Source organism: Streptomyces yongxingensis, from assembly GCF_055597465.1.
The window spans coordinates 7,313,531-7,369,493 of record NZ_CM145717.1 but is presented as its reverse complement, the minus strand read 5'-3'; the positions used below and the strand labels follow the sequence as shown (position 1 = coordinate 7,369,493).

The 55,963-nt window shown below is 71.7% G+C and carries 54 protein-coding genes (1 of these 54 only partly in view); 19 read left to right on the top strand and 35 right to left on the bottom strand.

Going from position 1 to position 55,963, the window contains the following annotated elements; all coding sequences use genetic code 11:
• Position 1: 1 nt before the first annotated feature.
• From ACZ6TD_RS31315 to ACZ6TD_RS31280, 8 genes are all read right to left on the bottom strand, one after another.
• Positions 2-478, bottom strand: coding sequence for a hypothetical protein (locus ACZ6TD_RS31315; protein WP_471343495.1), 477 nt, complete (start codon positions 476-478; stop codon positions 2-4).
• A 45-nt stretch (positions 479-523) separates the two neighbouring features.
• Positions 524-1,276: a helix-turn-helix transcriptional regulator gene (locus ACZ6TD_RS31310; protein ID WP_471343494.1), complete on the bottom strand. Its 753-nt coding sequence runs from the start codon at positions 1,274-1,276 to the stop codon at positions 524-526.
• 16 nt (positions 1,277-1,292) lie between these two features.
• Complete coding sequence (locus ACZ6TD_RS31305) at positions 1,293-2,225, bottom strand: alpha/beta hydrolase (RefSeq protein ID WP_471343491.1); 933 nt, start codon at positions 2,223-2,225, stop codon at positions 1,293-1,295.
• Between the two features lie 425 nt (positions 2,226-2,650).
• Entirely contained in the window at positions 2,651-3,391 is a 741-nt protein-coding gene (locus ACZ6TD_RS31300; RefSeq protein WP_471343489.1) for a class I SAM-dependent methyltransferase, read from the bottom strand.
• A gap of 504 nt (positions 3,392-3,895) precedes the next feature.
• On the bottom strand, positions 3,896-4,444 hold the full coding sequence (locus ACZ6TD_RS31295; protein ID WP_471343487.1) for a DUF1062 domain-containing protein: 549 nt from the start codon (positions 4,442-4,444) through the stop codon (positions 3,896-3,898).
• A gap of 191 nt (positions 4,445-4,635) precedes the next feature.
• Positions 4,636-5,019, bottom strand: coding sequence for a VOC family protein (locus tag ACZ6TD_RS31290; RefSeq protein WP_471343486.1), 384 nt, complete (start codon positions 5,017-5,019; stop codon positions 4,636-4,638).
• Between the two features lie 109 nt (positions 5,020-5,128).
• Positions 5,129-5,806: a hypothetical protein gene (locus ACZ6TD_RS31285; RefSeq protein WP_471343484.1), complete on the bottom strand. Its 678-nt coding sequence runs from the start codon at positions 5,804-5,806 to the stop codon at positions 5,129-5,131.
• A 138-nt stretch (positions 5,807-5,944) separates the two neighbouring features.
• Positions 5,945-7,411: an MDR family MFS transporter gene (locus tag ACZ6TD_RS31280; protein ID WP_471343482.1), complete on the bottom strand. Its 1,467-nt coding sequence runs from the start codon at positions 7,409-7,411 to the stop codon at positions 5,945-5,947.
• 93 nt (positions 7,412-7,504) lie between these two features.
• On the opposite strand from ACZ6TD_RS31280, the gene ACZ6TD_RS31275 reads away from it, so the two are divergent.
• Complete coding sequence (locus ACZ6TD_RS31275) at positions 7,505-8,074, top strand: TetR/AcrR family transcriptional regulator (RefSeq protein ID WP_471343481.1); 570 nt, start codon at positions 7,505-7,507, stop codon at positions 8,072-8,074.
• Between the two features lie 10 nt (positions 8,075-8,084).
• Here the strand turns inward: ACZ6TD_RS31275 and ACZ6TD_RS31270 are convergent, their stop codons facing one another.
• On the bottom strand, positions 8,085-8,780 hold the full coding sequence (locus ACZ6TD_RS31270) for a haloacid dehalogenase type II (protein WP_471343479.1): 696 nt from the start codon (positions 8,778-8,780) through the stop codon (positions 8,085-8,087).
• Positions 8,781-8,888: 108 nt separating this feature from the next.
• Here ACZ6TD_RS31270 and ACZ6TD_RS31265 point away from each other — a divergent pair, with 108 nt between their 5' ends.
• The 7 genes from ACZ6TD_RS31265 (at position 8,889) to ACZ6TD_RS31235 (ending at position 15,117) form a co-directional block, all read left to right on the top strand.
• The gene (locus ACZ6TD_RS31265) at positions 8,889-9,539 is read left to right on the top strand and encodes a CGNR zinc finger domain-containing protein (protein WP_471343478.1); all 651 of its coding nucleotides are present in this window, start codon (positions 8,889-8,891) and stop codon (positions 9,537-9,539) included.
• Between the two features lie 1,117 nt (positions 9,540-10,656).
• Entirely contained in the window at positions 10,657-10,806 is a 150-nt protein-coding gene (locus tag ACZ6TD_RS31260; protein WP_471343477.1) for a hypothetical protein, read from the top strand.
• A gap of 198 nt (positions 10,807-11,004) precedes the next feature.
• The gene (locus tag ACZ6TD_RS31255; RefSeq protein ID WP_471343475.1) at positions 11,005-11,478 is read left to right on the top strand and encodes a carboxymuconolactone decarboxylase family protein; all 474 of its coding nucleotides are present in this window, start codon (positions 11,005-11,007) and stop codon (positions 11,476-11,478) included.
• A 209-nt stretch (positions 11,479-11,687) separates the two neighbouring features.
• A complete protein-coding gene (locus tag ACZ6TD_RS31250) occupies positions 11,688-12,374 on the top strand; it encodes a DJ-1/PfpI family protein (RefSeq protein ID WP_471343473.1) in 687 nt (228 codons plus the stop codon).
• Positions 12,375-12,517: 143 nt separating this feature from the next.
• On the top strand, positions 12,518-13,369 hold the full coding sequence (locus ACZ6TD_RS31245) for an NmrA/HSCARG family protein (protein ID WP_471343472.1): 852 nt from the start codon (positions 12,518-12,520) through the stop codon (positions 13,367-13,369).
• Positions 13,370-13,507: 138 nt separating this feature from the next.
• Entirely contained in the window at positions 13,508-14,857 is a 1,350-nt protein-coding gene (locus ACZ6TD_RS31240) for a S8 family peptidase (RefSeq protein ID WP_471343470.1), read from the top strand.
• Between the two features lie 11 nt (positions 14,858-14,868).
• Positions 14,869-15,117 carry a hypothetical protein gene (locus ACZ6TD_RS31235; RefSeq protein WP_471343469.1) on the top strand — a complete coding sequence of 83 codons (249 nt, stop codon included), beginning with the start codon at positions 14,869-14,871 and terminating at the stop codon, positions 15,115-15,117.
• An 18-nt stretch (positions 15,118-15,135) separates the two neighbouring features.
• Here the strand turns inward: ACZ6TD_RS31235 and ACZ6TD_RS31230 are convergent, their stop codons facing one another.
• From ACZ6TD_RS31230 to ACZ6TD_RS31220, 3 genes are all read right to left on the bottom strand, one after another.
• Positions 15,136-15,681 (bottom strand): GNAT family N-acetyltransferase, encoded by a 546-nt coding sequence (locus ACZ6TD_RS31230; RefSeq protein ID WP_471343466.1) that lies wholly within the window; start codon positions 15,679-15,681, stop codon positions 15,136-15,138.
• A 72-nt stretch (positions 15,682-15,753) separates the two neighbouring features.
• Positions 15,754-16,419, bottom strand: coding sequence for a Clp protease N-terminal domain-containing protein (locus tag ACZ6TD_RS31225; RefSeq protein ID WP_471343463.1), 666 nt, complete (start codon positions 16,417-16,419; stop codon positions 15,754-15,756).
• Position 16,420: 1 nt separating this feature from the next.
• Entirely contained in the window at positions 16,421-16,630 is a 210-nt protein-coding gene (locus ACZ6TD_RS31220) for a helix-turn-helix domain-containing protein (protein ID WP_137977916.1), read from the bottom strand.
• 101 nt (positions 16,631-16,731) lie between these two features.
• Between ACZ6TD_RS31220 and ACZ6TD_RS31215 the strand changes: the two genes are divergently transcribed.
• The gene (locus ACZ6TD_RS31215; protein ID WP_471343462.1) at positions 16,732-17,376 is read left to right on the top strand and encodes a GNAT family N-acetyltransferase; all 645 of its coding nucleotides are present in this window, start codon (positions 16,732-16,734) and stop codon (positions 17,374-17,376) included.
• A gap of 40 nt (positions 17,377-17,416) precedes the next feature.
• Positions 17,417-17,578: a YegP family protein gene (locus ACZ6TD_RS31210; protein ID WP_471343461.1), complete on the top strand. Its 162-nt coding sequence runs from the start codon at positions 17,417-17,419 to the stop codon at positions 17,576-17,578.
• 117 nt (positions 17,579-17,695) lie between these two features.
• On the opposite strand, the gene ACZ6TD_RS31205 is transcribed toward ACZ6TD_RS31210, so the two are convergent.
• Together ACZ6TD_RS31205 and leuA are read right to left on the bottom strand one after the other, a co-directional pair.
• A complete protein-coding gene (locus tag ACZ6TD_RS31205) occupies positions 17,696-18,406 on the bottom strand; it encodes a TerB family tellurite resistance protein (RefSeq protein ID WP_044575485.1) in 711 nt (236 codons plus the stop codon).
• A 236-nt stretch (positions 18,407-18,642) separates the two neighbouring features.
• Positions 18,643-20,445 carry a 2-isopropylmalate synthase gene (gene leuA / locus ACZ6TD_RS31200; protein ID WP_471343460.1) on the bottom strand — a complete coding sequence of 601 codons (1,803 nt, stop codon included), beginning with the start codon at positions 20,443-20,445 and terminating at the stop codon, positions 18,643-18,645.
• A 335-nt stretch (positions 20,446-20,780) separates the two neighbouring features.
• On the opposite strand from leuA, the gene ACZ6TD_RS31195 reads away from it, so the two are divergent.
• Both ACZ6TD_RS31195 and ACZ6TD_RS31190 read left to right on the top strand, forming a co-directional pair.
• Positions 20,781-21,914 (top strand): M4 family metallopeptidase, encoded by a 1,134-nt coding sequence (locus ACZ6TD_RS31195; RefSeq protein WP_471343459.1) that lies wholly within the window; start codon positions 20,781-20,783, stop codon positions 21,912-21,914.
• Between the two features lie 27 nt (positions 21,915-21,941).
• Positions 21,942-22,208 carry a protealysin inhibitor emfourin gene (locus ACZ6TD_RS31190; protein ID WP_471343457.1) on the top strand — a complete coding sequence of 89 codons (267 nt, stop codon included), beginning with the start codon at positions 21,942-21,944 and terminating at the stop codon, positions 22,206-22,208.
• A 61-nt stretch (positions 22,209-22,269) separates the two neighbouring features.
• Here ACZ6TD_RS31190 and era read toward each other — a convergent pair whose 3' ends face one another.
• The 14 genes from era to hrcA all read right to left on the bottom strand — a co-directional run bounded on the left by era (position 22,270) and on the right by hrcA (position 38,015).
• On the bottom strand, positions 22,270-23,226 hold the full coding sequence (era, locus tag ACZ6TD_RS31185) for a GTPase Era (protein ID WP_471343455.1): 957 nt from the start codon (positions 23,224-23,226) through the stop codon (positions 22,270-22,272).
• 114 nt (positions 23,227-23,340) lie between these two features.
• Positions 23,341-23,691, bottom strand: coding sequence for a cytidine deaminase (locus tag ACZ6TD_RS31180; protein ID WP_137977920.1), 351 nt, complete (start codon positions 23,689-23,691; stop codon positions 23,341-23,343).
• Positions 23,692-23,839: 148 nt separating this feature from the next.
• The gene (locus ACZ6TD_RS31175; RefSeq protein WP_471343453.1) at positions 23,840-26,821 is read right to left on the bottom strand and encodes a beta strand repeat-containing protein; all 2,982 of its coding nucleotides are present in this window, start codon (positions 26,819-26,821) and stop codon (positions 23,840-23,842) included.
• A gap of 411 nt (positions 26,822-27,232) precedes the next feature.
• Positions 27,233-28,543, bottom strand: coding sequence for a hemolysin family protein (locus ACZ6TD_RS31170; RefSeq protein WP_470005881.1), 1,311 nt, complete (start codon positions 28,541-28,543; stop codon positions 27,233-27,235).
• Positions 28,540-29,037 carry an rRNA maturation RNase YbeY gene (ybeY, locus tag ACZ6TD_RS31165; protein ID WP_020871394.1) on the bottom strand — a complete coding sequence of 166 codons (498 nt, stop codon included), beginning with the start codon at positions 29,035-29,037 and terminating at the stop codon, positions 28,540-28,542. The genes ACZ6TD_RS31170 and ybeY overlap by 4 nt, the downstream gene beginning before the upstream one ends.
• 12 nt (positions 29,038-29,049) lie before the next feature.
• Complete coding sequence (locus ACZ6TD_RS31160) at positions 29,050-30,054, bottom strand: PhoH family protein (protein ID WP_471343452.1); 1,005 nt, start codon at positions 30,052-30,054, stop codon at positions 29,050-29,052.
• Between the two features lie 206 nt (positions 30,055-30,260).
• Positions 30,261-31,373, bottom strand: coding sequence for a carbohydrate kinase family protein (locus ACZ6TD_RS31155; RefSeq protein ID WP_471343451.1), 1,113 nt, complete (start codon positions 31,371-31,373; stop codon positions 30,261-30,263).
• A gap of 144 nt (positions 31,374-31,517) precedes the next feature.
• Positions 31,518-32,438: a ribonuclease Z gene (locus ACZ6TD_RS31150; RefSeq protein ID WP_471343450.1), complete on the bottom strand. Its 921-nt coding sequence runs from the start codon at positions 32,436-32,438 to the stop codon at positions 31,518-31,520.
• 3 nt (positions 32,439-32,441) lie between these two features.
• Positions 32,442-32,801, bottom strand: a complete 360-nt coding sequence (locus ACZ6TD_RS31145; RefSeq protein ID WP_471343448.1) for a histidine triad nucleotide-binding protein — start codon at positions 32,799-32,801, stop codon at positions 32,442-32,444.
• Positions 32,802-32,878: 77 nt separating this feature from the next.
• Complete coding sequence (locus tag ACZ6TD_RS31140; RefSeq protein ID WP_471343446.1) at positions 32,879-33,640, bottom strand: hypothetical protein; 762 nt, start codon at positions 33,638-33,640, stop codon at positions 32,879-32,881.
• Positions 33,641-33,730: 90 nt separating this feature from the next.
• On the bottom strand, positions 33,731-34,474 hold the full coding sequence (locus ACZ6TD_RS31135) for a 16S rRNA (uracil(1498)-N(3))-methyltransferase (RefSeq protein WP_471343445.1): 744 nt from the start codon (positions 34,472-34,474) through the stop codon (positions 33,731-33,733).
• Complete coding sequence (locus tag ACZ6TD_RS31130) at positions 34,471-35,562, bottom strand: nitronate monooxygenase (protein WP_471343444.1); 1,092 nt, start codon at positions 35,560-35,562, stop codon at positions 34,471-34,473. Before ACZ6TD_RS31130 ends, ACZ6TD_RS31135 begins: the two co-directional genes overlap by 4 nt.
• Positions 35,563-35,864: 302 nt before the next feature.
• Positions 35,865-36,998 (bottom strand): molecular chaperone DnaJ, encoded by a 1,134-nt coding sequence (gene dnaJ, locus ACZ6TD_RS31125; RefSeq protein WP_137977927.1) that lies wholly within the window; start codon positions 36,996-36,998, stop codon positions 35,865-35,867.
• Positions 36,999-38,015, bottom strand: coding sequence for a heat-inducible transcriptional repressor HrcA (hrcA, locus tag ACZ6TD_RS31120; protein ID WP_471343443.1), 1,017 nt, complete (start codon positions 38,013-38,015; stop codon positions 36,999-37,001).
• 163 nt (positions 38,016-38,178) lie between these two features.
• On the opposite strand from hrcA, the gene ACZ6TD_RS31115 reads away from it, so the two are divergent.
• Both ACZ6TD_RS31115 and ACZ6TD_RS31110 read left to right on the top strand, forming a co-directional pair.
• Positions 38,179-38,901, top strand: coding sequence for an MBL fold metallo-hydrolase (locus tag ACZ6TD_RS31115; protein ID WP_471343441.1), 723 nt, complete (start codon positions 38,179-38,181; stop codon positions 38,899-38,901).
• Positions 38,902-38,973: 72 nt separating this feature from the next.
• On the top strand, positions 38,974-39,795 hold the full coding sequence (locus tag ACZ6TD_RS31110; RefSeq protein WP_471343440.1) for a DUF3097 domain-containing protein: 822 nt from the start codon (positions 38,974-38,976) through the stop codon (positions 39,793-39,795).
• A gap of 109 nt (positions 39,796-39,904) precedes the next feature.
• Here ACZ6TD_RS31110 and hemW read toward each other — a convergent pair whose 3' ends face one another.
• The 4 genes from hemW to lepA form a co-directional block, all read right to left on the bottom strand.
• Entirely contained in the window at positions 39,905-41,137 is a 1,233-nt protein-coding gene (hemW, locus tag ACZ6TD_RS31105; protein WP_471343438.1) for a radical SAM family heme chaperone HemW, read from the bottom strand.
• 194 nt (positions 41,138-41,331) lie between these two features.
• The gene (locus ACZ6TD_RS31100) at positions 41,332-43,443 is read right to left on the bottom strand and encodes a SpoIIE family protein phosphatase (protein WP_471343436.1); all 2,112 of its coding nucleotides are present in this window, start codon (positions 43,441-43,443) and stop codon (positions 41,332-41,334) included.
• A gap of 236 nt (positions 43,444-43,679) precedes the next feature.
• Positions 43,680-45,569, bottom strand: coding sequence for an AMP-dependent synthetase/ligase (locus ACZ6TD_RS31095; protein ID WP_471343435.1), 1,890 nt, complete (start codon positions 45,567-45,569; stop codon positions 43,680-43,682).
• 233 nt (positions 45,570-45,802) lie between these two features.
• Positions 45,803-47,680: a translation elongation factor 4 gene (gene lepA, locus ACZ6TD_RS31090; protein ID WP_471343434.1), complete on the bottom strand. Its 1,878-nt coding sequence runs from the start codon at positions 47,678-47,680 to the stop codon at positions 45,803-45,805.
• Positions 47,681-47,944: 264 nt separating this feature from the next.
• Here lepA and rpsT point away from each other — a divergent pair, with 264 nt between their 5' ends.
• The gene (gene rpsT, locus ACZ6TD_RS31085; protein ID WP_471343432.1) at positions 47,945-48,211 is read left to right on the top strand and encodes a 30S ribosomal protein S20; all 267 of its coding nucleotides are present in this window, start codon (positions 47,945-47,947) and stop codon (positions 48,209-48,211) included.
• Positions 48,212-48,664: 453 nt separating this feature from the next.
• On the top strand, positions 48,665-49,420 hold the full coding sequence (locus tag ACZ6TD_RS31080; protein ID WP_471343431.1) for a hypothetical protein: 756 nt from the start codon (positions 48,665-48,667) through the stop codon (positions 49,418-49,420).
• Positions 49,421-49,435: 15 nt separating this feature from the next.
• Here ACZ6TD_RS31080 and holA read toward each other — a convergent pair whose 3' ends face one another.
• Positions 49,436-50,425, bottom strand: coding sequence for a DNA polymerase III subunit delta (gene holA, locus ACZ6TD_RS31075; RefSeq protein WP_020871375.1), 990 nt, complete (start codon positions 50,423-50,425; stop codon positions 49,436-49,438).
• Between the two features lie 44 nt (positions 50,426-50,469).
• Here holA and ACZ6TD_RS31070 point away from each other — a divergent pair, with 44 nt between their 5' ends.
• The 3 genes from ACZ6TD_RS31070 to ACZ6TD_RS31060 all read left to right on the top strand — a co-directional run bounded on the left by ACZ6TD_RS31070 (position 50,470) and on the right by ACZ6TD_RS31060 (position 52,250).
• Entirely contained in the window at positions 50,470-50,757 is a 288-nt protein-coding gene (locus tag ACZ6TD_RS31070; protein WP_471343429.1) for a hypothetical protein, read from the top strand.
• 55 nt (positions 50,758-50,812) lie between these two features.
• Positions 50,813-51,355 carry an MOSC domain-containing protein gene (locus ACZ6TD_RS31065; RefSeq protein WP_471343427.1) on the top strand — a complete coding sequence of 181 codons (543 nt, stop codon included), beginning with the start codon at positions 50,813-50,815 and terminating at the stop codon, positions 51,353-51,355.
• 112 nt (positions 51,356-51,467) lie between these two features.
• Complete coding sequence (locus tag ACZ6TD_RS31060; RefSeq protein WP_471343424.1) at positions 51,468-52,250, top strand: DUF899 domain-containing protein; 783 nt, start codon at positions 51,468-51,470, stop codon at positions 52,248-52,250.
• Positions 52,251-52,259: 9 nt separating this feature from the next.
• Here the strand turns inward: ACZ6TD_RS31060 and ACZ6TD_RS31055 are convergent, their stop codons facing one another.
• Together ACZ6TD_RS31055 and ACZ6TD_RS31050 are read right to left on the bottom strand one after the other, a co-directional pair.
• Positions 52,260-54,908, bottom strand: coding sequence for a ComEC/Rec2 family competence protein (locus tag ACZ6TD_RS31055; RefSeq protein ID WP_471343423.1), 2,649 nt, complete (start codon positions 54,906-54,908; stop codon positions 52,260-52,262).
• A protein-coding gene (locus tag ACZ6TD_RS31050; protein ID WP_471343421.1) for a ComEA family DNA-binding protein crosses the window boundary here: on the bottom strand, positions 54,905-55,963 show its 3' portion. 69 nt of this gene lie beyond the right edge of the window; the window shows 1,059 of its 1,128 coding nt (coding positions 70-1,128); the start codon falls outside the window, past its right edge; the stop codon is at positions 54,905-54,907. Before ACZ6TD_RS31050 ends, ACZ6TD_RS31055 begins: the two co-directional genes overlap by 4 nt.

The following is a 55,963-nucleotide window of genomic DNA, read 5'->3' as shown; positions in this document are numbered from 1 at the left end:
GTCAAGAGCGCGCACGCGGCAGCGTGTAGCCGCGCCTGAGCCCGAACCGGGAGATGACCAGCAAGACGGCCAGTTCGCCAAGGATCACCAGGAAGACCCCGGCCTTCGGCAGCACCGAGCCCAGCAGTCGGCCACGCGAGCCGTATCCCCAGTCGTCGCCGGCGAACACGGTGGCGCCCTTCCTCGTCGGCTCGGCGCCCGCGTCGACATCCCCCTCGCCGGTACGCCCGCCGGAGAACCGCCACGTCGCGCGGCAGGTGTACTGCGGGGTGCCCTTGTAGCTGTGAGTGGAGCACCGCCGCACATCCAGCACATCGGCCCGATCCCCCGTGACCAACCGCTCGGCTTCCCGGTACTGCCACAGGCCCCACCCGACGAGGGCGGCCAGACTCACGGCGACCAGCAGCCGGAAGATCAGCTTCCGAGGCCGTTTCCCCGGCCGCTCGAGCATCCCTGTCGGATCCGGTTCCATCCCCACCACACCCCCACCATCGCCATAATCGAGGCAAAGGTAGCCGGGGAATCACGCATTCAGTCTCCGCGAAGGGGACTGTGTGTCGGTTCGCGGGGCCAGTGAGCCCAATGTGGTGGGCCGGACCGCGTCGGTGGCGGTTGAGCCGAGGAGCAGGTCGGTCAGGTCGTGGGGCTGGGACTGCTCGTCGGTGGGGGTCGCCGCGGTGATGCGGTCCAGGCGGAAGCCTCGGCCGGCGCGGCGGGTGCGGCACCAGGCGATGAGGTACCAGCGGCCGTCGGCGGTGAGGAGTCCGGACGGTTCCACGACGCGGTCGGTTTCGCGCCCGGCCGCGTCGGAGTAGGACAGCCGCAGCGCCACGTTGTGGGCGAGGGCCCGTTCCACCGCGGTGCGGATCTCGGAGTCGGTTCGGGTCGGCCGCGTCACGATCCGTGCGGCGAGTTCGCGGGCCGCCGTCGAAGCGGGGCCGGTCATCGAGGCCGCGATCTTCTGGGCCGCGGTGCGGGCCGCGCCCGCGTAAGGGGTGGCGGCGCCGACAGTGGCGAGCGCGGCGGTCAGCGCGGAGGCTTCTTCGGCAGTGAAGTGGATCGGGGGGAGGGTCATCTCCGGGGAGATGGACCAGCCCCCGCCCCGCCCGGGTGTGGTGCGCACCGGAACGCCGGTCTCCATCAGTGCCTGGAGGTCGCGCTGCACCGTGCGGGTGCTGATCTCGAATCGCGCGGCGAGCGCCGCGACCGTCAGCGGCCGCGGCGCGGCCGCGCGCAACTCCTCCACCAGCGCGTACAGCCGGGCGGTGCGGTTCATGAGGCCGACGCTACCGTCACGCGGTGGCCAGGAAGTCCCGCTCACGCCGCAGTTCCCGCTCGGTGACGGTGAGGGGGAACAGGGTGAATCCGTGCATCGCGCCGGCGATGACGTCGAGCCGTACGGGCGCGCCCGCCGACTGCCATCGCTGAGCCAGGAACAGGGAGTCGTCCAGCAGCGGGTCCTCGGTGCCGACGACGATCCGGGCGGGCGGCACACCGGCCAGGTCGGCGAACAGGGGGGAGACCTCGGGGTCGCGGCGCCGCTCCGCCTCCATCCCCGGCGTGAACAGCTCATAGGCGGCCCGCAGCGAATCGGTGTTGCTCAGCAGCGGTCGGGGGCCGAACAATCGCAGGCTCGGTGTCATCGACAGGTCGTAGGCGCCGAAGAGCAGGTGGGCCGCGCGGAACGCGCCGGTGATGCCGTGCCGGTCGCGAAGGCGCAGCAGCGTCAGAACGCTGAGGTGGGCACCGGCCGATTCACCGCCGATCAGCAGCCGTTCCGTACCGAACTCGGCCGTGGCGTGCTCCACCAGCCACCGGGCGGCCGCTTCGCAGTCGTCGGGCCCGGCGGGGAACGGGTGCTCCGGGGCCAGGCGGTACTCCACGCTCACCACGGCCAGCCGTGCCTCCACGGCAAGCCGCCAGAGCCTTTCGTCCTGCCCGTCCGCGGAGCCGAACGCCCAACTGCCTCCGTGGATGTGCAGGTGCACGCCGTCGACGCGGTCCGGCACGAACGTCCGCACCTTCACCCCGCCCGCGACGACGCGGTCCTGGCCGTGCTCCAGTCTCACCGGCGGTGTGTCGGCGCCGAGCCGGTTGCGGCGTAGGAGCGCCAGGGTGGCCGCGCTCGGCACCGGCCCACGGGCCGGCCGGCTCGCCGCGTCGGCGGCGAACTTCTCGTTGAAGGCGAGGGTTTCGGCGAGGCAGTCCTCATCTGTGATCGTCATGCCGCCGACGGTCGCAGCCGCCCGCGACAACACCCTGTCACCCTTTCTCTGTGATCTACGTCATGGCCTGTGCGATGCCGCGGCCGCGATGTCGCTGCCGCGATGTCACAGCCGTGTGCTGGGCGCGATCTGGGCCGGTCACAACGCGGTGGAGGCAGGGCAGTTGGCGGCTCGGCGGCGTTCTCCATTGCGCACACTGGTTCCGCGGGGCAGGTCAGCGACGAGTTGGGGGGATACGCCATGGCGGCCGGTTGCCGGGACTGTGAGACGTGTACGAGGTCGTGGCTGGGGCGGCTGTTCCAGAACGCGCAAGAAGGGGTTCAGGCGGCACTGCCCGCAGTGCGGGCACCTGCTGTCCAGGCACGCGCGCAGGGCGGACGGTTCGTTCCGGGACTAGGGTCTGTCCGCGAGGCCATGGCTGACGGTCACCAGCCGGCGGTCGCTCCGGCGGATGTCCGGCTCGCGGCCGGGAGGCCGCCCGCGGGGCGGCGCAGGTGCCAGACGTCGGCCGGGGGCAGGTTGGCCCAGACCGTGCGGCGGCCGGTGGCGTAACGGCGGCGGTAGTCGGCCAGCACCTCTTCGGCGGCCCGGTGCCGCCGCACCTGGTTCCGGGAGGGGAGCAGACTGCGGGCCTGCCGGGTGCCGCGGTAGGCGAAGTAGGCCAGGAGGCCGCCGGGGCGCAGCAGCTCCAGATACCGGCCCATGATCGCCTCGATCTGGTGGGGATCGAAGTTGGCGAAGGGCAGGGCCGAGATGATCGCGTCGTAACGGCGGCATACGTCGAGTTCCTCGACGTATGCCTCGTGCACACGTATCCGCTCGGACCGTCCAGCCAGGTGGGGGTGGGTGCGGACGAGGTCGCGCAGCCGACCGGTGAAGCGGGGGTTGGCCTCGACGATGTCCAGGCGGCTGCCCGCCGGCAACTGGTGGATCAGGGAACGGGTGACCGACCCGGTACCGGCGCCGGCCTCCAGGACGCTCAGCGGCCGCCCCGCCTGTGAGCGCACCGGTTCGGTCAGCGCGTGGGCCAGCGCCCTGCCGCTGGGGGCGAGGGCCCCGGTGGTGCGCATGTCGCGGGCTGCCTCGAGGAGGAACATCCAGCCTCCGGCGGCGCGCTGTCCGAGGACGTGGTCATGCGGGGTGGTCGAGTCATCCGTGGCATGCATGGGCGCACGCTACATACCGGCTCCGCATGGGCGGATCCCTCGACGTGTGACGGTGCTCACCTGCGCGAATGCGGGAGGCGGCGCGGAGGGCCGGGGCGTGACACCCCGGCGGCCGACCTGGGCGCGTTTCGGGTGAGTTGACGGCATGGGACGACGGGGCGGCGCGTACCGGCACCCCGGAGCGGTAACGCTCATCACATCCGCCACCCGGGACGATGGCTCGGCCGAGGGTTACTTCTGCCTCACCGTACGTACGCGGCGGCGCCGAGACGTGTACGAGGTCGTGGCTGGGGTGGCGGCCTGTCCGGCGGACCTTGGCGCCTGCGGCGGGCTCTTCCCTCTCCCCGCCCCTTCCCGCAACTGGGGCTTCGCCCCAGACCCCGGGGCCTGGGGCCTGTGGACCTGGGGCCTGGGGGCCTGGGGGTGAAGCCCTGCCACGCGGCGGACCGCATGGGGCCTGTCCGGCGGGTCTTGCCGGACAGGCCCCCTGGTCCCGGGGAGGGCTCAGCGCTTGAGCGTGAAGGTGAAGTCACCGGTGAGCTTGGTGCTCAGCCGGACCGCCGAAACGACTTTGCCCTCCATGATCAGTCTCTCGACCTCGGCCCGCGAAAGACCGCACCCCTCAGCGATCAGTCGCACCGGCCGGACCGGAATCCGCGCCGCGAAGCGGACCGAGACGTCGATGACCTCACGGTCCAGGTGATCCGATCCGCCGGTGTCGAGGCGCCAGGCGCTGTCCCAGTCGAGGGCGACGCGATTGCGGCGCCGCACGACCGGATCCTGGAGCAACTCAGCCGTCAGGCCGAGGTCGTTGTCGTGCAGCCGGTCCAGCAGCTCAGGTCGTACGGAGCGCACATTCACCCGCTCCAGGACCGTGAGCTTGGCCGTTTCCCCGCACGCGGTACAGAGCACGAGGAGCCAGGCGTCGATGAGCTTGTGGTTCGCGTTGACGCGGAACTTACCGCTCGCCCGGAAGCGCTCGGACGCGCACGCGTGGCAACGGCGGAGAACGAGCGGCAGGCAGGTGGGCATGACCACCCAGTTATTGAGCACAGAAGTACACCGGTTTCAGTGAGAAATCCGCAGCAAAAAGCAGCGCGGCGCGCATGCGCGACGCGCGACGAAATCAGCGCTTGGGAGGTCTCACACGGTGTACAACGGCACGTCCTTGCCTAGACGACTTGGTCCGGCAGGACGGTAATGGCGCGGAGCGGTGCCGCTCCACTGGTTTTTGTCGAAGCCGGTCAGAGGGGCTGGAGCCGGCGGCGCAGGAGGCAGAACTCGTTGCCTTCTGGGTCGGTCAGCACGTGCCAGTCCTCGGTGCCGGTCTGACCGACGTCGGCGGGCTTGGCACCCAGCGCGAGCAGCCGCTCCAACTCGGCGTCCTGGTCGCGGTCGGTGGCGTTGACGTCGATGTGCAGCCGGAGCTTCTCGGGCCGGGGGTCGCTGGTGGGGCTGAGGACGAGGGTGGGCTGCAGGCCGCCGAAGCCGACGTCGGGCGGCCCGATCTCGATGCTTCCGTCGTCCTCGCGGCCGAGTTCGACATAGCCGAGGACCTCGCTCCAGAACGCGGCGAGCCGCTCGGGGTCGGCGCAGTCAAGGATCAGCTCACTGATGCGACATGCCATGCCGTCAGTTTACGGAGAAAACCCGGAAAGCCGCCCGGCCGCGGCGGTGGAGCCACCTTCCAGTGACCCCATCGCCGCGGCCGGGCGGGCATTGACGTCTACTCGTGGGCTACTCGTGGGCGCTGATCACACCGCGGGTGCTGAGCACGATGTACACGCCGTTGGCGTCGAGCCCGGCGTCGCGCCCGTTCGCCTCCATCGTGCCCATGACGTCACCGTGGCCGATGATCTCCGCACGGTACTGAGCCTCGCCGACCTTCGTGACCTTGGCCGTCCAACCGCCCGCGAGCTCGAAGGTGCCCGGCCCCCGGTGTTCGCCGCCCATCCAGGACTGGACCTCGCCGCCCATCGTGAGCACGACGTACATGCCGTTGGCGTCGAGCCCGGCGTCGCGCCCGTTCGCCTCGAACGTGGCCAGGACGTCACTGCCGTTGACGATCTTGAGGCGGTAGTGCTGGTCGCCGAGCTTGTAGATCTTGGCGGTGCTGCCGTCCACCAGGGTTTCGGTGCGGTCCGGGGATGCCGCCTTGTCCGTAGCGCCCGCCTTGCTCTCAGTACCCGCCGTGTCCTCAGCGCCCGCCTTGGTGTCGGTCTTGGCATCGGAGCCCTTCGCTCCGGTGGAGGAGTCCGCGCTGCTGGACGCGGCGGAGGAGGCCGCGGGCTTCGAGGCGTTGGCGTCCGAGTCGTTGCAGGCGGTCAGGCTGAAGCCGGCGGCTGCGATCAGGACCGCGGCGGCGACGCGCAGGGTACGGCGACGAACGGTGCGGAGAGCGGTGCTGGAGCTCATTTCGGGTCCCCCAGGGGCGGTTGGTGTGGTGGTCTGCTCGGTGCGTCACCCACTCTGGCCGGGCCCGCTACCGCAAGGCTGCCGCCCCGCTAACGGCCGGCTAACACGGGTGTGAGCAGGGGGAAGGAGGCGACACGGTCACCCGACCGCATCGGCGTCGTCGGGGGCCGCCTGTTCGGGGAGGCTGGGCAGGAGCAGGCACAGCGGGACGGCGACGGCGGTGAGGGCCACCGACCACCAGAAGGCGGTGCCGAAGCCGTCGGCCAGAGCGCCCGGGGTGCGGGCGTCGCCGGTGCTGTGCTGGAGGATGACGGCGAGGACGGCGATGCCCACCGCGCCGCCGAGCTGCTGGGCGACGCGGGTGATGATGCTGGCGTCGGGGATCTCCCCGTGCTCAAGACCGACGTACGCGGCGCCCATGGGCGCGATCATGGCGGCGCCCAAAGCGATGCCGCGGACGAACAACGCGGCCATGAGCAGGGCCTCGCTGGTGTCGGCGGTGACGAAGGCGAACGGCACGGTGGCCGCGGCGACGAAAGCGAATGCGGCGAAGGCGACCCCGCGGGGGCCGATGCGATCGGTGTACGCGCCCGCCAGGCCGCGTGCCAGGAGCGCGCCGACACCCTGCGGGATGAGCAGCAGTCCGGCGCCGAGGGCGTCCTCGCCGCGGACCTGCTGGAAGTACAGGGGCAGCAGCATCATCGACCCGTACAGCGAGATGCCGCCCAGGAGGAGCAGGGTGGAGGAGGAGGCCACCGCGCGGTGGCGGAACAGCCGCACATTGACCAGGGCGCCGGTGGTGCGGGTCAGCGCCCAGGCGGTGAAGCCCCCGACCAGGGCGAGTCCGCCGATCAGCGGGATGAGGACCTTGGCGTCGGCGAAGCCCGCGCTGCCCTCGACCTGGGAGAGGCCATGGACGAGGGCGGCGAAGCCCGGACAGAGCAGGAGCAGGCCGACGGTGTCCAGGCGGGCGCGGGGGCGGTCGGGTGCGGGTCGGTCGTCGGGCAGATCGCGCCGGGCGAGCCAGCAGCCGACGACGCAGAAGGGGACGTTGACGAAGAACAGCCAGCGCCAGTCGGCCAGATGCAGGATGAGGCCGCCCAGGACCGGGCCGAGGATCGGGCCGAGTGCGGTGGGCACGGTGATGATGGCCATGACCTTGCCGATGTCGCGGCCCTGGGCGGCCTGCATGAGCAGCGTGGCCATGAGCGGCATCATGATGCCGCCCGCGATGCCCTGGACGACGCGGAAGGCGATGAGGCTGGGCGCGTCCCACGCCAGCGCGCTCAGGACCGATCCGAGCAGGAACACGCCCAGGGCCGCGATCCACAGATGCCGGCCGCCGAGCCGTGACTGGGCCCATCCGGCGAGTGGGATGGTGACGAACACCGCCAATAGGTAGCCGGTGCTCACCCACTGGATGGTGGACAGCGGGGCGTCGAGTTCCTTCGCCAGGTCGTTGAGCGCGACGCTGACGATGGTGGTGTCGAAGACGACGGCGAGGGCGCCCACGATGAGGGTGATCGCCATGCGCCACACGGCGGGATCCACACGATCGGGGCCCGTCGCCGCGGATGCGGGGTCGGACCGGTGGGGAGTGCTCATGAACGGCCACCTTTAAGATATAGAGGTCTATCTTATGGCGGTCAGAGTAAGGCGCTAGGATAAGAAAGGCAAGTCTATCTAAGGGAGGGACGCATGCCCGAGCGACGCCGCGGAGCGGCACTGGAGAAGGCGCTCCTCGACGCGGCCTGGGAAGAACTCACGGACACCGGCTACGCCAGGTTCACCATGGACGCCGTCGTCAAGCGCGCGGGCACCAGCCCGCCCGTTCTCTATCGCCGCTGGTCCAAACGCGAGGACCTCGTCCGGGCGGCCATCGTCCACACCCTGAAGGAGTCCCGCCTCGACGTTCCCGACACGGGGAGCCTGCGGGAGGACATCCTCACCCTCATGCGGGAGATCAACTCCACCCGTGTCCAGTTCATCACCATCATGAGCATGCGCCTGGCCGACTACCACCAGGAGACCGGAAACAGCCCCGGCGACCTGCGCGACCCCCTCGCGACGGGACGCGCGGAAGCCCTCGACGCACTCTTCGACCGCGCCGTCGACCGTGGCGAGATCACACCGGAACGCCTCACCGAACGCATCAAGTCGCTCCCCTTCGACCTGCTGCGCCAGGAAATCCTCACGACCTTCGCCCCCGTGCCCGACCACACCCTCGAAGAGATCGTGGACACGGTCTTCCTCCCCCTGGTGCGCTAGGCGAAGCAGGTCAGCCCTCTTCGGAGACCAGTTGGCCGGCCAGGTCGGCCAGGCCGTCGGCGTACAGGTCGAACCGGTCCGAGGGGGCGGGCGGGTCGCCGACGGGGCGGGCGACGTAGGCGGTGCGCAGACCGAGGGCCTGCGCACCGCGCAGGTCCCAGGCGTGGGCGGCGACCATCAGCAGCCGCTCCGGCGGCCCCCCGGAGACCGTGACGGCCAGCTCGTAGACCGCCGGGTCCGGCTTGTAGGCGCGGGCGTCCTCGGCGGACAGGGCCTGGTGCCAGCGCAGTCCGGCGTGGGCGTTGAGTTCCAGCAGCGCCGTCCGGCTCGCGTTGGAGAGCCCGATCAGCGGGAACCGCCCGGCGAGCCGGGCCAGCCCCGCCACCGTGTCGGACCACGGCGGGAGCCGGCGGCCGGAGAGGGCCAGCGTCGCCACGGCGGTCGGGTCGTCGACTCCGGCGGCGTCGGCGACGAGCCGGGCGGCTTCCTGGTCGAGGAGTTCGGTGGTGACGTAGGGCCGGGCGCCGTCGAGGATGCGGCGCTGCTCGCGGTCGATGTGCCGCTGCCACAGCGACAACAGCCGCTCGACCCCGGAATCGTCGAGCGCCGGGGCGAGTTCACGGATACCGGCGCGGAGGCCGGTGGGTTCGTCGACGAGCGTGCCGAGGACGTCGAAGACGATGGCGTCGATCTCCAGCTCTGACATGGGCGGGGTCTCCTGACGGAGCGGGGGCGGAAGCCGGTGGTCGGCATGGCATGTAAGGGTTAAAATTACGTTTAGCCGAACGTAGCGAGGGGTGCGTCAACGATGCAAGTGGCGTTGGACGATTACGTCTGGGCGGCGGGGATCGCGACCGAGCTGGTCAACACCACCGCCGAGGTCTGGCGCGGCGACGACCGCCTGCCCGATCCGGCCGCCCTCGTCGCGTTCGCCGAGCAGCACGGCGACCGGCCCGGAAGCGACGCCGACGCTCCGGGCACGCTGACCGAACTCGCCCGTCGCGGACGCCCAGCCGACCTCCATGCGGTGCACGCGCTGCGGACCGCCGTGCGGGACCTGATCGATCACCCCGACCGCGACCGCCTCATCGCCGGTGCCACCGGGCTCACCTCGTCCGCCCGGGGCGCCACCCTGGTTCCCGACCCCGCACACGAGGGCCGCATGCGGTGGGCCGTCCCGCTCCGGGACGGGGCGACCATCGCCGACGCCCTCGCACTGATCTGCGGCATGGGCATCCTCGGGGTCGTCCACACCCTCGGCGAGCGGCGGTTCCGCCCGTGCACCGCGCCCACCTGCCGGGGAGCGTTCATCGACACCACCCGGCCCGGCAGCCGCCGCTACTGCATGCCCGGACTGTGCGGCAACCGCGTCAACGTCGCCAACCACCGCGCCCGCCAAGCCGGCCAAGCCCGCCAAGCCACGACGCACGACCGGCCCACCGGCTCCGAACAGGCCGGCCGCTGAGTTCCCCTCCCCACCCCTTCCCGTCAACCGGGCAGGGAAGGGGCGGGGAGGGGAACCGGGCGGCCGTCGGCAATTCGGCCGCCCTAATAGAAGGTGACGAAAACCGGCCACATGCCCATCATGCGGCACCACGATGTGCTGGCGGGATCAGTGGTTCCGCTATCAGAACGCGCTGAGAGATCGGGTCCGGAGTCGAGGTTTTTCATTCTTCTGAACGGCCAGAACAGTGTTGCGAATAACACATATTCACCCCTTGTAGTGCATCCGAACCCCACAGAAAAACACTATCCTCGGTCCAGTCGTTGACTGGGCGGAGGCCGGAACAGCGACGCTGCCCGCACATCCGTGGGGTCAACGACAAAGTAAGCGGGCGTGGTTCTCCACGTCTGGTGAGGGCCGCCGCCCCTGCTCCAACTGCCAGGAAGGGAGGGGCGGCGGTTTCCGGCCAACACCGTCATTACTCACCACCCACGCGCACCATCCGCACCATCGGCACGTGATTTGCACTCGCGATCATCTCGTTGCATCCGCTATGGATAGGTCGCTCGGGCAATCACTTAGCCGGGCAGCGGGCGGCCGCCAATTTGAGTGGCAATTAGCTGACACCGGATGACCAAAAACTCCTGCTGAGCGTCGCCGCACCCCATGCCGGACATGACGCCTTCGCGAAGACGCGCCGAACATGCGAGCCAAGTGGCCCTTGGGGTGTTTCATCACCACCTGGAATGTGGCGTTGGCCATACCGAACGCGGGGCCAACTGGCGCGTTAAGTGCATTTACATGCGCTCCCTATCGCAAAGTTGCGGAATACCCGCCGGTAAGTATGGCCGCTATGGTCGGCGATGAGAGCTATGCGGATCAATGTCCCTGAAGCGGAGGGGAATTGTAGTGTCACCCTCCGACAGCCGACGGCTGACGCTTTGTCAGTGGTTAGTGCGGGTTTAGTTGCGTCGAGCGACGTGGCTGCGTTAACTACACGACACCTGTCCGCGGGCAGGCGTACGTTCCGACGTGGTGTTCCCCCCTTCCTGGCAGTTGGAGCCGGACACCCCGTCAGCCCCTCACCAGACAGGCCCCGGCACATGACCGCGGGCCACGAAATCTAGGGAGAATCCGTATGGCCGAACGCAAGCGCCGGCGACACCTCGAGGTCAACCTCGACGAGCACGTGACCTTCTCCGTCCGCGTCTCCCCCAAAGCGCTGCGGTGGGCCTGGGCCGTGTGCATCACGGTGGGCAGCACCGCCTGGTACACGCTGACGCACTAGGCCGGGGTCCTCGTCAGGGGCCTCGTCGGGCCCTCAGCGAGGCCGGCCAGCCGCCGCCCCCGGGGCCCGGGGACGGCGGCTGGTCCCGTGCGTACGCCCCGCGCAGGAGAGACGCAGGTCACATTCGGCCGTGTCACATCTCTCCGAGCCGTTCCGTCAGGGAGGTGTAACCACGGCAACCGCATAGGAGAGCCCATCATGGACGCTCGCTTGAACCTCTTCGGCAACCCGCTCCTCGGCACGTTCCTGAAGCACCTCAACTCCGCGGGCAAGGTGATCAGCGACTCGGCGCTGCCGGCCGCGACGCAGGAGCTGGTGAAGATCCGTGCCAGCCAGATCAACGGCTGCGGCCTCTGCACCGACATGCACACCAAGGACGCCGCGAAGGCCGGGGAGACCTCGACGCGCCTGAACCTGGTCGCGGTCTGGCGGGAGGCCACGGTGTTCACCGACGCCGAGCGCGCCGCCCTGGAGCTGGCGGAGCAGGGCACCCGCATCGCCGACGCGGCCGGTGGTGTCACGGACGAGGCGTGGGCGAACGCCGCCAAGTACTACGACGAGGAGCAGCTCGCCGCCCTGGTCTCCCTCATCGCCGTCATCAACACCTACAACCGGCTGAACGTCATCGTCCAGCAGCCCGCCGGCGACTACCAGCCCGGCCAGTTCGGGTGAGGCCCGGCGTCCTCCCGCGAGGCGCTGGCGAGAATCCGTGGAGGGTCGGCGGAAACGCTCATGGTTGATGCCGTGACCGGTGTCTAGCCTGCCGAAAAAGCGTGATTTCCACGCGTTCGGCAGGCACACCACGGAGGCTCGAGTTGGCACGCGAAACGACGCGGGGGAACGGTCGGGGAACGGACGCCGCACGTCCGATGGAAGTCGGCATGGTGCTGTACGGGGGTCACACCACGCTCGACTTCGTCGGTCCGCACCTGGCCTTCGCCAGTGCGGGCATGCGGGTCCACCTGGTGTCGGACTCACTGGACCCAGTGGTGTCCGACACCGGGCTGGCCGTCCTGCCGACCGTCACCCTCGAGAGCTGCCCCGCCGACCTGGACATCCTGTTCGTCCCCGGTGGACGCGTCGACGAGGTGCTGCTCGACCGCGCCAAGGTCGAGTTCCTCGCGGACCACGGGCGTACGGCCTCGTACATCACCTCGGTCTGCACCGGCTCACTCGTGCTCGCCGCGGCGGGTCTGCTCGACGGCTACCGGGCGGCGACGCACTGGGCCACGCGGGATCAGCTTGCGCGGTTCGGCGTCGAGGTGTCGAGCGAGCGCGTGTGCGTCGACCGGAACAGGGTCACCGGCGGCGGTGTGACCGCGGGTATCGACTTCGGGCTCACCCTCGTGGCGCGCGTCCTCGGCGAGGACGTCGCGAAACTCTCCCAGTTGGCCATGGAGTACAACCCGCGGCCGCCCTTCGACGCCGGTTCCCCCGAGGGCGCCGGGGCCGACGTGGTCGCCCGGTTCGCCGAGTTCGCCGAGGCCACCTTCGGTGAAGGCATCGACGAGAGCATCGCCCGCACCGTCTCGCGGGTACTGGAGCGGCGCGCCGCGCTGAGCGCGTGACGGGCCTCACCTCGCTGTGCGCCGCGTCGCCGCCGACCGGCGCGTCTCCGGATCGCCGACCGATCCTGTACGACCATGGGCGGGGCTGAGCGCGCCCCACGGCGTTCCGACGCCGTCGGTCTCGGCTGTTCTACGGAGTACTCATGATCACAGTGCTGGGAGCCACCGGTGGCCAGGGCGGCGCGGTGACACGGGCGTTGCTGGCGTCGGGCCACAGCGTCCGGGCCGTGGTCCGTGACCGCGAGGAGCCCAGGGCACGCCGACTCGCCCAGCAGGGGGTGGACGTGGTGGTCGGCGACCTGAGCGACGCCGCGTCGCTGACGGCGGCCCTCGACGGCTCGTCGGCGGCGTTCGCGGTGACGACGCCGTTCGAGTCGGGCACGGACGCCGAGGTGCGGCAGGGGCAGGCGATCATCGAGGCCGCCCGCCGGGCCGCGCCGGCGCATCTGGTGCTCGCCTCGGTGGCCTCGGCGGACCGCTCCACCGGTATCCCCCACTTCGACAGCAAGGCGGCCATCGAGCGGAACCTGGAGGCGGCGGGTCTGCCGTCGACCGTGGTCGCGCCGACGTACTTCTACGAGAACGCCCTGGGCAGCCGGGACGACGTCGCCCAGGGCGTGCTGCCGCTCGCGATCCCCGGTGACACACCGCTCCAGCAGGTGGCCCTGCGCGACCTGGGCGCGGTGGTGGCCGCCGTGATCGCCGACCCCGGGCGGTGGATCGGGCGACGGGTGGAGGTCGCGGGCGACGCGCCCACGCCCCGGCAGATGGCCGAGGCGCTCGCCTCGGCGGCCGGTGGCCCGGTGGAGTACCGCCATGTGCCGCTGGACACGGTCCGGAAGGCGAGCGCGGACATGGGGGCCATGTTCACCTTCCTGGCGGAGACCGGCTACGACGTGGACCTGCCTCAACTGCGCGCCGACTTCCCCGGCATCGCCTGGACCTCCTTCGCGGCCTGGGCCGCCGAGCAGGAGTGGCCACGGCCGCGCGGCTGAGCGGGCGCGCCCGAGTTGCGGGCCCCCACGCGGGGGGTGACGGTGGGCATAAGGGGGGCGTGGGGGCTCGGGGGACTGTGGGGGTGGGTGAAACATCCCGGGGAGCACACTGACCGCGCACAGGAGCGGAGAAAGGCAATGACGAACGGACCTGGGCCCGTGGGGCCCATGGGTAAGGGGCCGAACGGGGAGCGGCCGCGGCAGCGGGCCGGCATACCGCTGGGGGCACAGCAGACCGAGTACACCGGGCGGTATGTGGTCCTGCTCGATCAGCAGGAGCCCGACCGCGGTATGGAGGCGCTGCGCTCGTCCGTGGGGATCTCGTCCGTGGAGCGCGTCCGCGGGGCCGAGCCCGGAGCGGCGGAGCTGCTGAGGCGCCCCGATGTGTCGGTGGTCTTCGACGAACTCGGTGTCGCCGTCGTCGATGTGCGGCCGGACCAGCGCCATGCGCTGGTCACCACGGCGGAGGCGGAGCCGACGATCATCGCGACGGAGCCGGAACGCGTGGTGTACGCGTCGGTGATCACGGAGCCGCAGCGCACGCTGACCGGCTTCTTCCCGACGTACCGCAGCGACGATGACGAGGTGTCCCGGCACACCCGGGCCGAGCTCGCCACCTCGCTGGGACCGGCGTGGGACGAGCAGAACACCACCTGGGGACTCCAGGGGATCCGCGCCAACTGGTCGCATCTGACGGGCAGCGGGGTGAAGGTCGCCGTGCTCGACACCGGGGTGGACACCGACCACCCGGATCTGACCGGATGCGTCGAGGCGACGGCCTCCTTCGTGGCCGGGGCGAGCGTCGAGGACGGCCATGGCCACGGCACCCACTGCGTCGGCACCGTGGCCGGTCCGGCCGAGCCCGAGCACGCACCGCGGTACGGCGTGGCCGGTGAGGCCCGGGTGCTGGTCGGCAAGGTGCTCAGCGACCAGGGCGTGGGCTCCGACGGCGAGATCCTGGCGGGGATGGCCTGGGCGGTCGCCCAGGGCGCCCGGGTGATCTCCATGTCGCTCGGGGCCCCGGTGGAGCCGGGCGAGCTGTTCCCGCAGACGTACGAGAACGTGGCGCGGCGCGCGCTGCGGCGCGGCACCGTGATCGTGGCCGCGGCGGGCAACGAGAGCCGGCGGCCCGGCTTCGTGGCGCCGGTGGGACGGCCCGCCAACTGCCCGTCCATCCTGGCGGTGGCGGCGCTCGGCAAGGACCTGGGGACCGCGTTCTTCTCCTGCGGCGCCATCAACGGCGCGGGCGGGGAGGTCAACATCGCCGCGCCCGGGGTCGACATCTTCTCGGCCGCGCCCGACGGGACGTACCAGACGATGAGCGGCACCAGCATGGCGACGCCGCATGCCGCCGGTGTGGTCACGCTGCTGGCCCAGGCGCATCCGGACGCCTCGGCGGCCGACCTGAGCACCCGTCTGCTGTCCGGCGCCCGTCCGCTGGCGCAACCGGCCGCGGACATCGGCGCGGGTCTGCTCCAGGCCCCGTGAGCGGGGGCGCCATGGGGCAGACGGCACGGTCCGGGCCGGTCGGGGTCATCCTCTCGGTCGACCCGGACCGGTTCGCCCAGGTGGTGGAGGCCGCGCGCCGGGTCGGGCTGACGGTCACCGGTGAGCAGCCGATCCTCGGCTCGCTGTCCGGGACGATCGCGGAGGACCGGATCCCGGTGCTGGAGGCGGTGGACGGCGTGGAGTCGGTGGACCGGGAGCGGATCGTCCGGCTGCCACCGCCCGACGCGCCGCTGCGGTGAGCCTCGGCTTCCGCTCGGTCAGACGCGGTCGAACGGCTCGGCGTACCTGAAGGGCCCGTTGACGGTCGGCTGATAGGCGGTCAGGGTCCGGACCTGGAAGTACTCGCCCCAGGCCGGATCCGGGGCCGCGATGCCGTACTCGGTCGCCGGGCGGAAGCCGAACCGGCCGTAGTAGGCGGGGCTGCCCAGCAGGGCGACCAGCGATTCGCCGAACGCGTCCGCGGCGCCGAGCACCGCGTGGACGAGTGCGAGGCCCACGCCACGGCCCTGATGGGCGGGGTGCACGCTGAGCGGGCCGAGGCCGAGGGCCAGGTCGGGGCCGACATGGCCGCGGGTGCACACGATGTGGCCGATCACCTCGCCGCGGTCGCCGGTGGCGACGAACGACAGCGCGGGCAACCAGCCGTCGCTGGTCCGGAGCTCGTCCAGCAGCATGGCCTCGATCGGAGGTGGGGGGTTCGAGCTGTTCAAGGTGTCCGAGGTGGTGTCCGACTTCGCGAACGCGGCCGAGGTGACCGCCCGTACGGCGTCGATGTCGGAGCGGGTCTCTCGTCGGATCAGCATCGGGTCAGGATGCGTCCGGATGCCGCGCGACGGCAAACGAATTGCGCGCCCGCGCGCGGGACGGGGGCCGGGTCAGCCGTTCGCGGCGCGGGCGGTGAGGGCCCGTTCGACCTGGACGTACGTCACGCCGTGGTCGGCCAGCACATGCGCGGCGACACCGGGGCGGGCGGTGAGGGAGAGCAGCAGATGCTCATCGCCGATGTGCTTGTCGCCGCGGGCGAGGGCGATCCGCAGCGAGCGCTCCAGCACCGACTTGGCCTCCCGGGAGAACGGGCGGCGCACGAGACGCCTGCCGCGGCGGGGAGCGCGTGCGGGGGTGGATCCGGCGGTGGCGAGGGCACCCACGCCATGGGACTCCTCCACCCGTGCGACGATCTCGTCCACATCGATCCCGAGCCCGGCCAGCGCCTCCGCATCGGCGCCGGTGAGGCCCCCGCGCCGACGGACCTCGGCCAGCGACCGCTCGATGGAGGCACGGCGGCCGTGCGCGCCGAGGGCGGTGAGGACCTCGGCTGCGGGGCTGTTCGTACGGCCACTGGCCTTACGGTCACTGCCTGGGCGGTCGCCGCCCTTACAGTCGCCGCCCTTACGGTTGCCGCCCGGACGGTCGCCGCCGGTACGGTCCAGGAGCGCGAGGAGCAGCTCGGCCTCACCGACCGTGTCGGCGCCGGTCTCCTCCGCATGGCCGACGGCGCCGCGTACCACCTCGCGGGCGTCAGCGGTGAACCTCTCGAACATCTCAACGCCTCCCGTGCTTCTTGTGGACCGCCTGCCTGCTGACGCCCAGTTCGGCGGCGATCTCCTGCCATGACCAGCCCTGCGCGCGGGCGCTGCGCACCTGCACGGACTCCAACTGCTCCAACAGCCGGCGCAGCGCGGCGACGGCACGCAGCCCGATCCGGGGGTCCCGGTCGCCCGCACGCTCGGCGAGATCCGTTGCTTCGGTCATGTTGTCAATGTAGGTTGACGCTTCATCCCTGTCAACATGAGTTGACGATTCGGCTCGTAATTGGTTCGACGCGACGGCCACGCCTCCGGCAGCCTCCCGTCATGGACCCCCATTACTGGCCCCTGTACGGGCTTCGCCTGCGTACGCCACGCCTGGAGCTGCGGCTTCCCGACATCGCCCTGCTCGACGAGCTGGCCGCAGTCGCGGCGGGCGGGGTGCACGACCCGGACGAGATGCCCTTCGGCGTCCCGTGGACCGACGCGCCCCCGGAGGAGCGCGGACAGAGCGCCTTCCAGCATGTGCTGCGCACGATCGCCGAATGGCGGCCGGAGCAGTGGACGCTGAGCTTCGCGGTGCTGCACGAGGGGGCGGTGATCGGGCGGCAGGACCTGTTCGCGACCGAGTTCGCCGTCACGCGGGAGGCCGAGACCGGCTCCTGGCTGGGCACCGCCCACCAGGGCAAGGGCCTGGGCACGGAGATGCGGGCGGCGGTGGTGCACCTGGCGTTCGAGGGGCTGGGCGCGCTGTCGCTGATCTCGGGCGCGATGGTGGAGAACGGCCGCTCGCTGGGGGTGTCCCGGCGGCTCGGCTACCGCCCCGACGGGCTGTCCGTGCTCGCCGTACGGGGCGAGGCCCGCACCCTGCAGCGGCTGCGGCTGGACCGCGCGGCCTGGGAGGAGCACCGCGCCACCCCGGTCGAGATCGCCGGCCTGGAACCGTGCCGCGCCCTGTTCGGCGCTCCCTGACGCCCCTGAGGCGCTCCCCGACGCCTGCCCTGACGCGAGGGTGCGAGGCCGCACCACCCGCCTGAAGGCGGGCAACGGCGAGATCATCGCGGCCGGCGGAGCCTATGAGTCACGGTCCGCCGCACGCAAGGGCATCGAATCCGTGAAGAAGAACGCCCCGACGGCCGAGGTCAAGGAGATCCCGACCGAGAAGTCGGGATGACCGGGCCGGATTCGCAGGCCGCGATGACCAGTTGGGCGCGCCGCGGGCGCCCTGCCTGCCCATGATGCGGCTGGCATGGGTCTTGGCCGGCCGGCATGATCTTGGCCGACCGCCGGTTCAGAACGCTGCCCTTGTGGCCGCCAGGAGACGGGCCGTGTCGTCCGGGCAGATCATCAGCGCCCGGCCGACCGTTTCCAGGACCGCGCGCTCGGCCGGGCGGTACGGGCCGTCGGCCACGGCGATCCGGGCGCCCTGGAGGAGGATGGCCTCCCGGCCGGTGGGGGCCAGGTGCGGGGCCAGCGGCTCCAGGGCCTCGTGCAGCTCGATGGCCAGCGCCGTACCGCACGGGTCCAGGCCGTCCCGCTCGCCGCACGCGCCCGGGAGCCGCCCGGTGTCGGCGGCGAGGGCCTCGATGAGCGCGAGCAGCTGCTCCTCGCTGCAGTCGGCGAACCCGGCGGCGCGCACCGCGCCGACCGCGACCTGCCGGACCGCCGTCGCCTCGGTGCCGCCCGCGGCGAGGACCGCGAGGGCCACGGTGTGCACCGCGTCGCGCAGCATCGCGGAGAAGCGGGTCGTGGTGGGGTGGTCGAGCACCTCCGTGCCGTAGCGGCTGCCGCAGGCCGCGCATTCCACGATGGGCGCGACCGGTCCGCGCGGCAGCACCGGCAGGCCGAGCACCACGATGCGGCGGCGACCGGTACGGCGGCGGTAGTTGCGGTCACCTCCGCACTCGGGGCAGAAGAACTCACCATCGCCGACGGTCCGCCACAGAGTGCGTACGCCTACCACACACAGGTCCCGGTCACGGCGGGCTCGCCGGTGCACCACGTCACACCTCCATAACGCTTCGGCCACGTTGCCGCGTTGACGTGATGCTAGCCACATCCATGATGTGACGTCAGTACCCCGAACGGAGACAACAGGCCAAACCCGAGGCCCCGCCCACCTCGCGGGGTGAACGGGGCCCATGTGGGTGACCAGGTCAACGGGGTGATGAACCCGTCCGATCAGTCCGGTGAAAGATCACCCATGCACCTGAAGGAATCCGAAGGATTCCGTAAGGATCACCGGCGCGCCCGGTTCACCGCGGAGACGACCGCCTTCAGGGAGGCGCGCACGATGTTGGCGTCGATGCCGACGCCCCACAGCACCTGCCCGTCGATCGCGCACTCGATGTACGCGGCGGCCTGGGACGCGGCGCCCTCGCTCAGGGTGTGCTCGGAGTAGTCCAGCAGCCGTACGTCCACGTCAATCGCGCCCAGGGCGTCGAAGAAGGCCGCCAGCGGGCCGTTGCCGGTGCCGGTCAGCACCGTCTCGGCGCCGTCCACGACCGCCTCGACGGTGAGTGCGTCGGTGCCCTCGGTGGTGGAGGAGGTCTGCGCGCTGCGCAGCGAGATCCGGCCCCACCGGTTGTCGTCGGTCGGCAGGTACTCGTCCTGGAAGGCCGCCCAGATCTGGGCCGGGGTGACCTCGCCGCCCTCGGCGTCGGTCTTGGCCTGAATCGTCTTGGAGAACTCGATCTGCATCCTGCGCGGCAGGTCCAGGTTGTGGTCGTTCTTCAGGACATAGGCGATGCCGCCCTTGCCGGACTGGGAGTTCACCCGGATCACGGCCTCGTAGGAGCGGCCGACGTCCTTGGGGTCGATGGGCAGGTACGGGACCGCCCACTCGATCTCGTCCACCGTCTTGCCCTGCTCGGCCGCGCTCGCCTCCAGCGCCTCGAACCCCTTCTTGATGGCGTCCTGGTGGGAGCCGGAGAAGGCGGTGTAGACCAGATCGCCCGCGTAGGGGTGGCGCGGGTGGATCTCCATCTGGTTGCAGTACTCGGCGGTGCGGCGGATCTCGTCGATCTGCGAGAAGTCGATCTGCGGGTCCACGCCCTGGGAGAACAGGTTCATGCCCAGCGTCACCAGGTCGACATTGCCGGTGCGCTCGCCCTGCCCGAACAGACAGCCCTCGATGCGGTCCGCCCCGGCCATGATCGCCAGCTCGGCGGCGGCGACGGCGGTGCCGCGGTCGTTGTGCGGATGCACCGACAGGCAGATGTGCTCGCGCCGGGACAGATGGCGCGACATCCACTCGAAGCGGTCCGCGTGGGTGGACGGGGTCGAGCGCTCGACGGTGGCCGGCAGATTCAGGATGATCTCGCGGCCCTCCTCGGGCTGCCAGACGTCCATCACGCCCTCGCAGACCTCCAGCGCGAAGTCCAGCTCGGTGTCGGTGAAGATCTCCGGGCTGTACTGGTAGCCGAAGACCGTGTCATCGCCGAGGATCTTGTCGGCGTACTCCACCACCAGCCGGGTGCCGTCCACCGCGATCTGCTTGACCTGCTCCCGGGTGCCGCGGAAGACGACGCGGCGGAAGGTGGGGGCGGTGGCGTTGTACAGGTGCACGGTGGCCTTGTGCGCCCCGCGCAGCGACTCGACAGTGCGCTCGATCAGCTCCTCGCGCGCCTGGGTGAGGACGGAGATCGTCACGTCCTCCGGGATCGCGCCCTCCTCGATGATCGACCGTACGAAGTCGAAGTCGGTCTGGCCGGAGGAGGGGAAGCCGACCTCGATCTCCTTGTAGCCCATGCGCACCAGCAGGTCGAACATCTCGCGCTTGCGGGCCGGGGACATCGGGTCGATCAGCGCCTGGTTGCCGTCCCGCAGATCGGTGGACAGCCAGCGCGGGGCGACGGTGATGCGGTTGTCCGGCCAGGTTCGGTCCGGGATGTCGACCGCCTCGTACGGGCCGTACTTGTGGATCGGCATCCCCGAGGGGCGCTGGGTGACGGTCGCGGCGGTGATGGGGGTGGGACGGCCGACGGCGTCACCGGAGATCGCGGCGGTCTCGGAATGGCCGGGCGTGTCGGAGTGAGTCATGGTGCGCGGGGCTCCTTGGATAGTCCGCTGTCCGCTGGACGAATCCGCTGTCGCGGAGGTCCTGGGGCGGCCGACGGGGCGTGATCAGCGCAACGCCGAACTCCGCGGGGAGGGGGTCGGCCGTTCGACTACAGGCCCTCGCCGCGGCAGCTAAGAAGAAGCAGCCCGAAACGCATGATGGAGAGCAGCCTAACCGAGACGGGCGGGCGGAGCGGACCCGTATCACTATGCGGACCGATACCTGCGCTTCGGAGGAATACACATCTTCCACTCGATTTCAGCAATCATGACCGCAAGGCGTGACACCGGCATCACGCGATGCGACATTGCCAGCCATGGACGCCAATGCCAATGCCAACGGCCGCAAGACCAGCCTTGCGACCCGCCCTGCCCGCGGTCACCGCCACACCGCCTTCTGCACGATCGTGCCGCCGCACGTCCTGGACAAGCTGTCCCATGCCGAGGACGCGTCGCTGGCCGATCCCGCCCGCCGCACGCTCGAGCACGACGCCCTGCAGCGCACCCGCCGCCGGATCACCACCGTGCGCGGCGTCCCCGCCGCGCGGGCCGCCGCGCCCTCCGACAAGCCCCGGCGCACCATCTACGACGCCCAGCACCGGACCTCGCTGCCGGGCAGGAAGGTGCGCGGCGAGGGCGACCAGGCGAGCGGGGACGACTCGGTGAACCGCGCGTACGACGGGCTCGGCGCGACCTTCGAGCTCTTCCTCAAGGCGTACGGCCGGCGCTCGATCGACGACTCCGGGCTGCCGCTGAACGCGAGCGTCCACTACAGCGAGGACTACAACAACGCCTTCTGGGACGGCGAGCAGATGGTCTTCGGCGACGGGGACGGCGAGGTCTTCCTGGACTTCACCATCCCGGTCGACGTGATGGCCCACGAGCTGACCCACGGCGTCACGCAGTACACCGCCAACCTCGAGTACTTCGGCCAGTCCGGGGCGCTCAACGAGTCGATGTCCGACGTCTTCGGCTCCCTGGTCAAGCAGCATGTGCTCGGGCAGAGCGCCGAGGAGGCCGACTGGCTGATCGGCGCGGGGCTGCTGACGGACCGGGTCACCGGGGTGGCCCTGCGCTCGCTGAAGGCCCCGGGCACGGCGTACGACGACGATGTGCTGGGCAAGGACCCGCAGCCGGGCACGATGGACGACTACGTCCACACCTCACGGGACAACGGCGGCGTCCACATCAACTCCGGCATCCCCAACCACGCCTTCTACCTCGCCGCCACCGCCCTGGGCGGCAACGCCTGGGAGCGCGCCGGGCAGATCTGGTACGACGTGCTGACCGGCGGCGATCTGGCCTCCGACGCGGAGTTCGCCGACTTCGCCCAGCTCACGGTGGCCGCGGCGCACACCCGCTACGGCGAGGGCGAGGAGCAGTCGGCGGTGCGGGAGGCATGGGCCGGGGTGGGCATCACCGATCTGCGGGCCCACGTGGGCGCGCGCTAGACCACGCCATCGGGTAGTGATGGAGCCATGCGCATCTCCGTCACCCGCACCGGCGGATTCGCCGGAATCGAGCGCCGGGCCGAGCTGGACACCACCGGCCGGCCCGACGCCACCCATCTGGACGCCGTGGCCCACCAGGCCGTCGAGACCGGCCACACCACGGCGTCCCGCGGCGTCCCCGACGGCTTCCAGTACGAGATCACCGTCGACGGTCGCACCATCCACGCCGCGGATCCCCATCTGAGCGACGCCCAGCGGGAACTGATCCGCGCGGTGCTGAAGGAGGGCGCGTAAGGGCCGCGCGGCCGTGGGCGGCGTGGGCCTCGACGCATGCGCCGAGGCCCACGCGCCGGGGTCAGAACCCCAGCTTCCGCAACTGCTTCGGATCGCGCTGCCAGTCCTTGGCGACCTTCACATGGAGGTCGAGGAAGACGGGCGTGCCGAGCAGCGCCTCGATGTGCTTGCGGGACTTGGTGCCCACATCCTTCAGGCGGCGGCCCTTGGGGCCGATGATGATGCCCTTCTGGCTGGGCCGCTCGATGTAGAGGTTGGCGTGGATGTCCAGGAGCGGCCGGTCCGCGGGGCGGCCCTCGCGGGGCAGCATCTCCTCCACCACCACCGCGATGGAGTGCGGCAGTTCGTCCCGTACTCCCTCCAGCGCGGCCTCCCGGATCAGCTCGGCCACCATGACCTGCTCGGGCTCGTCCGTAAGGTCGCCCTCGGCGTAGAGCGTCGGGCCCTCGGGCAGCAGCGGGACCAGCAGATCCGCCAGCAGACCCACTTGCTGGTCACCCACCGCCGACACCGGCACGATCTCGGCCCACTCGATGCCCAGCTCCTTGCCGAGCCGGTCGATGGCGATCAGTTGCTGGGCCAGTTGCTCGGGCTCGACCAGGTCGGTCTTGGTGACGATCGCGACCTTGGGGGTCTTCTTGATGCCCGCGAGCTCGGTGGCGATATAGCGGTCGCCGGGGCCGAGCTTCTGGTCGGCGGGCAGGCAGAAGCCGATGACGTCGACCTCGGCCCAGGTGGTGCGCACCACATCGTTGAGCCGCTCGCCGAGCAGGGTGCGCGGCTTGTGCAGACCAGGGGTGTCGACGAGCACCAGCTGGGCGTCGGGGCGGTGCACGATGCCGCGGACGGTGTGGCGGGTGGTCTGCGGGCGGTTCGAGGTGATCGCGACCTTCGTCCCCACCAGCGCGTTGGTCAGGGTCGACTTGCCCGCGTTGGGGCGGCCGACGAAGCAGGCGAAGCCCGAGCGGTGCGGGGTCTCCCGCTGCTCGGTCGGGGACGGGGAGGTACCGGCAGTCATGGCCCCCATTCTCCCCGATGCCCCGACCCGCTCGGACCAGCCGTCCCGGCCTCGTACGACCGCCGGGGGCGGTGGGCCGGGGCAGGCGGGCCCACTGTGACCGTAGGGCGCCGGTCAGGCGTCCAGCGTGGCCCGCAGGGTGCCGTCGGGGCCCGCCAGCAGCACCGGGGTCCCGGCCCCGCCGAGGTCCCGGACGGCCGCGCGGTCCTCCTCGGACGCGCTCTCCGCATCGGTCACCACGGCCGCGGCCTCCAGGGACGTGGCACCGCTCGCCACGGCCATGGCGACGGCGGTCTGGAGGGCGCTCAGCTTCAGCGAGTCGAGGGCCACGGTCCCGGCGACATACGTACGCCCCGTCTCGTCGCGGACGGCGGCGCCCTCCGGCACGGAGTTGCGGGCCCGCACGGAGCGGGCCAGCGTGATGATCTTGCGGTCTTCGGGGTCCAACTGCGCTGCTTCGCTCATGCGGATGAGCATATGCGGGGCGTTGACCGGCGGTGACGCCGGTGGGCACACGGCGGCCCGCGCCGGGCCGCGGTGCGGCGGCCCGGCGCGGGCGATACGCGGTTGTGCGGTTGTGCTGTCGCTCGGTTGTGCGGTTGTTCTCAGGGTCCTACGGGAGGATCGGCGTCGGCTGGAAGGTCAGCGAGGCCGAACCCGACGACGGGCTCAGGCCCGGAGCGCCCGCGAAGGAGGCGGTGTACGTCGAGGCGGTGAGCACGGTCGGTGAGACGGTGACATTGCTGAGCGTCGCCGTGCCGCCGGCGTTGGTGACCGCGCTGCCCAGCGGGATCGGGCCCAGGACGGAGTTGGCGACGAAGGTGAGGGTCTGGCCGGGGATCGGGTTGTTCGACGCGTCCCTCAGCGTCGCGCTCAGGGTCGGGATGATCAGCGTGCCGTTGAACCGCAGCCGGATCGTGGCCGGGGTGGCGGTCACCGTGGTCCCGGTCGGCGCCACGGCCACGTTCTGGGTGATCGTCGGTGAGACCGAACCGGCGAAGCAGGTGTCGCCGCCGTAGATGGCCGTGACCGTGTGCGCCCCGGTGGTGAGGGTGTTGGTGCTGACGGTGGCCTGTCCGAAGGCGTTGAGCGTGCCGGTGAGGGTGGGCCCGCCGCTGATCACGAAGATGACGTTCCCGGTCGGGGTGCCCGTCGCCGGCGGCACCGCGGTCACGGTGGCGGTGAAGGTCACGTTCTGGCCGGGGGTGGAGGGGTTCGGCGAGGAGGTGAGCGTGGTCGTGGTGCTCGCCTGGCCGACGGTGACGGAACCGGACGCCGACGAGCCCGCCACGCCCGTGTTGCCCCCGTACGAGGCCGTCACCGCGTGCGTGCCCACCGGAATGGCGCTGGTCGTCACACACGCCTGACCGCTGGCATTCAACGTCCCGATCAAAGTCGGACCACCCGCGACCGTGAACGTCACCGCCCCGGTCGGGGCGCACGTACCGGGCGACGTCGTGGTCACCTGCGCGCACAGGGTCACCGACTGGCCGCACACCGGAGAGGCGGGCGTGATCGTCAGCGCGGTCGTGGACGCGGCCTGGCCGACGGTGACGGAACCGGACGCCGACGAGCCCGCCACGCCCGTGTTGCCCCCGTACGAGGCCGTCACCCCGTGCGTCCCCACCGGAATGGCGCTGGTCGTCACACACGCCTGACCGCTGGCATTCAACGTCCCGATCAAAGTCGGACCACCCGCGACCGTGAACGTCACCGCCCCGGTCGGGGCGCACGTACCGGGCGACGTCGTGGTCACCTGCGCGCACAGGGTCACCGACTGGCCGCACACCGGAGAGGCGGGCGTGATCGTCAGCGCGGTCGTGGACGCGGCCTGGCCGACGGTGACGGAACCGGACGCCGACGAGCCCGCCACGCCCGTGTTGCCCCCGTACGAGGCCGTCACCCCGTGCGTGCCCACCGGAATGGCGCTGGTCGTCACACACGCCTGACCGCTGGCATTCAACGTCCCGATCAAAGTCGGACCACCCGCGACCGTGAACGTCACCGCCCCGGTCGGGGCGCACGTACCGGGCGACGTCGTGGTCACCTGCGCGCACAGGGTCACCGACTGGCCGCACACCGGAGAGGCGGGCGTGATCGTCAGCGCGGTCGTCGAGGACGCCTGATTCACCGTCAGGGGAAGGGTCGTCGTCGAGCCCATGACGTCCCCGTCACCCGGATAGGTGATGGTCACGCTGTGCGTGCCGACCGGAATGGCACTGGTCGTGACACACGCCTGACCGGTCGCGTCCAGCGTGCCCGTCAGGGTCGGACCACCGGAGACGGCGAACGTCACGTTCCCGGTGGGGACACATGTGCTCGGCGGCGCCACGCCCACGTCCGCGCAGATGGTCACCGGCTCACCGCAGACGGACGGGCTGGGCGAGATGCTCGCCGAGATACCCGAGACGCCCTGACCCACGGTGATCGGCGCTGTGCCGGCGGAGCCCGCGATGTTCGTGCTGCCCCCGTAGGTGGCGGTCACGGTGTACGACCCCGCGGTCAGCGCGCTGGTGGTCACACACGCCTGGCCGGTCGCGTCCAGCGTGCCCGTCAGGGTCGGGCCACCGCTGATCGCGAAGGTCACCGTGCCCGTGGGCGTACAGGTGCTCGGCGGCGACACCGTCACCTGGGCACAGATGGTGATCGCCTCACCGCAGACCGGTGCGGCCGGGGACACCGTGACCGATGTGGTCGAGGCTCCCTGACCGACCGTGATCGACCCGGTGTCGGTCGAGCCCGCGACATCCCCGTTTCCGGCGTAGGCGGCCGTCACGGCGTGGGTCCCCACCGGGATGGCGCTGGTCGTCACGCACGCCTGGCCGGTGGCGTTCAGCGTCCCGGTCAGGGTCGGACCACCCGCGATCGTGAACGTCACCGTGCCCGTCGGGGTGCAGGTGCCGGGCGCGACGACCGCCACCTGGGCACACAGGGTCACCGTCTCACCGCAGACCGGCGAGGCGGGGGAGATGGTGAGGGCCGTGGTCGAGGACGCCGGATTGATGGTGAGCGGCGTCAAGGGCGAGTTGGACGCGGCGAAGTTGGCGTCGCCGTTGTAGAACGCGGCGACCTGGTGCGTGCCCACGCTCAGGGCGGGGACGGTCACGGAGGCGTTCCCGGCCCCGTCGAGGGTCCCGGTCATCGTCGGCCCGTCCGCGCTGATGATGAAGGTGACCGTGCCGGTGGGGACACCGCTCCCCGGGGGCACCGCCGCCACACTGGCGGTCAGGGTCACGGTCTCGCCGCAGACGGGCGCGGGCGGGACGAAGGTGACGGTGGTGGTGGTCGCCGACTGGTTGACCTGCTGGATGGTCGTGCCGGACGAATTGTCCAAAGGATCGCTGGAGTTGACGAAGTTCGCCGTGACCAGGTGGGAGCCGACGGCGAGCGTGGAGTCGGTCACGCTGGCCGTGCCGGAGTCGGGCCCGGTTTGGGTGAGCGTCACGGGACCGATGGTCGGCCCACCCGCGATGACGAAGGTCACGTCGCCCCACGGAGGGGTCCCGGCGGTGATGCCGGTGACGGTGGCGGTGTAGGTGACGGATTGACCGAAGACGGAGGGATTAGGCGTGGAGGTCACCGTGGTGGTGGACATGGAAGCGGCCGCCCTTTCCTGAGCTCAGGGGGATGAGCCGCCCGGCTCCGCGCGGCGCGTGCCGCGCGGAGCCTTGGCCTCTGTGCGGGGGTGCCCATACGGCCGACCTGTCTACGTCAAAGCAGAGAGGTCGACTGTCCCCCGACAGAGGTATGGGCGACCCACCAGTCGGTACCTGCAAGTAAGCGGGTGCCTACGGCAGATGGGCCAGGGAGCGGACGGCTATTCCACCCGTATGGCGCAGCGCGGGCCGCGCGTTGCCGATGCGCCGGCGCGAGGGCCCGCTGTCGTGCGGGCGGGTGCCGCGCCCCGGCGCGGGCGGCGGGAGCGCGGGAGGCGGGCCGGACCGGAACGCAGTGCGGCCCCGCCCACGGGGTGTGGACGGGGCCGCACGTGCGGGATGCGCGGGGGCTACTCCGGCTCGGCCACGGCGGTTTCGCGGACCGGCTCGACCAGCACCGTGACGATGCGGTTGCGGCGGCCCGCCGGGGACTCGGCGGTCAGCCGCAGCGCCTTGAGCGCGGGGTCCACCCCGCCCTCGGGGACGTCCACCTCGGCCTTGGCGCCCGCGATCGGCACCCGGCCCAGCGCCTTGGCGAGCAGCCCGCCCACCGTTTCGACGTCCTCGTCCTCCAGGTGCGTGCCGTACAGCTCTCCCAGGTCGCCCAGGGCGAGCCGCGCGGTCACCCGGTGGGTGCCGTCGCCGAGGTCCTCGACGGGCGGCAGCTCGCGGTCGTACTCATCCGTGATCTCGCCGACGATCTCCTCGAGGATGTCCTCGATGGTGACGATCCCCGCCGTGCCCCCGTACTCGTCGATCACCACGGCCACGTGGTTGCGATCCTGCTGCATCTCGCGCAGCAGATCGCCCGCGTTCTTGGTGTCCGGGACGAAGGCGGCGGGCCGCATCGCGGTGGAGACCAGCTCGGCCTCGGCTTCGCGGTTGATGTGCGTCTTGCGGACCAGGTCCTTGAGGTAGACGATCCCGACGATGTCGTCCTCGTTCTCCCCGGTGACCGGTATCCGGGAGAAGCCGGAGCGCAGCGCGAGGGTGAGCGCCTGCCGGATGGTCTTGAAGCGCTCGATGACCACCAGGTCGGTGCGCGGCACCATCACCTCGCGCACCAGGGTGTCGCCGAGCTCGAAGACGGAGTGGACCATGCGCCGCTCCTCGTCCTCGATCAGCGACTCCTGCTCGGCGAGGTCCACCAGGGCACGCAGCTCGGCCTCGGAGGCGAACGGGCCCTTGCGGAAGCCCTTGCCGGGCGTGAGCGCGTTACCGAGGAGGATCAGCAGCGGCGGAATGGGGCCCATGACCCGGGCCAGCGGGATCAGCACATAGGCGGCCACCGTCGCGGTGTTGAGCGGGTGCTGGGCGCCGATGGTGCGCGGGGAGACGCCGACGGCCACGTACGACACCAGGACCATCACGCCGATGGCGACGGTCAGCGCCTTCCAGGTCTCGGGGAACTCGCGCAGGCTCGCGAAGGTGACGACCGCGCCCGCCGCGACCTCGCAGGCGACGCGGACCAGCAGCGCCACATTGAGATAGCGGGTGGGGTCCTCGGCGACGAGCATCAGCTTGGCGCTGCCCCGGCGACCGGAGCGCACGGCCTCCTCGGCGCGGAACCGGGTGGTGCGGGCGAGACCGGCCTCCGCGCAGGCCGCCAGCCAGGCCACCACGACCAGCAGGACGGCCGCGGTGACGAGCTGCGCGCTCATCGGACGGTGGGGGCCGGGGAGGGGCCGGTGACGCCCTGCTCCGCGCGCCAGCCGTCGACGATGGCGGCCTGGAGGCCGAACATCTCGGCGCGCTCGTCCGCCTCCTCGTGGTCGTAGCCGAGGAGGTGGAGGACGCCGTGGACGGTGAGCAGCTGGAGCTCCTCGTCCATGGAGTGCCCGGTCGGCGCCTCCTCTCCCTGCTTCTTGGCCACTTCGGGGCAGAGCACGATGTCCCCGAGGAGGCCCTGCGGGGGCTCCTCGTCGTCCTTGGCCGGCGGGCGCAGCTCGTCCATCGGGAAGGACATGACATCGGTCGGACCCGGCAGATCCATCCACTGGATGTGCAGCTGCTCCATGGCGTCGGCGTCGACGACGATCACCGAGAGCTCGGAGAGCGGGTGGATACGCATCCGGGCGAGCGCGTAGCGGGCGATGTCCAGCACCGCCCGCTCGTCGATATCGGTACCGGATTCGTTGTTGACGTCGATCGCCATGGGGGTTCGCGGTTACTTTCCGTTGCGACTGTCGTACTGGTCGTATGCGTCGACGATCCGGCCGACCAGCTTGTGACGGACCACGTCGGTGCTGGTGAGCATGGAGAAGTGAACATCCTCGACGCCGTCCAGGATCTCCCGCACCTGGCGCAGACCGCTCTTGGTCCCGCCGGGGAGGTCGATCTGGGTGATGTCGCCCGTGATCACTATCTTGGAGTCGAAGCCGAGCCGGGTGAGGAACATCTTCATCTGCTCGGGGTTCGTGTTCTGGGCCTCGTCGAGGATGATGAACGCGTCATTGAGCGTACGGCCACGCATGTACGCCAGCGGCGCGACCTCGATCGTGCCCGCGGCCATCAGGCGCGGGATGGAGTCGGGGTCGAGCATGTCGTGCAGCGCGTCGTAGAGCGGCCGCAGATACGGGTCGATCTTCTCGTAGAGGGTGCCGGGCAGGAAGCCGAGCCGCTCCCCCGCCTCGACCGCCGGCCGGGTGAGGATGATCCGGTTGACCTGCTTGGACTGCAGTGCCTGGACCGCCTTGGCCATGGCGAGATAGGTCTTGCCGGTGCCCGCGGGGCCGATGCCGAAGACGACCGTGTGCTTGTCGATGGCGTCGACATAGCGCTTCTGGTTGAGCGTCTTGGGACGGATGGTGCGGCCGCGGTTGGAGAGGATGTTCTGGGTGAGCACCTCGGCGGGCGTCTCCCGCACCCCGCTCTCGCCGTTCTCAGCCGCGCGCAGCATGGAGATCGAGCGCTCCACCGCATCCTCCGTCATCGGTTGACCGGTGCGGAGCACCAGCATCATCTCATCGAACAGACGCTGGACCAGGGCGACTTCCTTCGGGTCCCCGGTGGCGCTGACTTCGTTGCCCCGTACATGAATATCCGTCGCCGGGAACGCGTTCTCGATCACACGGAGCAGCGCATCACCGGATCCCAGGACCATGACCATGGGGTGCTTGCTCGGGACCGTGAACTGCGCATGCGCCTGCGGTGCTGTGGTTGGTTGCGTCATGGGCCGGCTCTCTGGCCTGCTTCTACCTCCCGATACAAGGGTTCTCGCCGCTCGACAACCTTGGGTTCCAGGGTACGACGGAGCACCGACAACACCCGAGTCCTTTTACTCCTATCCGCTCATCACCCCGCCCACCTGGGGCCTCCCGCGCCCCCTGATGATCCAGGGGCCGGGGCCCCGGCGCCACCCCCGGTCCGCGCCCCGCGCTACGCCTGGCGGAAACCGATCGTCGGGACGGCCCGGCGCAGCGGCCACGGGCGGGCGGCGGCCGGGAGCAGCCGGTCGAGGAAGGCGTAACGGCGCAGCGCGCGGGCGGGCTGGTCGTCGTAGGCGCGGGCGTGCTGCCACCAGGCGGCGATCTCGACCCAGCCGGGCGCCGACAGCGAGCCGCCGAACTCCTGCACCGACAGCGCGGCGGTCAGCCCGGCGAAGGCCAGCCGGTCGGCGAGCGGCCACCCGGCGAGCGTGCCGGTGACGAAACCTGCGACGAACACGTCCCCGGCCCCGGTCGGGTCCAGGGCCTCCACCGAGATCGCGGGCACCTCGGCGGTCTCGCCGGTGCGGCCGTCGACCGCGTACGCCCCCTCGGAGCCGAGCGTGACGACGGCCAGCGGCACCAGGTCGGCCAGGGCCCGTGCGGCGGCGCGCGGGCAGTCGGTGCGGGTGTAGCGCATCGCCTCCTCGGCGTTGGGCAGGAACGCCTCGCAGTGCTCCAGCTCGGCGAGGTCGGCCGGGTCCCAGCGGCCGGTGTCGTCCCAGCCGACGTCCGCGAAGACCCTGCTGCCGCGGCGGGCGGCCTCGGCGACCCACTCCTGGCCGCGGCCGGGCACCAGGGAGGCCACGGCGGCGCGGGCCGGGGGCGGGCTGCTGGGCGCGGGCTCCTCGGGCGGCGGGGCCTCATGGCCGTGGGAGACCATGGTCCGCTCGCCCTCGTAGGCCATGGAGACGGTCACCGGTGAGTGCCAGCCGGGGATCGTGCGGGAGAGCGAGAGATCGATGCCCTCGCCGTGGTCCAGGGCGTCCCGGCAGTAGTCCCCGTAGTGGTCGTCGCCGAAGGCGGCGGCGAGCGAGGTGCGCAGGCCGAGCCGGGCCAGGGCGGTGGCCATATTGGCGACGCCGCCGGGGCTCGAGCCCATGCCGCGGGCCCAGGACTCGGTGCCGCGGACCGGGGCGCTGTCAAGACCGGTGAAGATGATGTCCAGGAAGACCGTGCCGGTGAGATAGACATCGCAGTCCGCGTCGCCGGGGCGGCGCACGTCCGCGAGCGGGTCGAGCAGGTGGTAGCCCGCCGTGAGCTTGTCGCCGTCGTGTGTCGTCACCGCGCTCTCCCAGGTCTTGCCGGTCCGCCTCCGCCGTCGGACGCGGGTGCGGCCAGTGTGCACGATGGCACCGACAACGGGCCGGGGTCCGGCCCACCGTCACCCTTGGCGGTCATCGGTCCCGCCGCCCCCGCCGGGGCGTCCTCAGCGCCGTTTGGGCAGCGCCACCGTCATCAGGTCCTGGGCGACCGTGAGCTCCCCCTCGAACCCGGCGTCCCGCGCCTGGCGCTCGAATTCGAAAGGGTCGCCGTAGCGCTGCGAGAAGTGCGTCAGCACCAGGTGCCGCACCCCCGCCCCGGCCGCGAGCCGGGCCGCCTGCCCGGCGGTCAGATGCCCGTACTCGACCGCCAGGGCCTCGTCCTCGTCCAGGAAGGTCGACTCGATGACCAGCAGATCGCACCCCTGCGCCAGCGCGTCGGCGCCGTCGCACAGCCGGGTGTCCATGATGAACGCGAAGCGCTGCCCCCGGCGCACCTCGCTGACCTCCTCGATCGCCACCGTCCGCCCCTCGATCTCCAGCACCCGATCCCGCTGGAGCCGGCCGATGTCCGGGCCGCGGACGCCGAGCGCGCCGAGCCGCTCGGGCAGCATCCTGCGGCCGTCCGGTTCGATCAGGCGATAGCCGTAGGACTCGACGGGGTGCGAGAGCCGGGCCGCCTCCAGCGTGTACGCGGGGGTACGGGCGAGCACCGCGCCGTCGCCGGCGACCGGCTCCTCGGTCAGCGCGACCGTCTCGCGGTAGGCGGTCGCGTAGCGCAGCCGCTCGAAGAACCGCTGTCCGCTCGCCGGGTAGTGGGCGGTCACCCGGTGCGGCACCCGGTCGAGGTTGATCCGCTGGATCACCCCGGCCAGGCCCAGGGAGTGGTCCCCGTGGAAGTGGGTGACGCAGATCCGGTCGATGTCATGGGCGGCGACCCCGGCCCTCAGCATCTGGCGCTGGGTGCCCTCGCCGGGGTCGAACAGCAGGCCCTCGCCGTCCCAGCGCAGCAGATAGCCGTTGTGGTTGCGGTGCCGGGTCGGCACCTGGCTGGCGGTGCCGAGGACGATCAGTTCCCGCGCGGACAAGGGTTATCCGGGGGGCCAGTTGAGCCCGCGGCCGCCCAGGACGTGGGCATGCGCGTGGAAGACGGTCTGACCGGCGCCGGAGCCGGTGTTGAACACCACGCGGTAGCCCGTCTCGTCGAGCTTCTCCTCCGCGGCGACCGCGCCCGCCTCGCGCAGCACGTCCGCGGTGATCTGCGGTTCGGCCGCCGCGAGGGAGGCCGCGTCCCGGTGGTGCGCCTTGGGGATCACCAGGACGTGCGTGGGCGCCTGGGGGTTTATGTCACGGAAGGCGACGGTGGTGTCCGTCTCGCGGACGACGGTGGCCGGCACCTCCCCCGACACAATCTTGCAGAACAGGCAGTCGGCCTGCGGTTCTCCCGCCACCGGTGGCTCCTCACGGATCGTCGGCACGTACGGTCCGGATGGTACCGGCAGGGCCTGCCGACGGAAGCGATCGCGGGTTATTCGCTCCGGCCACCGCCCCCGGTGCCGCCCTTACCGTCCTCACCGGCGCCGTCACCGACACCGACCTGGCCGGCGCCGCCCTCGGTGGACGGGTGCTCCCAAGGGTGACTGCGGGTCGGCTCGGGGGCCTCGGTGGTCCGGTGCTCCCAAGGGTGGCTACGGGTCGGCTCGGGAGCCTCCGTGGTCCGGTGCTCCCAAGGGTGGCTACGGGTCGGCTCGGGAGCCTCCGTGGTCCGGTGCTCCCAAGGGTGACTGCGGGTCGGCCGGGGGCTCTCGGTGTCCCGGCCGCCGCCCTGGCACTCCCCGATCACATTCGCCTCGAAGACCTTCCGGCCGTCCACCTGGCCGGTCAAGTCGCCCCGGACGCAGTGGTCCTCCCGGACGTAGGTGACCCGGCCCCTGATCCGGACGTCCTTGTCGTTGTCGGTCCTGCCGTGGCAGTCCACCCGTGCGTCGGTCTCCCCGGCCCGCTCGCTCTGCGAGGGCGAGGCGGCACCCGCCGTACGGCCGTGCCTGAACTCGGCGTTGCAGCTCATCCAGCGGACGCCGACACCGCCCCGCTCCAGGGCCTCGGTGGCGACCTGGTCCGTGGTGATCGCGACCGTCACCGAGCTGATGCCGCCGCCGGTCGGCTCGCACGCCGTCACCGCGACCGCCGCCGCGCCGGCCGCCGCGACGGCGAAGAGCGTCCGTCCCCGTCTTGTCTGCCGTCCCTGCCGTGCCCGTCGTGCCTGCCTTGCCTGGCTCAATACCCCCATAGGGGATAGGTTCCCATCGGCCGGCGCGAACCGGAAGGCCGTCCTCGGCCAGGTGCGGGCGTGCCCGGCGAGGGGCCCCGGAGGGGCCTTTCACCCCCAGCGGCCGGTGCGGCCGAGCAGCAGCGCGGCGGCCGCCGTTCCGGCCGTGGAGGTGCGCAGCACGCTCGGGCCCAGCCGGTACGGCCGCGCGCCCGCCTCGGCGAAGGCCGCCAACTCCTCGGGGGACACGCCCCCTTCGGGCCCGACGACCAGAACGATCTCGCCACTCGCGGGCAGTGGGGCCGTCGCGAGCGGTTCGCCGCCCTCCTCGTGCAGCACGGCCGCGAAATCGGCTTCGGCGAGAAACCGGGCAACCTGCCGGGTCGTCATCGCGTCCGTGACCTCGGGGAAGGTCAGCCGACGGGACTGCTTGCCCGCCTCGCGCGCGGTCGACCGCCACTTGCCGAGCGCCTTGAGGCCGCGCTCGCCCTTCCACTGGGTGATGCAGCGGGCGGCCGACCACGGCACGACGGCGTCCACGCCGGTCTCCGTCATGGTCTCCACCGCCAGCTCACCCCGGTCGCCCTTGGGCAGCGCCTGCACGACGGTGATCCTCGGGTCCGGGGCCGTCTCCCGGCGCACCTCGTCCACCGCGACCTCCAGCCGGTCCTTGCCCTCGACGGCCGTCACGGTGCCCTGGACGCCCGTACCGTGACCGTCCGTCAGCACCACGGGCTCACCGACGCGCAGCCGCCTTACGGACACCGCGTGGCGCCCCTCCGGGCCCTCCAGCCAGACCCGGGCCCCCGCGGCCGCCCCCGCCAGGGCGTCGGCCACGAACACCGGGGCGGTCACGACACCGCACCCCACTGGGGCTGACGGCCCAACCCGGCCCGCGCCGCGTCGAGTTCCACCGCGAGCGTCTCCACCAGCCGCGCGGCGGGCAGCTCACGCGCCAGCCGGTGGCCCTGCCCGGCCCACAGCGCCATCCCCTGGGGATCGCCCGCCTTCGCGGCCGCCTTACGGAGGCCGGAGGTCATGTGGTGCAGCTGGGGGTAGGCGGCGGGCGCGTACGGGCCGTGCTCGCGCATGAAGCGGTTGACCAGGCCCCGGGCCGGGCGCCCGGAGAAGGCGCGGGTCAGCTCGGTGCGGCCGAACAGCGGATCCGTCATCGCCTGCTTGTGCAGGGCGTTCGCCCCGGACTCGGGGCACACCAGGAACGCGGTCCCCAGCTGGGCCGCGACCGCGCCCGCGGCCAGCGCTGCGGCGATCTGCGAACCGCGCATGATCCCGCCCGCCGCGATGATCGGGATCTGGACGTACTCGCGGACCAGCGTGATCAGCGACAGCAGCCCGAGCCCGACGCCCATCCCGTCCGCGGCCGGGTCATTGCTGTACGTGCCCTGGTGGCCGCCGGCCTCCACGCCCTGCACACAGACGGCGTCGGCGCCCGCCCACTGGGCGGTCTGCGCCTCGACGGGCGAGGTCACGGTCACGACCGTACGGGTGCCGACCTTGGCGAGGGCGTCGAGGACGGCACGGGTCGGGCAGCCGAAGGTGAACGAGACGACCGGGACGGGGTTGTCGAGGAGCACGGCGAGCTTGGCGTCGTACGCGTCGTCCGAGCCCGACTCCGGGTCGCCCAGCGAGGTCTCGTACCAGGCCGCCTCGCCCGCGAGCCGCTCGCCGTAGGCCGCGACGGCGGCCGGGTCGGGGTTGGGCGGCTGCGGCATGAACAGATTGATGCCGAAGGGCCGGCCGGTCAGCCCCCGCAGCTGTTTGATCTCCTCATACATCGCCTCCGGCGTCTTGTAGCCGGCAGCGAGGAAACCGAGGCCACCGGCCTCGGAGACAGTGGCGGCGAGCTGCGGGCAGGAGGCTCCACCCGCCATCGGCGCCTGCACGATCGGGTACCGGTAAAGATCGGTCAGCGCGGAGGACATGGCCACATCGTGTCATGCCCTCCGCACCGGCTCACCACCGGATCAAGGGCGCCGCGGAGATCAGCGGCCCGCGCGGGCCGTCTCCCGGCCCGGCGCGCCTACCGCCCGTTGAATGCGTCCTTCAGCCGCGAGAACAACCCCTGCTGCCCCGGCTTGCCGCACCCCCCGGGGGCCAACCCCCGAACCCCCGGCCGAAGCGCCTACCGCCCGTTGAACGCATCCTTCAGCCGCGAGAACAACCCCTGCTGCCCCGGCTTGCCGCACCCCCCGGGGGCCAACCCCCGAACCCCCGGCCGAAGCGCCTACCGCCCGTTGAACGCATCCTTCAGCCGCGAGAACAACCCTTGCTGCCCCGGCTTGAACTCGCCGGTGGGGCGCTCCTCGCCGCGCAGCTTGGACAGCCGCCGCAGCAGCTCTTCCTGCTCCGGGTCCAGCTTGGTCGGGGTGGTCACCTCGACGTGCACGATCAGATCACCGCGGCCGCCGCCCCGCAGATGGGTGACGCCGCGCTGGTGCAGCGGGATCGACTGGCCGGACTGGGTGCCGGGCCGGATGTCGACCTCCTCCAGGCCGTCCAGCGTCTCCAGCGGCACCTTGGTGCCCAGCGCCGCCGCCGTCATCGGGATGGTCACCGTGCAGTGCATGTCGTCGCCGCGCCGCTGGAAGACCGGGTGCGGGAGCTCATGGATCTCCACGTACAGGTCGCCCGCCGGGCCGCCGCCCGGTCCGACCTCGCCCTCACCGGCCAGCTGGATCCTCGTGCCGTTGTCCACACCGGCGGGGATCTTCACCGTAAGGGTGCGCCGCGAGCGGATCCGGCCGTCGCCCGCGCACTCCGGGCACGGGGTCGGCACCACGGTGCCGAAGCCCTGGCACTGGGGGCACGGCCGCGAGGTCATGACCTGGCCCAGGAAGGACCGCGTCACCTGGGAGACCTCACCCCGGCCACGGCACATGTCACAGGTCTGCGCCGAGGTGCCCGGCGCCGCGCCCTCGCCGCTGCACGTCGTGCAGACCACCGCGGTGTCGACCTGGATGTCCTTGGTGGTCCCGAACGCGGCCTCGCTGAGCTCCACGTCCAGGCGGATCATCGCGTCCTGACCGCGCCGGGTCCTGGAGCGCGGACCGCGCTGCGAGGCGGTGCCGAAGAACGCGTCCATGATGTCGGAGAAGTTGCCGAAACCCGCGCCGAAGCCGCCGGCGCCACCGCCGCCCGGCCCGGCATTCGGGTCCCCGCCCAGGTCGTAGACCTGCTTCTTCTGCGGGTCCGACAGGACCTCGTAAGCGGCGTTGATCTCCTTGAACCGCTCCTGGGTCTTCGGATCCGGGTTCACGTCCGGATGCAGCTCGCGGGCGAGCCGCCGGAATGCCTTCTTGATCTGGTCCTGCGAGGCATCACGAGGCACGCCCAGGACTGCGTAGTAGTCCGTCGCCACTTACGACTCCGCCAGGATCTGTCCGACGTAACGTGCCACTGCGCGTACCGCTCCCATCGTTCCGGGGTAGTCCATGCGGGTCGGTCCGACCACGCCGAGTTTGGCGACCGCCTCGTCGCCGGAACCGTAGCCGACCGCGACGACCGAGGTGGCGTTGAGCCCCTCGTGAGCATTCTCATGCCCGATCCGCACGGTCATACCCGAGTCCTTGGCCTCGCCCAGCAGCTTGAGGAGGACGACCTGCTCCTCGAGTGCCTCCAGAACGGGCCGGATCGTCAGGGGGAAATCATGCACGAAACGCGTGAGGTTCGCGGTGCCGCCGATCATCAGCCGCTCCTCGGTCTCCTCCACGAGCGTCTCGAGCAAGGTCGACAGTACGATCGAGACGGTCCCCCGGTCCTCCTGTTCGAAGGACTCCGGAAGATCCTGCACCAATTGCGGCACATCCGCGAAACGCCGCCCCACGACCCGGCTGTTGAGCCGGGCGCGCAGATCGGCGAGCGAATCCTCGGTGACCGGGGTGGGACAGTCGACCATGCGCTGCTCCACCCGACCGGTGTCGGTGATCAGCACCAGCATCACCCGGGCCGGTGCCAGCGGCAGCAGCTCCACATGGCGCACCGTCGACCGGGTCAGCGACGGATACTGCACCACCGCCACCTGCCGGGTCAGCTGCGCCAGCAGCCGGACCGTGCGCCCCACCACATCGTCGAGGTCGACCGCACCGTCCAGGAAGTTCTGAATGGCCCGCCGCTCCGGGGTGGACAGTGGCTTGACTCCGGCCAGCTTGTCCACGAAGAGGCGATAGCCCTTGTCCGTGGGAATCCGCCCGGCGCTCGTATGCGGCTGGGCGATGAAGCCTTCGTCCTCCAGAGCGGCCATGTCGTTACGCACCGTGGCCGGGGAGACCCCCAGCCGGTGCCGCTCGGTGAGCGCCTTGGAGCCGACCGGCTCCTCCGTCCCCACGTAGTCCTGGACAATGGCACGCAGCACCTCGAGTCTGCGTTCGCTGAGCACCCCGCGCACCTCCAGTCCAGCGGTCTCATCAGGTCGTCCGCCTGGCACTCACCGGGCACGAGTGCCAGAACCCCTCCGCCAGTGTACGGCGGGGTGCGGTGGCATGGGCAAGAGCCGCCGCTGGCAGCAACTCTCCCCATCCCCGTTGAGCTAGCGTCGCGGTATGGAGACGTGTTGGGAAGAGGCGGGCTGGGAGCGGCTCGCGCCCGGTGTGGCCCGCCGCCGGATGCCGGAGTGGGACGAGACGGTCGGCGTGGTCGTCGGCCTGACCGACATCCTCGTCGTGGACACCGGCGCGACCCTGCGCGCCGGGGCCGAGCTGCGCTCCGGGATCACCCGGCTGACCGGCCGCCGCCCCACCCGGATCGCGCTCACCCATCCGCACTTCGACCATGTCCTGGGCTCGGCCGCCTTCGCGGGCTGCGAGGTCTACGGGGCCACGGGCCTGGACGAGCTGCTGCGCCGTGAGCGGGAGACGCTGCGCGAGGACGCGATCCGCCACGGGGTGGACCGGGACGCCGCCACCGAGGCGGTGGACCATCTGGCCTCCCCGCACCACCTGGTCTGCGGGGAGCTCAGCCTCGACCTCGGCGGCCGTACGGTGCTGCTCGCCAATGTGGGGCCCGGCCACACCGCCCATGACCTGGCCGTTCTGGTGCCCGGCCGGCCCGAGGTGGTCTTCTGCGGCGATCTGGTGGAGGAGTCCGGCACGCCCCAGGCCGGGCCCGACGCGATCCCCGGCCACTGGCCCGCCGCCCTCGACCGACTGCTCGCCCTCGGCGGCGAGGACGCGCGGTACGTCCCGGGGCACGGCTCCGTGGTGGACGCCGCGTTCGTACGGACCCAACGCGACGAACTGGCGGCCCGCTTCGGCGTGTCCGGCTAGCCGTCGCCCTAGTCGTTCGCCTAGTTGTGCGCCTGCGGGGGCGGGTGGCCGTCGCGCGCTATCGTCATCCGGATGCGACAGTACGACCCGGACCTGACCCCGCCCTGGAAGCGGCAGCGGCCCGCCCCCGAGGTCCCGGCCGAACCGGACCTCGTCGTGGAGGAGGTCACCACCGGATTCTGTGGTGCCGTGATCCGCTGCGAGAAGACCGCCCAGGGTCCGACGGTCACTCTGGAGGACCGCTTCGGCAAACATCGCGTCTTCCCCATGGAGCCGCGCGGTTTCCTGCTCGAGGGGCGTGTCGTCACCCTCGTACGCCCGCGCGCGGCGGCCCCCAGCGCGCCCCAGCGCACGGCCTCGGGGTCGATCGCCGTGCCGGGAGCGCGTGCGAGGGTCGCCCGCGCGGGGCGCGTCTATGTCGAGGGGCGCCATGACGCGGAGCTGGTCGAGCGGGTCTGGGGCGACGATCTGCGCATCGAGGGCGTCGTCGTGGAGTACCTGGAGGGCGTCGACGACCTGCCCGCCATCGTCGACGGCTTCTCCCCCGGCCCGGACGCCCGGCTCGGCGTCCTCGTCGACCATCTGGTGACGGGCTCCAAGGAGTCCCGTATCGCCGCACAGGTCACCGGTGAGCATGTGCTGGTCCTCGGCCACCCCTACATCGACATCTGGGAGGCCGTGAAGCCGTCCTCCCTCGGCATTCCGGCCTGGCCGACGGTGCCGCATGGCCAGGACTGGAAGAAGGGCGTCTGCCGCGCCCTGGGCTGGCCGGAGAACACCGGGGCCGCCTGGCAGCGGATCCTGTCCTCGGTCCGCTCCTACAAGGACCTCCAGCCGGAGCTCCTGGGAAAGGTGGAGGAATTGATCGACTTCGTGACGGCCCCACAGGACTGACGGCCTCCGTAAGGGGCTGACGGCCTTCGTACGGGCCAATGAGGGCTGAGGGCTCCCCTCAACTCAGTCCGCCCGAGGGCTTCCGTATCGGCCCTCTGACGGCCCCGCCTCAGTCCACCAGGTCCCGCACCACCGCGTCCGCCAGCAGCCGCCCCCGGAGCGTGAGCACGGCCTGCCCGCGCCCGTACGGCTCCGGCTCCAGCAGGCCGTCCTCCAGGGCCCGTGCCGCGGCCGCGGCGCCGGCCGGGCGCAGCAGCTCCAGCGGGCAGCCCTCGGCCAGCCGCAGCTCCAGCAGGATCCGCTCCACCCGGCGCTCCTCGGCGGACAGCAGCTCCCGGCCGGCGCCGGGCGACCGGCCCTCGCCCAGGGCCTGTGCGTACGCCCCGGGGTGCTTCACGTTCCACCACCGCACGCCGCCCACGTGGCTGTGTGCGCCGGGGCCGGCGCCCCACCAGTCGGCGCCGCGCCAGTACAGCTCGTTGTGGCGGCAGCGCCCGGCGGGCGAGGTGGCCCAGTTGGAGACCTCGTACCAGGCGAACCCGGCGGCCGTAAGGGTCTCCTCGGCGATCAGATAGCGGTCCGCGTGCACATCGTCGTCGGTCATCGGCACCTCGCCGCGACGGATCCGCCGCGCCAGCTGGGTGCCCTCCTCGACGATCAGCGCATACGCCGACACATGGTCCGGCCCCGCCCCGAGCGCCGCCTCCAGGGAGGCCCGCCAGTCCGCGTCGCTCTCCCCCGGCGTCCCGTAGATCAGGTCCAGGTTCACATGGCCGAATCCGGCCGCCCGCGCCTCGGCCACACACGCCTCCGGCCGCCCCGGGGTGTGCGTACGGTCCAGCACCTTCAGGACGTGCTGGCGGGCGCTCTGCATGCCGAAGGAGATCCGGTTGAACCCCGCCTCCCGCAGCTCCGCCAGATACCGCGGATCGACCGACTCCGGATTCGCCTCGGTCGTGACCTCGGCCCCCTCGGCCAGCCCGAATTCGTCCCGGATCGCCCCCAGCATCCGCCCGAGGTCCGCCGCCGCGAGCAGGGTCGGGGTTCCGCCGCCGACGAACACGGTCTCCACGGTCCGCGGGTCGTCCCCCAGCACCTTCCGCGCCAGCCGCACCTCCTCGACGACCTGCTCGGCGTAGTTGTCCCGCGAGGCGAGCACACCGCCGGAGCCGCGCAGCTCACTGGCGGTGTAGGTGTTGAAGTCGCAGTAGCCGCAGCGGGTGGCGCAGTACGGCACGTGCAGATAGAACCCCAGCGGCCGCCGCTCCGCCCCCGCCAAAGCGGTCGCGGGCAGTGCGCCGTCCTCGGGCATGGGCTCACCATCAGGCAACACGGAAGGCATGCCCCCATTGTCCGGCACGACCGGCGCCACCCGGGACCACGGGACGGTGCCCAGGCGCCCCGGCCCCGCAGCGACCGGGCCTACGGGGTGTCCGCGGACCACGCGGCGCAGGCGCATATCGAGCCACGCGGCGGAGCCGCATACCGATCCGCGGGAAGGGGCGGGGAGGGGAGGGGAACAGCCCGCCGCGGGCGTCACGATCCGTCGGACGCCCCCTGGAGCACCTTCAGGACCAGCATCGCCAGGTCGTCGTCCGGCGGCTCCGCCGCGAACTCGTCCACCGCCCGGCGCACCCGCTCCGCGACCTGCCGCGCGCTGAGCCCCGCGCACAGCGCGAACGCCGCCGCCAGGCCGTCCTCGTCGTCGAACTGCCGGTCGCCCGATCGGTGCTCCGTCACCCCGTCCGTCACACAGAGCAGTGTTTCCCCGGGCGTCAGATCGAACGATTCACTCTCGTACGACACATCGTCCACGACGCCCAGCAATATCTGCGGCGCCGCGACCGTCCGCACCTCGCCGTCCGGCCGCAGCACCAGCGGCAGCGGATGGCCCGCGCTGGCCAGCGTGCAGCGCACCCCCAGGCCGTCGCCCAGCGGCTCCAGCTCCCCGTACAGCAGCGACAGGAACCGCGCGATCCCGCCGCCCGCCGACAGCCCCGCGCCTCCGACCAGGCCGCCGTCCACCAGCTCCACGACCCCGGCGGGGCCGCCCACGGCCTCCACACCGGCCACCACGGCCTCCGCGGCGCCCTCGACGGCCTGCTCCACCGCCTCCTCGCCCAGCAGCTGGTTGAGCCGGTCCAGGACCTCTCCCACGCCGTACCCCTCGCGGGCGAGCAGCCGCAGCCAGGGCCGGACGAGGCCGGTCACCACGGCCGCCTCCGGGCCGTTCCCGCAGACGTCGCCCAGGACGAAGCACCAGCGGCCGTCACCGGCCGGGAAGATGTCGTAGAAGTCGCCCCCGGCTGAGATCTCGCCGGTCGGCTCGTACACCACCGCCGACTCGACCCCGGGGATCCGCGGGATCACGGACGGCAGCAGCCCGCGCTGGAGCACCCGGCTGATGGTCGCCTGCCGGGTGTAGCGGCGGGCGGAGGCGAGCGCCAGGGCGACGCGGCGGGCGAAGTCCTCGATCAGGCCGACCACTTCGGCCGGCATCCGCACCAGCCCGGCCCGCCCCAGCAGCAGCGTGCCGAGCGCGCGGCCGCCCGCCACCAGTCGGCACGCGAGGGCCGCGCCGCCGGGCCCGTACGCGGCGGGGTCGGCCGGCCAGGGCCACTCCACGGCGCCGCCGCGGACGGCGGTGGGCACATGGGGCGGCTCCTTCTCCAGCACCTGCCGCAGGCCCTCGATGCGTCCCTCGCTGGCGTGCCAGACCCGGGCCAGCCGCGGCGGGCCGCTCGTGGAGTCGAGCCAGATCGCGCACCAGTCGGCGAGCCGGGGCACCAGCAGCTGTCCGGCGAGCGAGGTGACCATGTCCTCGTCGAACTGCCCGGCCAGCAGATCGGACGCCTCGGCGAGGAAGGAGAGCGCACCGCGCTGGATCCACTCGGGGTCGCGGCGGACCGGGACGAGGCCCTGCGCGGGCGCGACGATCTCGACGGCCTCGACGCCCTCCTTACGGCCTTCACCGACGGGCCCCAGGCCCTCAGTGCCCAAGCCCTCGGGGACAGCTCCCAGGCCCCCAGGGACGGATTCCAGGCCGTCGGGGACGGCCCCCGCCCCGAATCCGCCGTCCGGCCCGGCCACGGTGGCGTTCGCCGCGTCCACGGCGGCCGCGGCGTCCATGAAGGCCGAGCCCATGCCGCCCGCGGCGGCCGGACCCGTGGGCGCCACCGCCATCTGGAACCACACCGACTTGGTCGCCCGCCGGTAGGTCGTCCCCCAGGACTCGGCGATCTCGGCCACCAGCCGCAGCCCGTGGCCCCCGGCGTACTCCGGCGGCTCGTCCGCATCCGGCGGATCGCCGCGCACCACCCGGGTGGGATGGTGATCGGTCACCTCCACCACCAGGGACGGCGGCTCGCCCTCGCGGTCCGAGACATCCAGCGCGCAGCTCACCTCGACGGCGGTGCCGGCGTGCACCACCGCGTTGGTGACCAGCTCGCTCACCAGCAGCACGGCCTCGCCCGCCACCTGGTCGGTGACCCGGTCGGCGGCCGGGACCTCGAGCGCGGCCCAGTCGGCGAGGGCGGCACGGACGAACCGGCGCGCGGCCGAGGCCGCGAGCGGAGTACCGGGCAGGCTGACGCGTGCCGATGCGCTGGTACGGACGGGGCCGACCCCACCCCCGACCGGTAGAACCACCCCACCGCCCTCAACCGACCCACCAGAAGTGGCAGAAGATGACGTCCCCACTGTGCGGCTCCTGAAGAAGCTCCGTCATAACGCCGTATCCGTAACCGTATCCGGCACGGACAGAGTGACAGACGGACCGCCCTCATATGCACCGGGTTACGCAAGTGAACCGCGATAAGGGGAAAATTCATGTGTCCGGCGGGCCGGTCAACCTGAAATCCGGTGCGGGGTCGTATCCTTGCCCGTTAAACCTCCCGCGCGCCCGCGTACATGTCCTCGATCAGGTCCTTGTACTCCCGCTCGACGACCGGGCGCTTGAGCTTCAGGCTGGGCGTCAACTCCCCGTGCTCCACGTCCAGATCACGCGGCAGCAGCCGGAACTTCTTGATCGTCTGCCAGCGCTGGAGCCCGTCGTTGAGCCGCTGCACATACCCCCCGATCAGCTCCCGCACCTCATCGGTGTCCACGACCTCCGCGTAGGTCCTGCCGCCGAGGCCGTGGTCGCCCGCCCACTTCATGATCGTGGGCTCGTCGAGGGCGATCAGCGCGGTGCAGTAGTTGCGGTCGGCGCCGTGCACCAGGATGTTGGAGACGAACGGGCACACCGCCTTGAACTGGCCCTCGACCTCCGCCGGGGCCACGTACTTGCCGCCGGAGGTCTTGATCAGGTCCTTCTTGCGGTCGGTGATCCGCAGATAGCCGTCGGGGGACAGCTCGCCGATGTCCCCGGTGTGGAACCAGCCGTCGGACTCCAGCACCTGCGCGGTCAGCTCCGGCAGCCCGTGGTAGCCCTGCATGATGCCGGGGCCGCGCAGCAGCACCTCGCCGTCGTCGGCGAACCGCACCTCCAGGCCCGGGAACGCCTTGCCGACCGTGCCGGTGCGGTAGTCCGCCGGGTTGAGGAAGCTGGCGGCGCTGGACTCGGTCAGGCCGTAGCCCTCCAGGATGTTGATCCCGGCGCCCGCGAAGAAGTAGCCGATGTCGGGCGCGAGCGCGGCGGAGCCGGACACCGCGGCCCGGAGCCGGCCGCCGAACGCCTCGCGCAGCTTGCCGTAGACCAGCTTGTCGGCCACCGCGTGCTGGGCCCGGAGGCCGAAGGGCACGGAGGCGGTGCCGGTGCGGCGGAAGTTGTCCTGGGAGATCCTGGCGTAGTCCCGGGCGACCCCGGCCGCCCACTGGAAGATCTTGTACTGGGCCGCCCCGCCCTCGCGCGCCCGCTGGGCCACCCCGTTGTAGACCTTCTCGAAGATCCGCGGCACGGCACACATATAGGTCGGCCGGACCACCGGCAGATTGTCGATGATCTTGTCGACCCGGCCGTCCACCGCCGTGGTGTGGCCGACGTAGATCTGCCCCGCCGTCAGCACCTTGCCGAAGACATGCGCGAGCGGCAGCCAGAGGTACTGCACGTCGTCGGGGAAGAGCAGTCCGTCCTGATTGCCGATCACAATGGCCATGTACGACCAGGAGTCATGCGCCAGGCGTACGCCCTTGGGGCGCCCGGTGGTCCCGGACGTGTAGATGAGCGTCGCCAGCTGATCGCTGCGCAGGGCGTCCATCCGCTCCCGTACGGCGTCCGGCCGCCGTTCCAGCAGGGCCGTGCCCCGCTTCTCCAGCTCGGTGAGCGAGAGCACCCAGCCCTCGGGGTCGTCCGCGGCGGGGACCGCGTCGTCGGCCTGGATCACCACCACATGGGCCAGTTCGGGGAGCTCCTCGCGCTGCGCCCGCACCTTGGCGAGCTGCGCCGCGTCCTCGGCGATCAGCACCCGGCTGCCGGAGTCGGAGAGGATGAAGGAGGTCTCGTCGGCGTTGGTGCTCGGGTACACCGTGGTGGTGGCCGCCCCCGCGCAGAGCACGCCGAGGTCGGACAGGATCCACTCGACACGGGTCGAGGAGGCCAGCGCCACCCGCTCCTCGGGGCGGATGCCCAGATCGATCAGTCCGGCGGCGATGGCGAAGACCCGATCCGCGCTTTCCCGCCAGGTCAGCGGCCGCCACTCATCGGGGCCCGTGCCCGAGGCAGGGGGCACCGGATAGCGGTACGCCTCCTTGTCCGGTGTCGCCTCGACGCGCCGGAGGAAGTGCGTCGCCAGGGACGGCGGCCGGTTCTCGAGCAAGTTCTGTGTGTCGGTCACGGCATCCTCCGGGGCCCGCATCATTGCTTGGTGACTCGCGAGTAACCTTCGAGTAGGTGATCAGGGTAGGGGCCGAATCCTTACGGCGTAAGGGGGCCGGGTCACGTTGTTCTCACGAGATGCCCAAGAGAAGCCCCGGAAGGCGGCGGGCCCGGCGCATCCATCACGCCAGGCCCGCTGACCACGCTGTCCCCGGTGCTCCGGCCCTGGGGCCTCTTCCCCGGGGCGGGGTCCTACTTCTTCGCCTTGGAGTCCTTGCCGTCGGAGTCGGAGGACAGCACCGCGATGAATGCCTCCTGGGGCACCTCCACGCTGCCGACCATCTTCATCCGCTTCTTGCCTTCCTTCTGCTTCTCCAGCAGCTTCCGCTTACGGGAGATGTCACCGCCGTAGCACTTGGCGAGGACGTCCTTACGGATGGCACGGACCGTCTCCCGGGCGATCACCCGGGAGCCGATGGCCGCCTGGATGGGCACCTCGAAGTTCTGCCGCGGGATGAGCTCGCGCAGCTTGGCGACCAGCCGGACGCCGTACGCGTACGCCTTGTCCTTGTGCGTGATCGCCGAGAACGCGTCCACCTTGTCGCCGTGCAGCAGGATGTCGACCTTGACCAGCTCGGAGGTCTGCTCACCGGTGGGCTCGTAGTCGAGCGAGGCATAGCCGCGGGTCTTGGACTTCAACTGGTCGAAGAAGTCGAAGACGACCTCGGCGAGCGGCAGGGTGTAGCGGATCTCGACCCGGTCCTCGGAGAGGTAGTCCATGCCGAGCAGCACGCCGCGGCGGTTCTGGCACAGCTCCATGATCGCGCCGATGAACTCGCTCGGGGCGAGGATGGTGCCCCGGACGACCGGCTCGTGCACCGTGTCGATCTTGCCCACCGGGAACTCGCTGGGGTTGGTCACCGTGTGCTCGGTGCCGTCCTCCATCTCCACCCGGTAGACCACATTGGGCGCGGTGGCGATCAGGTCGAGATTGAATTCGCGCTCCAGGCGCTCACGGATGACCTCCAGGTGCAGCAGCCCGAGGAAGCCGACGCGGAAGCCGAAGCCGAGGGCGGCCGAGGTCTCCGGCTCGTAGACCAGCGCGGCATCGTTGAGCTGCAGCTTGTCCAGTGCCTCGCGCAGCTCGGGGTAGTCCGAGCCGTCCAGCGGATACAGCCCCGAGAACACCATCGGCTTGGGGTCCTTGTAGCCGCCCAGCGGCTCCTGCGCGCCGCCGCTGACCTGGGTGATCGTGTCACCGACCTTGGACTGGCGGACATCCTTCACACCGGTGATCAGATAGCCCACCTCGCCCACGGACAGCCCGTCGGCGGGGGTCATCTCGGGCGAGTTGGTGCCGATCTCCAGCAGCTCATGGGCGGCGCCGGTGGACATCATCCTGATCCGCTCGCGCTTGCTGAGCGTGCCGTCGACGACCTTCACATAGGTCACGACGCCCCGGTAGGCGTCATAGACGGAGTCGAAGATCATCGCGCGGGCGGGGGCGTCATGGACGCCCACGGGGGCGGGAACGAGCTCGACGACCCGGTCCAGCAGCTCGGCCACGCCCTCGCCGGTCTTGGCGGAGACCTTCAGCACGTCGGAGGGGTCGCAGCCGATGAGGTGGGCGAGCTCGGCGGCGTACTTCTCCGGCTGGGCGGCGGGCAGGTCGATCTTGTTGAGGACCGGGATGATCGTGAGGTCGTGCTCCATCGCCAGATAGAGGTTGGCGAGGGTCTGGGCCTCGATGCCCTGGGCCGCGTCGACCAGCAGGATGCAGCCCTCGCACGCGGCGAGGGAGCGCGAGACCTCATAGGTGAAGTCCACGTGGCCCGGGGTGTCGATCATGTTGAGGATGTGGGTGGCGGGCTCGCCGCCCTCGTCCTTCGTCGGCGCCCAGGGCAGCCGGACCGCCTGGGACTTGATCGTGATGCCGCGCTCGCGCTCGATGTCCATGCGGTCGAGGTACTGCGCGCGCATCTGCCGTTGCTCGACCACCCCGGTCAGCTGGAGCATGCGGTCGGCGAGCGTCGACTTGCCGTGGTCGATGTGCGCGATGATGCAGAAGTTACGGATCAGAGCCGGGTCGGTACGGCTCGGCTCCGGCACATTGGTAGGGGTCGCGGGCACGCAGGGTCCTGTGTCTAGGCGGGACTCGGTGTTATCGGTATGGGTCAGTCCCGTCCATGGTCCCATGAATGGCGACCTCTTCCGGGTTTGGGACGCCATGGACCCTGCTGGTAACCTGGCCGACTGTGTCTCGTGCCCTCTCTTTGACGGAGATCTCCAAGGACATCTCCCTAGAGGTCTCCATGGACGTCGTCACGGACGTCGCCATGGGCACGGACGCACCACGAAGCAAGTGAAACCCAACGAACCTGCGAAGGCTTTTACGTGGCGAACATCAAGTCCCAGATCAAGCGGAACAAGACGAACGAGAAGGCGCGCCTGCGCAACAAGGCGGTCAAGTCCGAGCTGAAGACCGCCATCCGCCGCACCCGCGAGGCCGTGGCCGCCGGTGACGCCGAGAAGGCCGCCGAAGCCATCCGCATCGCCGCGCGCAAGCTCGACAAGGCCGTCAGCAAGGGCGTTCTGCACAAGAACAACGCCGCCAACAAGAAGTCGGCGCTCGCCCAGCAGGTCTCCAGCATCCAGGGCTGACGCCTTCCGGGGCCGGCCTCGGAGGCTGACGCCTTCCGGGCCTGGTCTCCAGCCGGTTTGGGCACAGCGGTCCCTCTCACCCGCTCCTACCGGCAGCCGAGATCCTCTGCAGCCCCTTCAGCGGCACCGCGCCGCACGCGGCCTGCGTTCGCCACGCGGGTGCGGCGCACTTGATCGACACGAAGGCCCCGCGCCTGTCCTTTCCCCAGGACAGGGCGGGGCTTTCGCGCTTAATTCGGGTATGTTCACGTCATGTCGACACCGGGGGAAACACCCAATCCGTACGGGCCGCCGCAGCCGCCCCAACCGCCTCAGCCGCCTCAGCAGGGCCCGGCGCAGAGCACGCCGCAGGGGCCAGGACAGAGCCCGTCGCAGAGCCCGCCGCCCGGCCCGTATGGACAGGTGCCGCCCCAGGCCCAGCCGCCCCAGCACAATCCGTACGCCCAGCCGACGATGCCTTCCGCCCCCCTGGGCGGCGGCTACGGCCCGATGGGCGCGCCGGGCACGCCTCCCGGCGCACCGCCCATGGGCCCCGGGGCCGGGGGCGGGGGCGGCGGCAAGGGCTGGCTGTGGGGGCTGGGCGGAGCCGTCGTCGCCTCGGCGGTCTGGGCCGGGGTGCTGTTCGCCACGGGAGGCTTCGACGGGAACGAGGCGGAGGCCGATCTCGCGGGCTACCGCTATACGACCAATCTGTGCAGCTCGACGGAGTCCCAGGCGTTCGAGGACGCCGGGTACGAGCAGAAGAGCGGCTCGTCGTCGAACCCCCAGCACAGCAGCACCGAAAACCCCGCGCTGGACTCGATGACCTGCAACATCGACTTCGAGCCGAGCGGCGCGAGCAGCAGCGACTACTCCTCGGTGTGGCTCTACACGACGGCGTCGCTGCACAAGAAGACCGACCCGGGCCCCGAGTTCGAGGCCCAGTACCGGGCGTACGAGGACCAGAGGACGTCCAGCTACAGCTATGAGGTGAGCCCGGTCAGGGGGCTGGGCGACGAGGCGTACGTGGTGAGGCAGGAGAGCAAGAGCAGCACCTCGAACACCGGCGCCTATGTGATCCTCGCCGTGCGGGAAGGCTGGATGACCTATCAGTCGACCTGGTCGGAGTATGTGTCGTCCTCCTCCAGCGCCTCGGCCAAGACCCCGGAAGAGGCCACCGAGATGCTCAAGAAGAGCGCGAAGGCGACGCTGGAGAAGATGAAGGACTGACCGCGGCCCCGGGCCCTAGCGGCGGCCCGCCCGGGCGGCGCGGGCGATCGTGACGACGGCCTTCTCCAGGGCGTACTCCGGGTCGTCCCCGCCGCCCTTGACCCCCGCATCGGCCTCGGCGACGGCACGCAGCGCGATCGCCACTCCGTCCGCCGACCAGCCGCGCATCTGCTGCCGCACCCGGTCGATCTTCCATGGCGGCATGCCCAGCTCCCGGGCGAGATCGCCGGGACGGGCGCCGCGCGGCGCGGAGGCCAGCTTGCCGATGGAGCGGACGCCCTGGGCCAGGGCGCTGGTGATCAGCACCGGCGGCACCCCGGTGGAGACGGCCCAGCGCAGGGCCTCCAGCGCCTCGGCCGCGCGGCCCTCGACGGCACGGTCGGCGACAGTGAAGCTGGACGCCTCGGCGCGCCCGGTGTAGTAGCGGGCGACGACGGCCTCGTCGATCGTGCCCTCGACATCGGCCACGAGCTGGGAGACCGCGCTGGCCAGCTCGCGCAGATCGCTCCCGATGGCGTCGACCAGGGCCTGGCATGCCTCGGGCGTGGCGGACCGGCCGGTGGCACGGAACTCCGACCGTACGAACGCCAGCCGGTCGGCGGGCTTGGTCATCTTCGGGCAGGCGACCTCGCGCGCCCCGGCCTTACGGGCGGCGTCGAGCAGCCCCTTGCCCTTGGCCCCGCCCGCGTGCAGCAGCACCAGGGTGATCTCCTCGGCGGGGGTGCCGAGGTAGCCCTTCACGTCCTTGATCGTGTCGGCCGACAGATCCTGTGCGTTGCGCACCACCACGACCTTGCGCTCCGCGAAGAGCGAGGGGCTGGTCAGCTCGGCAAGGGTGCCGGGCTGGAGCGCGTCGGGCATGAGGTCGCGCACATCGGTGTCGGGGTCGGCCGCGCGGGCGGCCGCCACCACCTGCTGCACGGCGCGGTCGAGCAGCAGCTCCTCCTGGCCCACGGCGAGGGTCACCGGGGCGAGTGGATCGTCGGTCGTCGTCTTCCTGGCCATCGCGGTCCAGCATCCCACGGACCACCGACAGCCCCGCCGTCCGGATGTCCGACAATGTTCCGGTGATCGATGAAGGACTGACCGGCGCCCGGCACGCCCGGCACATCCTGGTGCTCCCCGACCGCGACGCGGCGGAGGAGGTGGCCGCGGCCCTCCCCGAGCGCTTCGGCACCACCCAGGAGCCCCAGCTGGTGCGGGACGCCCTGGCGGGCGAGGACGACGCCGAGGACGCCCAGTGGCTGGTGGTGATCGAGGACCCGGCCGGCCGGCTGGACCCGACGGCGCTGGACGCGCTCGCGGACGAGTACGACGGCTGGCTGGAGGCCGAATAACGTCCGACACTAGGCTCATGACCAACCGTGGGCACGGAAGAGGGGGATTCCAAGGATGAGCGGAACGGTGACGGCAGTCAGCAGCAATGGCGAGTACTCGTTCACCAAGCCGAACCGGGACAGCATCACCCTGCTCACCGGCCTCGGTGTCGAGGGCGACGTCCACGCCGGCGTAACGGTCAAACACCGCTCCCGCGTCGCCCAGGACCCCACCCAGCCGAACCTGCGCCAGGTCCACCTCATCCACGAAGAACTCTTCGCGGAGGTCGGTGCGGAGGGCTTCACGGTCCTGCCCGGTGACCTCGGCGAAAACATCACCACCCGCGGCATCGACCTGCTCGCCCTCCCCGTCGGCACCCTGCTGCGCATCGGCGACGAGGCAGTGCTGGAGGTCACCGGCCTCCGCAATCCCTGCCTGCAGATCGACCACTTCCGACACGGCCTCCTGAAGCAGGTCGTCGGCCGTGACGAGGCCGGAAACATCATCCGTAAGGCCGGAATCATGAGCGTCGTACGGGAGGGCGGCACAGTCCGCCCGGGCGACCTGATCCAGGCCGAGCTCCCCGCCGAACCCCACCGCCCCCTGGACCGCGTCTGAGGGCGGGGCGCTCCCTGCCGCGATGAGTTCCGGCCGGGCCGGGAGTCTCTTCTGGTGACCGTCGTAGAACGCCGTACGACGCCGCCGGGCACGAGACACCACGGAGGACACCATGATGGCCACACCGGACGACCCGACCACCGCGCTGCCCGGCCGCCCGCCCGTGGTCGACCTGGCCACCTGGCAGGCCGCCCGTGACGAGCTGCTGGTCCGCGAGAAGGCCCACACCCGCGAGGGCGACGCCATCGCCGCGGCCCGCCGCCGGCTGCCGATGGTGGAGTTCGACGGGTCGGTCGAGGTCGTCGGACCCGACGGCCCGGTCCCGTTCCTGGATCTGTTCCAGGGCCGCGACGAGCTCGTGGTCTACAAGCACATGTGGTACGACGGCGCACCGCACCAGGGGCAGTGCGAGGGCTGCACCACCACGGCCTGGCACCTGAAGGACGCCGCCTACCTCAACGCCCGCGGCGTCTCGTTCGCCGTCCTCACCACGGGCCGCTGGGAGGAGGTGGCCTCCTACGTCGCGTTCATGGGCTACACCCAGCCCTGGTACTCGGTGCGCGACGTGGACGGGCCGGCCGGCGGCAGCATGGGTTATCTCACCTGCTACCTGCGCGACGGCGACCGCGTGTTCCTCACCTACTCCACGACGGGCCGCGGCAATGAACGGGTCAACGGGTCCCTCGGCCTGCTCGACATGACGCCCTACGGCCGCGGCGAGGCGTGGGAGGACAACCCGGAGGGTCGGCCCGAGGGGCGCGACGCGTGCTGGTCCTGGCGCTCGGACGCGGACGGGAACGCCACCTGGGGCCCGACCAGCCGCCCCGTGCCGCAGTGGACCCGCCCCGGCGCGACCCCCGTGGAGACCCTCGGCCGGCACGGCCACCATCGGTAGTCGGGTGTGTCAGGCGGACCGTCGCGCAGTCCCGCCGCGGCCTCCGAGGACCGCGCGTAGGCCCCGTTCACGCGTGACCGCGATGGGGCCGTCGGTGTCGGTTCGCAGTACGGCGGCGCCCTGGGCGCGTAGGGAGGCGATGGTGCGGGGCGAGGGGTGGCCGTAGGGGTTGTCGGCACCGCAGGAGATCAGGGCCAGGCGGGGGCTGAGGCGCCGGAGCAGATGTCGGTCCTGGTAGGCCGAGCCATGGTGGGCGACCTTGAGGACGTCGATCTCGGGAAGGGCCGGGTGTGTCGTCAGCAGGGCTTGCTGGGCGGGGGGTTCGAGGTCGCCCAGGAGGAGCAGGGTCAGGCCCGCCGTGCGGACGAGGAGGGTGACGCTTGCGTCGTTCGGGCCCTCGGTCGCGGCCGGGGCGGGTGACCGGGCGGGCCAGAGGACCTGCCAGGACAGTGGGCCGAGGCGTCGTCGTTCCCCTGGCTGCGCCGTGATGACCGGGATATGCGCCGACCGGGCCTTGCGGCGTACGAACTCGGCCTGGCCTGGTGGTTCTTCCAGGGCGGTCGTCTCGATCGCGCCGACCGCGCGGCCGCGTAACGCACCGGTCAGCCCGGCCACATGGTCGGCATGGAAGTGGGTCAGGATCAGGAGCGGGATCCTGACGACGCCCAGGGAGCGCAGGCACCGGTCGACGGCTCGGGGCTCGGGGCCGGTGTCCACGACGACGGCCGTGCCGGGGCCCGCGGCCAGGACCAGGGCGTCACCTTGTCCGACATCGCACGCCACCATCCGCCAACCGGGCGGTGGCCAGCCGGTGATGACCCGGACCAGGGGTGCCGGGCGCACGACGGCCAGCAGTACCAGCAGTGCGCATACGGCGCACAGCAGGCGGTGGCGCAGCAGTCGGCGACCGGCGAGGGCCACGGCCAGGGTGATGGCGGCCAGCAGGAGTGCGCCGGTCCAGCCGTCCGGCCAGTCCGCCTCGGCTCCTGGCAGCGCCGCGCCGGTGCGGGCCACCTGGGCGATCCACTCGGCGGGCCAGCCCGCCGGCCAGGCGATCCACTGGGCGAGCGGCGGTGCGACGGCGGCTGCGGCGAGCGCGGCGAAGCCGAGGGTGGTGGCGGGGGCTACCACCACTTCGGCGATGAGGTTGCAGGGGATCGCCACCAGGCTCACTCGCGCGGCCATCACCACGACGACCGGTGCGCAGACCGCCTGGGCCGCGGCGGCGGCCGCCAGCGCCTCGGCCACCCGGGCCGGTACGCCACGGCGCTGGAGGGCCGCGCTCCATCCCGGCGCGATGGTGAGCAGGGCGCCGGTGGCCAGCACGGAGAGCAGGAAGCCGTAGCTCCGGGCCAGCCAGGGGTCGTAGAGCACCAGCGCGAGGACGGCGGCGGCCAGGGCCGGGAGCAGGGAGCGGCGGCGGCCGGTGCCGAGGGCGAGCAGCGTGATCAGCCCGCAGGCGGCGGCGCGCAGCACACTGGGCTCAGGTCTGCAGACGATGACGAAGGCGAGCGTGAGCCCGCCGCCGAGGATGGCGGTGGTGCGCAGCCGGATGCCGAGCGCGCCCGCGAGACCGCGCCGCTCGGCTCGCCCGGCCAGCTGGGGCGGGCCCGTGAGCAGGGCGAGCACCAGTGTCAGATTGCTGCCGGAGACGGCCATGAGGTGCAGCATGTCCGTGGCCCGGAACGCCTCGTCCAGCTCGGGCGGCACCCGTGAGGTGTCCCCCACGACCAGTGCCGGGAGCAGCGCCCGCGCGTCCGGGGAGAGCCCGTCGGTCGCGGTGCGCAGCCCGGCGCGCAACCGCCCGGCCAGCCGCTGGACCGCGCTGGGCGGCCCTGTGACCTTCGGGGGCCCGCTGTTTACGCGCACTACGGCCGCGATACGGTCCCCGTCGCGCAGCGGTGGCGCCAAGCGGCCGTGGACGCGCAGACGTGTGGACGGCAGCAGCCCGAGCCAGGCCGTCCGCTCTGCGCCGGACCTGGGGTGAACCGTGACCAGGACGGGCGTGCGGGTGGTGGTCGTGGTGCCGTCGGCGCCGGTGACCCGGTCGGCCTCCGCTTCCAGGACCACGGACGCCGGCGCGAGCGTCGCGCCCCGCACCCGTGGCCGAGTGAGCCGTGGGTCCCCCGTGACGGTCACCTCGGCTGTGGCCTCGGCGTACTCCTGGGCGAGTGCGGGGACGGGGCCACGGCGTACGTCCGCCCCGTGCAGCCCGGCGACCGCCCCCGCGGCGGCCCCGCACAACAGCAATGCGGCGATCGCTCCCGCCGTACGGCGCCCACGCCAGGCGACAGCGCGTGGCGGTGAAGTGGCTTGCCGCCCCGGCAGGTCAGGGCCTTCCGGGAGCGGTGCCGGCGAGGGCGCGTCCGGTCCGTGCCGGGGGCGGGGGGTGGCGCGTTGTCGGCCGTCCGGTGTCGGGGCTCGTCGGCGGGTCCGGATGAGCAGGGCCGCCGCTACGAGGGTGGCCGCTGTGCAGGCGAGGGCCACCGTTGGGAGTGGTGCGTCCAGGGCCAGTGCTGCGGCCGCCCAGGCGGTCAGGGCCGGGGGTACGAGGCGGAGGTCGAGTGGGCCCTCCTGGCGTGGGTGTGACGCACCGCGTGGGGACGCGGCTGCCGCATGGACCGGGGCGCGGGTGCGCGGGGGCTGCGCGGACGTCATGGCCGGACCAGCGGGCGCAGGTCGGCGAACCGGCGCTCGCCGATGCCGTTCACCTCGCGGAGTTCATCGATGGAACGGAAACCTCCGTGCTGGGTGCGGTAGTCGATGATGTGCCGGGCCAGGACGGGGCCCACTCCGGGGAGGGTGTCGAGCTGTTCGGCGGTCGCGGAGTTCAGGCTGACCGAGCCACCGGGTGCCCCCGGTCCGGCCGGTGCGTTGGGCCCGGTGGGCGCGTTGGGCTCGTTGGGTGCGTTGGGTGCGTTCGGGCCACCGGCCGCCGCGCCCGGCGCCGGTGGTCCGGCCGCAGGCGCGCCGACCACGATCTGTTCTCCGTCCACCAGCGGGCGGGCGCGGTTCAGCCCGCTCAGCTCGGCGCCCGGCCGTACCCCGCCCGCTGCTTCCAGCGCGTCGGCGACCCTCGACCCGGGCGGCAGTGTGCGCAGGCCGGGGCGGCGGACCTTGCCCGTCACATCCACCACGACCGTCCGGCCGCCGCCGGACGGAGCGAGCTTCCCGCCCGGCGGGGGGCCGGGTTCGGAAGGTGCGGCGCGCGGGGGCTCCGCGTCCGGGGCGCGCACGGTCTGGGGACGGCCGGTCCAGAAGTGGTAGGCCGCGAAGGCCACCGCGGCGAGCAGGGCGACCGCCAGGGCGGCGACCGTCTTCAGCTCCATGCCACAGCGCAGCTGAAGCCACAACGGCAGCCGCTCGCGCAGGGCCAGCCCTGCCCGGTCGCGTCTGCGCAGCGGACCATTCTCGGACGCGTTCTCAGGCCCCTCCTCGTGCCTGTCCTCGTGCCCGTCCTCGGGCGGCTCCTCGTTCCGCACCTCCTCCGCCGCCGCATCCGACCCCGCGACGCCCTTCGGTCCGTCCCGGCTGCCCAGAGCGATGGCCCGGACCGCGGCCGGGGGCGCCGGGGGCGCCGACGAGGCCGTGGCGAAGAGCGCCGCCGCGCGGCTCGCGCGTGAACAGGCGGCGGGGTGGGTCCGGCGGTGGGCGCCGCGGTCGCGGCTTCCGGCGCTGACCAGACCCGTACCGGACGGCGGGCGTGGGCGGCG

Bases quoted from the DNA above. Each gene is read 5' to 3' on its own strand.
- ACZ6TD_RS31055 (WP_471343423.1), bottom strand. From the start codon at position 54,908: ATGACGTCCGCGCAGCCCCCGCGCACCCGCGCCCCGGTCCATGCGGCA.
- ACZ6TD_RS31300 (WP_471343489.1), bottom strand. From the start codon at position 3,391: ATGCATGCCACGGATGACTCGACCACCCCGCATGACCACGTCCTCGGA.
- ACZ6TD_RS31115 (WP_471343441.1), top strand. From the start codon at position 38,179: ATGGAGACGTGTTGGGAAGAGGCGGGCTGGGAGCGGCTCGCGCCCGGT.
- ACZ6TD_RS31175 (WP_471343453.1), bottom strand. From the start codon at position 26,821: ATGTCCACCACCACGGTGACCTCCACGCCTAATCCCTCCGTCTTCGGT.
- ACZ6TD_RS31310 (WP_471343494.1), bottom strand. From the start codon at position 1,276: ATGAACCGCACCGCCCGGCTGTACGCGCTGGTGGAGGAGTTGCGCGCG.
- ACZ6TD_RS31070 (WP_471343429.1), top strand. From the start codon at position 50,470: ATGTCCGACAATGTTCCGGTGATCGATGAAGGACTGACCGGCGCCCGG.
- ACZ6TD_RS31240 (WP_471343470.1), top strand. From the start codon at position 13,508: ATGACGAACGGACCTGGGCCCGTGGGGCCCATGGGTAAGGGGCCGAAC.
- ACZ6TD_RS31160 (WP_471343452.1), bottom strand. From the start codon at position 30,054: ATGACGCAACCAACCACAGCACCGCAGGCGCATGCGCAGTTCACGGTC.
- ACZ6TD_RS31180 (WP_137977920.1), bottom strand. From the start codon at position 23,691: ATGAGCGAAGCAGCGCAGTTGGACCCCGAAGACCGCAAGATCATCACG.
- ACZ6TD_RS31170 (WP_470005881.1), bottom strand. From the start codon at position 28,543: ATGAGCGCGCAGCTCGTCACCGCGGCCGTCCTGCTGGTCGTGGTGGCC.
- era (WP_471343455.1), bottom strand. From the start codon at position 23,226: ATGACTGCCGGTACCTCCCCGTCCCCGACCGAGCAGCGGGAGACCCCG.
- ACZ6TD_RS31255 (WP_471343475.1), top strand. From the start codon at position 11,005: ATGGACGCTCGCTTGAACCTCTTCGGCAACCCGCTCCTCGGCACGTTC.
- ACZ6TD_RS31290 (WP_471343486.1), bottom strand. From the start codon at position 5,019: ATGGCATGTCGCATCAGTGAGCTGATCCTTGACTGCGCCGACCCCGAG.
- ACZ6TD_RS31235 (WP_471343469.1), top strand. From the start codon at position 14,869: ATGGGGCAGACGGCACGGTCCGGGCCGGTCGGGGTCATCCTCTCGGTC.
- ACZ6TD_RS31195 (WP_471343459.1), top strand. From the start codon at position 20,781: ATGGACGCCAATGCCAATGCCAACGGCCGCAAGACCAGCCTTGCGACC.
- ACZ6TD_RS31110 (WP_471343440.1), top strand. From the start codon at position 38,974: ATGCGACAGTACGACCCGGACCTGACCCCGCCCTGGAAGCGGCAGCGG.
- ACZ6TD_RS31065 (WP_471343427.1), top strand. From the start codon at position 50,813: ATGAGCGGAACGGTGACGGCAGTCAGCAGCAATGGCGAGTACTCGTTC.
- ACZ6TD_RS31140 (WP_471343446.1), bottom strand. From the start codon at position 33,640: ATGGGGGTATTGAGCCAGGCAAGGCAGGCACGACGGGCACGGCAGGGA.
- ACZ6TD_RS31060 (WP_471343424.1), top strand. From the start codon at position 51,468: ATGATGGCCACACCGGACGACCCGACCACCGCGCTGCCCGGCCGCCCG.
- ACZ6TD_RS31275 (WP_471343481.1), top strand. From the start codon at position 7,505: ATGCCCGAGCGACGCCGCGGAGCGGCACTGGAGAAGGCGCTCCTCGAC.
- hemW (WP_471343438.1), bottom strand. From the start codon at position 41,137: ATGCCTTCCGTGTTGCCTGATGGTGAGCCCATGCCCGAGGACGGCGCA.
- ACZ6TD_RS31270 (WP_471343479.1), bottom strand. From the start codon at position 8,780: ATGTCAGAGCTGGAGATCGACGCCATCGTCTTCGACGTCCTCGGCACG.
- ACZ6TD_RS31305 (WP_471343491.1), bottom strand. From the start codon at position 2,225: ATGACGATCACAGATGAGGACTGCCTCGCCGAAACCCTCGCCTTCAAC.
- ACZ6TD_RS31245 (WP_471343472.1), top strand. From the start codon at position 12,518: ATGATCACAGTGCTGGGAGCCACCGGTGGCCAGGGCGGCGCGGTGACA.
- ACZ6TD_RS31285 (WP_471343484.1), bottom strand. From the start codon at position 5,806: ATGAGCTCCAGCACCGCTCTCCGCACCGTTCGTCGCCGTACCCTGCGC.
- holA (WP_020871375.1), bottom strand. From the start codon at position 50,425: ATGGCCAGGAAGACGACGACCGACGATCCACTCGCCCCGGTGACCCTC.
- ACZ6TD_RS31250 (WP_471343473.1), top strand. From the start codon at position 11,688: ATGGTGCTGTACGGGGGTCACACCACGCTCGACTTCGTCGGTCCGCAC.
- ybeY (WP_020871394.1), bottom strand. From the start codon at position 29,037: ATGGCGATCGACGTCAACAACGAATCCGGTACCGATATCGACGAGCGG.
- ACZ6TD_RS31280 (WP_471343482.1), bottom strand. From the start codon at position 7,411: ATGAGCACTCCCCACCGGTCCGACCCCGCATCCGCGGCGACGGGCCCC.
- ACZ6TD_RS31190 (WP_471343457.1), top strand. From the start codon at position 21,942: ATGCGCATCTCCGTCACCCGCACCGGCGGATTCGCCGGAATCGAGCGC.
- ACZ6TD_RS31225 (WP_471343463.1), bottom strand. From the start codon at position 16,419: ATGTTCGAGAGGTTCACCGCTGACGCCCGCGAGGTGGTACGCGGCGCC.
- ACZ6TD_RS31230 (WP_471343466.1), bottom strand. From the start codon at position 15,681: ATGCTGATCCGACGAGAGACCCGCTCCGACATCGACGCCGTACGGGCG.
- ACZ6TD_RS31260 (WP_471343477.1), top strand. From the start codon at position 10,657: ATGGCCGAACGCAAGCGCCGGCGACACCTCGAGGTCAACCTCGACGAG.
- ACZ6TD_RS31130 (WP_471343444.1), bottom strand. From the start codon at position 35,562: ATGTCCTCCGCGCTGACCGATCTTTACCGGTACCCGATCGTGCAGGCG.
- ACZ6TD_RS31080 (WP_471343431.1), top strand. From the start codon at position 48,665: ATGCCTTCCGCCCCCCTGGGCGGCGGCTACGGCCCGATGGGCGCGCCG.
- ACZ6TD_RS31220 (WP_137977916.1), bottom strand. From the start codon at position 16,630: ATGACCGAAGCAACGGATCTCGCCGAGCGTGCGGGCGACCGGGACCCC.
- ACZ6TD_RS31215 (WP_471343462.1), top strand. From the start codon at position 16,732: ATGGACCCCCATTACTGGCCCCTGTACGGGCTTCGCCTGCGTACGCCA.
- leuA (WP_471343460.1), bottom strand. From the start codon at position 20,445: ATGACTCACTCCGACACGCCCGGCCATTCCGAGACCGCCGCGATCTCC.